General features: G+C 64.4%; 51 protein-coding genes and 1 tRNA gene (1 of these 52 cut by a window edge). 37 read left to right on the plus strand and 15 right to left on the minus strand.

Features of this window, described 5'->3' with window-relative positions:
- Positions 1-407 precede the first annotated feature (407 nt).
- Positions 408-698 carry a hypothetical protein gene (locus tag JQ586_RS31735; RefSeq protein ID WP_212398574.1) on the minus strand — a complete coding sequence of 97 codons (291 nt, stop codon included), beginning with the start codon at positions 696-698 and terminating at the stop codon, positions 408-410.
- 295 nt (positions 699-993) lie between these two features.
- On the opposite strand from JQ586_RS31735, the gene ggt reads away from it, so the two are divergent.
- Positions 994-2,730: a gamma-glutamyltransferase gene (ggt, locus tag JQ586_RS31740; RefSeq protein ID WP_249148455.1), complete on the plus strand. Its 1,737-nt coding sequence runs from the start codon at positions 994-996 to the stop codon at positions 2,728-2,730.
- A gap of 52 nt (positions 2,731-2,782) precedes the next feature.
- Here ggt and JQ586_RS31745 read toward each other — a convergent pair whose 3' ends face one another.
- On the minus strand, positions 2,783-3,154 hold the full coding sequence (locus JQ586_RS31745; RefSeq protein ID WP_212398575.1) for a hypothetical protein: 372 nt from the start codon (positions 3,152-3,154) through the stop codon (positions 2,783-2,785).
- A gap of 398 nt (positions 3,155-3,552) precedes the next feature.
- On the opposite strand from JQ586_RS31745, the gene JQ586_RS31750 reads away from it, so the two are divergent.
- From JQ586_RS31750 to JQ586_RS31775, 6 genes are all read left to right on the plus strand, one after another.
- Positions 3,553-6,051: a penicillin-binding protein 1A gene (locus JQ586_RS31750; protein WP_212398576.1), complete on the plus strand. Its 2,499-nt coding sequence runs from the start codon at positions 3,553-3,555 to the stop codon at positions 6,049-6,051.
- Positions 6,052-6,255: 204 nt separating this feature from the next.
- On the plus strand, positions 6,256-7,077 hold the full coding sequence (gene cyoA, locus JQ586_RS31755) for a ubiquinol oxidase subunit II (RefSeq protein WP_212398577.1): 822 nt from the start codon (positions 6,256-6,258) through the stop codon (positions 7,075-7,077).
- The gene (gene cyoB / locus JQ586_RS31760) at positions 7,077-9,071 is read left to right on the plus strand and encodes a cytochrome o ubiquinol oxidase subunit I (RefSeq protein ID WP_212398578.1); all 1,995 of its coding nucleotides are present in this window, start codon (positions 7,077-7,079) and stop codon (positions 9,069-9,071) included. The genes cyoA and cyoB overlap by 1 nt, the downstream gene beginning before the upstream one ends.
- A complete protein-coding gene (gene cyoC / locus JQ586_RS31765) occupies positions 9,071-9,706 on the plus strand; it encodes a cytochrome o ubiquinol oxidase subunit III (RefSeq protein ID WP_409334559.1) in 636 nt (211 codons plus the stop codon). The genes cyoB and cyoC overlap by 1 nt, the downstream gene beginning before the upstream one ends.
- A complete protein-coding gene (gene cyoD, locus JQ586_RS31770; protein ID WP_212398580.1) occupies positions 9,703-10,092 on the plus strand; it encodes a cytochrome o ubiquinol oxidase subunit IV in 390 nt (129 codons plus the stop codon). Before cyoC ends, cyoD begins: the two co-directional genes overlap by 4 nt.
- A gap of 234 nt (positions 10,093-10,326) precedes the next feature.
- A tRNA-Gln gene (locus JQ586_RS31775) sits at positions 10,327-10,400 on the plus strand.
- Positions 10,401-10,483: 83 nt separating this feature from the next.
- Here JQ586_RS31775 and JQ586_RS31780 read toward each other — a convergent pair.
- Positions 10,484-12,472 (minus strand): serine hydrolase, encoded by a 1,989-nt coding sequence (locus JQ586_RS31780; protein ID WP_212398581.1) that lies wholly within the window; start codon positions 12,470-12,472, stop codon positions 10,484-10,486.
- A gap of 375 nt (positions 12,473-12,847) precedes the next feature.
- Between JQ586_RS31780 and JQ586_RS31785 the strand changes: the two genes are divergently transcribed.
- The 5 genes from JQ586_RS31785 to JQ586_RS31805 all read left to right on the plus strand — a co-directional run bounded on the left by JQ586_RS31785 (position 12,848) and on the right by JQ586_RS31805 (position 17,481).
- On the plus strand, positions 12,848-14,101 hold the full coding sequence (locus JQ586_RS31785) for an ABC transporter substrate-binding protein (RefSeq protein WP_212398582.1): 1,254 nt from the start codon (positions 12,848-12,850) through the stop codon (positions 14,099-14,101).
- 66 nt (positions 14,102-14,167) lie between these two features.
- Entirely contained in the window at positions 14,168-15,031 is an 864-nt protein-coding gene (locus JQ586_RS31790) for a branched-chain amino acid ABC transporter permease (RefSeq protein WP_212398583.1), read from the plus strand.
- Complete coding sequence (locus tag JQ586_RS31795; protein WP_212398584.1) at positions 15,031-16,008, plus strand: branched-chain amino acid ABC transporter permease; 978 nt, start codon at positions 15,031-15,033, stop codon at positions 16,006-16,008. Before JQ586_RS31790 ends, JQ586_RS31795 begins: the two co-directional genes overlap by 1 nt.
- On the plus strand, positions 15,998-16,768 hold the full coding sequence (locus JQ586_RS31800) for an ABC transporter ATP-binding protein (protein ID WP_212398585.1): 771 nt from the start codon (positions 15,998-16,000) through the stop codon (positions 16,766-16,768). The genes JQ586_RS31795 and JQ586_RS31800 overlap by 11 nt, the downstream gene beginning before the upstream one ends.
- Positions 16,765-17,481 (plus strand): ABC transporter ATP-binding protein, encoded by a 717-nt coding sequence (locus JQ586_RS31805; RefSeq protein WP_212398586.1) that lies wholly within the window; start codon positions 16,765-16,767, stop codon positions 17,479-17,481. Before JQ586_RS31800 ends, JQ586_RS31805 begins: the two co-directional genes overlap by 4 nt.
- Before the next feature lie 28 nt (positions 17,482-17,509).
- Here JQ586_RS31805 and JQ586_RS31810 read toward each other — a convergent pair whose 3' ends face one another.
- Genes JQ586_RS31810 through JQ586_RS31820 form a run of 3 tightly spaced genes read right to left on the minus strand, consistent with a single transcriptional unit; the run spans position 17,510 to position 22,437 of the window.
- Entirely contained in the window at positions 17,510-18,052 is a 543-nt protein-coding gene (locus JQ586_RS31810; RefSeq protein ID WP_212398587.1) for an invasion associated locus B family protein, read from the minus strand.
- A 60-nt stretch (positions 18,053-18,112) separates the two neighbouring features.
- Positions 18,113-21,259 carry an efflux RND transporter permease subunit gene (locus JQ586_RS31815; protein WP_212398588.1) on the minus strand — a complete coding sequence of 1,049 codons (3,147 nt, stop codon included), beginning with the start codon at positions 21,257-21,259 and terminating at the stop codon, positions 18,113-18,115.
- A complete protein-coding gene (locus tag JQ586_RS31820) occupies positions 21,256-22,437 on the minus strand; it encodes an efflux RND transporter periplasmic adaptor subunit (protein ID WP_212398589.1) in 1,182 nt (393 codons plus the stop codon). Before JQ586_RS31820 ends, JQ586_RS31815 begins: the two co-directional genes overlap by 4 nt.
- A 196-nt stretch (positions 22,438-22,633) precedes the next feature.
- Between JQ586_RS31820 and JQ586_RS31825 the strand changes: the two genes are divergently transcribed.
- The 8 genes from JQ586_RS31825 to JQ586_RS31860 all read left to right on the plus strand — a co-directional run bounded on the left by JQ586_RS31825 (position 22,634) and on the right by JQ586_RS31860 (position 29,904).
- Complete coding sequence (locus JQ586_RS31825; RefSeq protein WP_212398590.1) at positions 22,634-23,095, plus strand: MarR family winged helix-turn-helix transcriptional regulator; 462 nt, start codon at positions 22,634-22,636, stop codon at positions 23,093-23,095.
- Between the two features lie 118 nt (positions 23,096-23,213).
- Positions 23,214-23,453, plus strand: coding sequence for a hypothetical protein (locus tag JQ586_RS31830; protein ID WP_212398629.1), 240 nt, complete (start codon positions 23,214-23,216; stop codon positions 23,451-23,453).
- A 250-nt stretch (positions 23,454-23,703) separates the two neighbouring features.
- The gene (locus JQ586_RS31835; RefSeq protein ID WP_212398591.1) at positions 23,704-26,280 is read left to right on the plus strand and encodes a TonB-dependent siderophore receptor; all 2,577 of its coding nucleotides are present in this window, start codon (positions 23,704-23,706) and stop codon (positions 26,278-26,280) included.
- A gap of 21 nt (positions 26,281-26,301) precedes the next feature.
- Positions 26,302-26,991 carry a Fe2+-dependent dioxygenase gene (locus JQ586_RS31840; RefSeq protein ID WP_212398592.1) on the plus strand — a complete coding sequence of 230 codons (690 nt, stop codon included), beginning with the start codon at positions 26,302-26,304 and terminating at the stop codon, positions 26,989-26,991.
- A gap of 93 nt (positions 26,992-27,084) precedes the next feature.
- Positions 27,085-27,522, plus strand: coding sequence for a DUF2946 family protein (locus tag JQ586_RS31845; RefSeq protein ID WP_212398593.1), 438 nt, complete (start codon positions 27,085-27,087; stop codon positions 27,520-27,522).
- Positions 27,523-27,638: 116 nt separating this feature from the next.
- A complete protein-coding gene (gene exbB, locus JQ586_RS31850; protein WP_212398594.1) occupies positions 27,639-28,628 on the plus strand; it encodes a tonB-system energizer ExbB in 990 nt (329 codons plus the stop codon).
- Between the two features lie 3 nt (positions 28,629-28,631).
- Positions 28,632-29,099 (plus strand): TonB system transport protein ExbD, encoded by a 468-nt coding sequence (gene exbD, locus JQ586_RS31855; RefSeq protein WP_212398595.1) that lies wholly within the window; start codon positions 28,632-28,634, stop codon positions 29,097-29,099.
- Between the two features lie 16 nt (positions 29,100-29,115).
- On the plus strand, positions 29,116-29,904 hold the full coding sequence (locus JQ586_RS31860; protein WP_212398596.1) for an energy transducer TonB: 789 nt from the start codon (positions 29,116-29,118) through the stop codon (positions 29,902-29,904).
- 63 nt (positions 29,905-29,967) lie between these two features.
- Here the strand turns inward: JQ586_RS31860 and JQ586_RS31865 are convergent, their stop codons facing one another.
- Positions 29,968-31,185 carry an ABC transporter substrate-binding protein gene (locus tag JQ586_RS31865; protein ID WP_212398597.1) on the minus strand — a complete coding sequence of 406 codons (1,218 nt, stop codon included), beginning with the start codon at positions 31,183-31,185 and terminating at the stop codon, positions 29,968-29,970.
- A gap of 159 nt (positions 31,186-31,344) precedes the next feature.
- On the opposite strand from JQ586_RS31865, the gene JQ586_RS31870 reads away from it, so the two are divergent.
- A complete protein-coding gene (locus JQ586_RS31870) occupies positions 31,345-32,913 on the plus strand; it encodes a glycosyltransferase family 39 protein (RefSeq protein ID WP_212398598.1) in 1,569 nt (522 codons plus the stop codon).
- 10 nt (positions 32,914-32,923) lie between these two features.
- Here the strand turns inward: JQ586_RS31870 and JQ586_RS31875 are convergent, their stop codons facing one another.
- The 6 genes from JQ586_RS31875 to JQ586_RS31900 form a co-directional block, all read right to left on the minus strand.
- Positions 32,924-33,346, minus strand: a complete 423-nt coding sequence (locus tag JQ586_RS31875) for a hypothetical protein (RefSeq protein ID WP_249148457.1) — start codon at positions 33,344-33,346, stop codon at positions 32,924-32,926.
- Positions 33,347-33,372: 26 nt separating this feature from the next.
- On the minus strand, positions 33,373-34,053 hold the full coding sequence (locus tag JQ586_RS31880; RefSeq protein WP_212398599.1) for a site-2 protease family protein: 681 nt from the start codon (positions 34,051-34,053) through the stop codon (positions 33,373-33,375).
- Between the two features lie 86 nt (positions 34,054-34,139).
- A complete protein-coding gene (locus JQ586_RS31885) occupies positions 34,140-34,886 on the minus strand; it encodes an SDR family NAD(P)-dependent oxidoreductase (protein ID WP_212398600.1) in 747 nt (248 codons plus the stop codon).
- Positions 34,887-34,906: 20 nt separating this feature from the next.
- Positions 34,907-35,638, minus strand: coding sequence for an SDR family oxidoreductase (locus tag JQ586_RS31890; RefSeq protein ID WP_212398601.1), 732 nt, complete (start codon positions 35,636-35,638; stop codon positions 34,907-34,909).
- A 112-nt stretch (positions 35,639-35,750) separates the two neighbouring features.
- Positions 35,751-37,589, minus strand: coding sequence for an IlvD/Edd family dehydratase (locus JQ586_RS31895; protein WP_212398602.1), 1,839 nt, complete (start codon positions 37,587-37,589; stop codon positions 35,751-35,753).
- 198 nt (positions 37,590-37,787) lie between these two features.
- Positions 37,788-38,816 carry a LacI family DNA-binding transcriptional regulator gene (locus JQ586_RS31900; RefSeq protein WP_212398603.1) on the minus strand — a complete coding sequence of 343 codons (1,029 nt, stop codon included), beginning with the start codon at positions 38,814-38,816 and terminating at the stop codon, positions 37,788-37,790.
- A gap of 206 nt (positions 38,817-39,022) precedes the next feature.
- Here JQ586_RS31900 and JQ586_RS31905 point away from each other — a divergent pair, with 206 nt between their 5' ends.
- The 15 genes from JQ586_RS31905 to JQ586_RS31975 all read left to right on the plus strand — a co-directional run bounded on the left by JQ586_RS31905 (position 39,023) and on the right by JQ586_RS31975 (position 54,015).
- Positions 39,023-40,087: an ABC transporter ATP-binding protein gene (locus tag JQ586_RS31905; RefSeq protein WP_212398604.1), complete on the plus strand. Its 1,065-nt coding sequence runs from the start codon at positions 39,023-39,025 to the stop codon at positions 40,085-40,087.
- 52 nt (positions 40,088-40,139) lie between these two features.
- Positions 40,140-41,453 (plus strand): ABC transporter substrate-binding protein, encoded by a 1,314-nt coding sequence (locus JQ586_RS31910; RefSeq protein WP_212398605.1) that lies wholly within the window; start codon positions 40,140-40,142, stop codon positions 41,451-41,453.
- A gap of 66 nt (positions 41,454-41,519) precedes the next feature.
- Positions 41,520-42,467, plus strand: a complete 948-nt coding sequence (locus JQ586_RS31915) for a carbohydrate ABC transporter permease (RefSeq protein WP_212398606.1) — start codon at positions 41,520-41,522, stop codon at positions 42,465-42,467.
- A 2-nt stretch (positions 42,468-42,469) separates the two neighbouring features.
- Entirely contained in the window at positions 42,470-43,345 is an 876-nt protein-coding gene (locus JQ586_RS31920) for a carbohydrate ABC transporter permease (RefSeq protein WP_212398607.1), read from the plus strand.
- A 59-nt stretch (positions 43,346-43,404) separates the two neighbouring features.
- Complete coding sequence (gene denD, locus JQ586_RS31925; RefSeq protein WP_212398608.1) at positions 43,405-44,391, plus strand: D-erythronate dehydrogenase; 987 nt, start codon at positions 43,405-43,407, stop codon at positions 44,389-44,391.
- Positions 44,392-44,418: 27 nt separating this feature from the next.
- A complete protein-coding gene (locus tag JQ586_RS31930; RefSeq protein ID WP_212398609.1) occupies positions 44,419-45,375 on the plus strand; it encodes a sugar kinase in 957 nt (318 codons plus the stop codon).
- Positions 45,372-46,022, plus strand: a complete 651-nt coding sequence (gene eda, locus JQ586_RS31935; RefSeq protein ID WP_212398610.1) for a bifunctional 4-hydroxy-2-oxoglutarate aldolase/2-dehydro-3-deoxy-phosphogluconate aldolase — start codon at positions 45,372-45,374, stop codon at positions 46,020-46,022. The genes JQ586_RS31930 and eda overlap by 4 nt, the downstream gene beginning before the upstream one ends.
- Before the next feature lie 45 nt (positions 46,023-46,067).
- On the plus strand, positions 46,068-47,240 hold the full coding sequence (locus JQ586_RS31940; RefSeq protein ID WP_212398611.1) for an acetyl-CoA acetyltransferase: 1,173 nt from the start codon (positions 46,068-46,070) through the stop codon (positions 47,238-47,240).
- A gap of 18 nt (positions 47,241-47,258) precedes the next feature.
- Entirely contained in the window at positions 47,259-48,791 is a 1,533-nt protein-coding gene (locus tag JQ586_RS31945) for a class I adenylate-forming enzyme family protein (protein ID WP_212398612.1), read from the plus strand.
- A 54-nt stretch (positions 48,792-48,845) separates the two neighbouring features.
- Complete coding sequence (locus JQ586_RS31950) at positions 48,846-49,046, plus strand: hypothetical protein (RefSeq protein ID WP_212398613.1); 201 nt, start codon at positions 48,846-48,848, stop codon at positions 49,044-49,046.
- Positions 49,047-49,186: 140 nt separating this feature from the next.
- Entirely contained in the window at positions 49,187-50,389 is a 1,203-nt protein-coding gene (locus JQ586_RS31955) for a CaiB/BaiF CoA-transferase family protein (protein WP_212398614.1), read from the plus strand.
- A gap of 11 nt (positions 50,390-50,400) precedes the next feature.
- Positions 50,401-51,567: an acyl-CoA dehydrogenase family protein gene (locus JQ586_RS31960; protein WP_212398615.1), complete on the plus strand. Its 1,167-nt coding sequence runs from the start codon at positions 50,401-50,403 to the stop codon at positions 51,565-51,567.
- A gap of 13 nt (positions 51,568-51,580) precedes the next feature.
- Entirely contained in the window at positions 51,581-52,717 is a 1,137-nt protein-coding gene (locus tag JQ586_RS31965; RefSeq protein WP_212398616.1) for a thiolase family protein, read from the plus strand.
- A complete protein-coding gene (locus JQ586_RS31970) occupies positions 52,714-53,073 on the plus strand; it encodes a Zn-ribbon domain-containing OB-fold protein (protein WP_212398617.1) in 360 nt (119 codons plus the stop codon). The genes JQ586_RS31965 and JQ586_RS31970 overlap by 4 nt, the downstream gene beginning before the upstream one ends.
- 414 nt (positions 53,074-53,487) lie before the next feature.
- A complete protein-coding gene (locus JQ586_RS31975; RefSeq protein ID WP_212398618.1) occupies positions 53,488-54,015 on the plus strand; it encodes a carboxymuconolactone decarboxylase family protein in 528 nt (175 codons plus the stop codon).
- A 201-nt stretch (positions 54,016-54,216) separates the two neighbouring features.
- Here JQ586_RS31975 and glsA read toward each other — a convergent pair whose 3' ends face one another.
- Together glsA and JQ586_RS31985 are read right to left on the minus strand one after the other, a co-directional pair.
- Entirely contained in the window at positions 54,217-56,076 is a 1,860-nt protein-coding gene (gene glsA, locus JQ586_RS31980; RefSeq protein ID WP_212398619.1) for a glutaminase A, read from the minus strand.
- 286 nt (positions 56,077-56,362) lie between these two features.
- On the minus strand, positions 56,363-56,584 hold the full coding sequence (locus JQ586_RS31985) for an acetyl-CoA carboxylase biotin carboxyl carrier protein subunit (protein WP_212398620.1): 222 nt from the start codon (positions 56,582-56,584) through the stop codon (positions 56,363-56,365).
- A gap of 131 nt (positions 56,585-56,715) precedes the next feature.
- Between JQ586_RS31985 and JQ586_RS31990 the strand changes: the two genes are divergently transcribed.
- A protein-coding gene (locus JQ586_RS31990; protein ID WP_212398621.1) for an IclR family transcriptional regulator crosses the window boundary here: on the plus strand, positions 56,716-57,112 show its 5' end (the start). Its footprint extends 578 nt past the window's final position; the window shows 397 of its 975 coding nt (coding positions 1-397); the start codon lies at positions 56,716-56,718; its stop codon lies off the right edge, out of view.

Raw genomic sequence — 57,112 nt, forward strand, 5'->3', positions numbered from 1 at the left:
CCGGCTTTCCCTGCGCGATGGGTTACGGCTTATACGTGCTCGCCCCGGCGAGACTGGGCTCTTTTGTCACCGCCGTCAGCAAGAGACCTTGGTCTCTTGCTGACAGGACACCTGCCACCAGGGCGTCAGGCCTGCACGACTTCGCCGTCCGCCTCATGCGCTCTCGTCAGTCACGCATGCGGCGTCCACCGCATCCCACCACCACGTTCGTGACGATCGCGAGCGCCCCTCGAGCGGGTGAGACGGCAAATTCTATACACTGATTTTTCGTTACGATAAACCGAATTATTTTCACCGCGCTCCCTTGCGCCGTCGGGCAAATCAGTGCCAGGGGGCCGCGACGCGTGACGGGGAATTGATCTGCCCGTCGGGGCGTGTTGCCGCCGGAGGCGGTCGCACCTGCGATCTCATCTTCCGGTGACGCCTGCACCTGTGACGCCTGAGTTTCCCGTCATGCTGGAGTTCGGAGCGTTGGGATTATAGGGCAGTGCGCTGCCACCGACGCCTCCTGACGATCCTACCCGTTGTCCAAGCCTGGCGGGAGGCGCGCTGCCACCGACGCCGGCTGAGGGCGCGGCCCGGTCCCCGGGCTTCGGCGGCAGTGGGGTGCCACCGACGCCTTGTGCGAAAAGTTGAACCGGCGCGAGGGCGAGGCCCAAGGTGATGATCGAGGTGAAGATGATTCCAGTCTTGCGCATGTGCTGATCCGATTTCTCGCCAAAGCCGATTGCAGAACACGCAGGCCACACGGCCACAAGTTCTCGACGCAACATCAACGTCCACGTGGCCGGCCTCGTTCCGGTCGGCCACCGCTTCGTGACCGCGCGGATTGCGCGGCGGATCGCCGCGCGAGCGCGCTTGCGTCGGGCTGACGCGATGTCAACAGGTTGAATTTCGTGCCGCAACTATAGTGCGCAAGCGCGCTGCCTGCTAGCTTTGCGCCCTCAGATAGCGCAATGCGCCGCAGCAGACGGCGCTTCCGGGGAGGCCACAATGCAAAAGCCATACATGGGCGCGCGGTGGATTGCTGCCGTGCTTGTTTCGACCAGCATCACGGCCTTTGCGCCGGCCCGCGCGGCATCCGTTGCGCCGGTCGCTGCCGAAAACGGCATGGTGGTGGCGGCCCAGCACCTGGCGGCGCAGGTCGGCGTCGAGGTGCTGAAGCGGGGCGGCAATGCCGTCGATGCTGCAGTCGCGGTCGGCTATGCGCTTGCGGTGGTCTATCCGGCGGCCGGCAATCTCGGTGGCGGCGGGTTCATGACCATCCAGCTCGCCGACGGCCGCAAGACCTTCCTGGATTTCCGTGAAACGGCGCCCAAGGCCGCCACCGCCGACATGTATCTCGACAAGGACGGCAACGTCATCAAGGGCCTTTCCACCAAGGGGCACCTCGCGGTGGGGGTGCCCGGTTCCGTCGCCGGCATGGAATATGCGCGCGAGAAGTACGGCACCATGAAGCGCGCGGACGTGATCGCGCCGGCGCTGCAACTCGCCGAGGACGGCTTCGCGCTGGACCAGGGCGACATTGCCTTGCTGCATACGGCGACGCAGGACTTTCAGGATGACCCGACGTCGGCCGCGATCTTCCTCAACAACGGCAAGCCGTTCCAGGTCGGCGATAAACTCGTGCAGCACGAGCTCGCCGAAACCCTGCGCGAGATCTCGAAGCGCGGCACCGACGGCTTCTACAAGGGCTGGGTGGGCGCCGCGATCGTGGCCTCGAGCCAGGCCGGCAAGGGCCTGATCACGCAGGAGGACCTCGACAATTACAAGGTGCGCGAGCTTGCGCCGGTCGAATGCGACTACCGCGGCTATCACGTGATCTCGTCGCCGCCGCCGAGCTCCGGCGGCGTGGTCATCTGCGAGATCCTGAACATCCTGGAGGGCTATCCGCTCAAGGACCTCGGCTACCATTCCGCGCAGGCGGTGCATTACCAGATCGAGGCGATGCGCCATGCCTATGTCGACCGCAACAGCTATCTCGGCGATCCCGACTTTGTAAAGAACCCGCTCGACCGTCTGCTCGACAAGGGCTACGCCGAGAAGATCCGCGCCGTGATCGATCCGAACAAGGCCGGTGTGTCCAAGGACATCAAGCCCGGCGTTCCGCCGCATGAGGGCAGCAACACCACGCATTATTCGATCGCCGACAAGGACGGCAACGCCGTGTCGGTGACCTACACGCTGAACGACTGGTTCGGCGCCAAGGTGACCGCGGCCAAGACCGGCGTGCTGCTGAACGACGAGATGGACGACTTCACGTCCAAGGTCGGTGTGCCGAACCTCTATGGCCTCGTGCAGGGCCAGGCCAATTCGATCGCGCCGGGCAAGCGTCCGCTATCCTCGATGAGCCCGACCATCGTCACCAAGGACGGCAAGCCGGTCATGGTCGTCGGCACGCCCGGCGGCAGCCGCATCATCACCGCCGTGCTGTTGACCATGATCAACGCCATCGACTACGGCATGAACGCGCAGGAGGCCGTCGACATGCCGCGGTTCCACCAGCAGTGGCTTCCGGACCTGACCAACGTCGAGGACTACGCGCTGTCGCCGGACACCAGGAAGATCCTTGAAGGGTGGGGACAGAAGTTCGGTCCGCCGCAGCCGGCCAATCACCTGGCGGTCATCATCGTCGGCGCGCCGTCGCTGGGCGGCAAGCCGGTTGGCAATAATCGCTTCTACGGGGCGAACGATCCGCGCCGCGACTCGGGGCTCGCGGCCGGGTACTGAAAGTGCGGTGGCCCGCAGCCGGGCTCCGGGGCCGCTGTTGACCGGCGTCGTCTCAGGTGACGTCGGTCGACCTGCCGTCGGCGTTCCTGTTCGGCAGGAGCAGCCGCCTGCGAATGGCGTCGTCGACCAGCTCCAGCGTTCGCTTGGCGTCGCGTGCCTCGGCTTCGGCCGTTTCGGCGCGAAGCTCGAGGGCCATCAGTCGATCCTGTTGCCCCTCGATGCGCTTCTGGGCCTCTTCGAGGGCCTTGGAGGCGTCCAGAAGCTTGCGTTCCGTCGCATTGATGATGTCGACCTGGGCCCGTTCGGCGGCCTCGGCGCGCAACTCGCTGACGCGGACCCTGTCCTCTATGCCGCGGAACAGATCCGCCGCCTGATAGACCAGGTCGAGCGTCCCGGCGCCGGTCTCGGATGGTGAGGGATGCATTGGAAACCCGAGGACATTCTCGGGGGTAATCCGTCTGAAAGCGCGCTGTGCCATGCGAGTCAGCCTCTTCGCGAGCGAATTGTTCGGCTAATACGATGGGGCCATTATGGTAAATGGATTGCTAACGTCCGCATCAAACCGGTGATTGACCTATTTCCGGCGGTGATATCAGGGGGCAGGGGCGAACCGTGATCGATCCAGCTGCCAGCAGCGCGCGCCTTCGGCCGCTGATTTGGGCCCGCGCACGGACCGTGCTCTATGGCATAAGTTTGACGTCCCCTGCTTAAAATTCTCCGGTGTCGAATTGCGGGTCCATCGAGCGATCGATATACGGAGCCTCTTGAGTGGCGAGGCAGCAGGCTCAGAACGAGCCACGCGTTAGCCACGGGACCTGGTCGATGCGGCTTCTGATACGTTTTTTCGGGTTTCTGTTCGCGGCAGGATCCGTCGTGTTCCTGGTCGGCATAGCCGGCATCGCCGGACTGTTCTGGCACTTCTCGAAGGATCTGCCCGACTACTCGCAGCTGCAGAACTACGAGCCGCCGGTGATGACCCGCATCCACGCGTCCGACGGCGCGCTGCTCGGCGAATACGCCAAGGAGCGCCGGCTCTATCTGCCGATCCAGGCAGTGCCGAAGCTCGTCATCAACAGCTTCCTGGCGGCCGAGGACAAGAATTTCTACGAGCACGGCGGCATCGATTACACCGGCATGGCGCGTGCCGGCGTCGCCTACATCCAGAACTACGGTTCCAACCGCCGTCCGCAGGGCGCGTCGACGATCACCCAGCAGGTCGCCAAGAACTTCCTGCTGACCAACGAGGTGTCGTTCTCCCGCAAGATCAAGGAAGCCTTGCTGGCGATGCGGATCGAGCGGACCTACTCCAAGGACAAGATCCTCGAGCTCTACCTCAACGAAATCTATCTCGGGCTCGGCGCCTACGGCATCGCCGCCGCCTCGCTGGTCTATTTCGACAAGCCGGTGAACGAGCTGACGATCGCGGAAGCGGCCTATCTGGCGGCGCTGCCGAAGATGCCGGCGAGCCTGCATCCCGTGCGCAACCGCGCCCGCGCCATCGAGCGGCGCAACTACGTGATCGACCGCCTGCAGGAGAACGGCTGGATCACCGCTGCCGACGCCGACAAGGCGCGCAAGGAACCGCTCGTCGTCACCACCCGCACCAACGGCGCCGCGACCTTTGCCGGTGAATATTTCTCCGAGGAGGTCCGCCGCGACATCTTCGAACGCTATGGCGAGAAGAAGCTCTACGAGGGCGGCCTCTCGGTGCGCACCACGCTCGATCCGAAGATCCAGGTGATGGCGCGCAAGACCATGGTGGCCGGCCTCGTGAACTATGACGAGCAGCAGGGCTATCGCGGCGCGATCCAGAAGCTCGACATTTCCGGCGACTGGGGCATCCCGCTGGCCGACATCAAGTCGCTGTCCGACATCTCGCCGTGGCGGATGGCGGTGGTGCTGGAGACCAACGACCAGTCGGCGCGGATCGGCTTCCAGCCCGGCCGCGAGCTCGGCGGCGCCATCAGCAAGCAGCGCGAGACCGGCCTCGTCACGCTCGAGGGCGTGCGCTGGGCAAGGGCACTGTCCGGTCCCTACAAGGGCAAGATTCCGACATCGGTCGCGCAGGTGCTGCAACCCGGCGACGTGATCTACGCCGATCCGCTCTATGCCAAGGACGGCCAGCGCGTCGAGGGCCAGTACCGGCTGCGCCAGATCCCCGAAATCTCCGGTGCGATGGTGGCGATGGATCCGCACACCGGCCGCGTGCTGGCGATGGTCGGCGGCTTCTCGTTCGACCAGAGCCAGTTCAATCGCGCGACCCAGGCCTACCGGCAGCCCGGCTCGTCGTTCAAGCCGATCGTCTATTCGGCGGCGCTCGACAACGGCTACACGGGATCGACCATGATGGTCGACGCGCCGATCGAGATCGACCAGGGACAGGGCAACGTCTGGCGCCCGGAGAACTTCTCCGTCGGCAAGTACCAGGGCCAGGTGACGCTGCGCAACGCGCTGCGGCTGTCGCTCAACACCGTCACGGTGCGGCTGGCGCAGGAGATCGGCATGCCGCTGATCGGCGAATACGCCAAGCGCTTCGGCGTCTATGACGAATTGCCGAACTATCTGTCCTACGCGCTCGGCGCCGGCGAGACCACGGTGATGCGCATGGTCACGGCCTATTCGATGATCGCCAATGGCGGCCGACGCGTGAAGCCGACCCTGATCGATCGCATCCAGGACCGCTACGGCCACACCATCTTCCGGCACGACCAGCGCGAGTGCCGCGGCTGCGATGCGCCGGAGGGATGGAAGAACCAGCCCGAGCCGCAGCTCATCGATCACCGCGAGCAGGTGCTCGACTCCATGACCGCCTACCAGATCACGGAGCTGATGGAAGGGGTGGTGCAGGGCGGCACCGGCATCGCGCTGAAGGAGGTCGGCAAGCCGATCGCCGGCAAGACCGGTACGTCCAACGAGGCGAAGGATCTCTGGTTCGTCGGCTTCTCGCCGGACCTCGTGGTCGGTCTCTATGTCGGCTACGACAAGCCGCGCTCGCTCGGCCGTAACGCCCAGGCCGGCCATACCGCAGCCCCGATCGCGCGCGACTTCATGAAGCTCGCGCTGGCCAACAAGCCGGCGACCCCGTTCAAGCAGCCGGTCGGCATCCGCCTGGTGCTCGTCGACGCCAAGACCGGTATGCGTGCAGCGCCCGGCCAGAACAGGGGAACGGTCCTCGAAGCCTTCAAGCCGGGCCAGACGCCGCCAAGTAACGAGGCGCTTGCGACGGTCGCCGGCACCGACGTGATCGACGGCACCCAGCCCGGCGTCTCGCCGGACGCGGATCGCGCGGTGATGCGATCGGGGACGGGCGGGTTGTACTAAAAGCGCTTTCCAGCCTGGCGGATACCGGCTCGCGTCAAGTAATCGGCGGGCAGGCTCGGACTTCCCCTGATCGATTTGGGAAAAGCGCAAGCGGGCCAGATGTCCCGAGATTGCTCTTTGCGCCAATCAGGACTTTTTGCTGGAACCAGGAACTTCCGGTGACGTTGAGTGCCTTGCAAGCGGTACGGGGCAGCGTCACCGGCGATGAACATCCTTGATCCCCAGGGCCCGATAGCTGCGGCGGAGCGGACGATCCTGGTGGATTCCGTCGCCATCATGCTTGCGATCATCGTTCCGACGATCGCGGCCATCCTCGGCTTCGCCTATTGGTACCGCAGCTCCAATCCGCGTGCGCAATATCAGCCGGATTGGGCGTATTCCGGCCGGGTGGAGCTGGTGGTCTGGGCGATCCCCGCGCTGACGATCATCCTGCTCGGCGGCGTGGCCTGGATCGGGGCGCATCAGCTCGATCCCGCGCGTCCGGTGGAAGGGACCGGACAGCCGGTGAGAATCCAGGTCGTTTCGCTCGATTGGAAATGGCTGTTCATCTATCCGGACCAGCGGGTCGCGAGCCTCAACGCCCTGACCGTCCCGGTCGGGTCTCCACTGCAATTCGAGCTGACCTCGTCGAGCGTCATGAACGCGTTCTTCATTCCACAGCTCGGCAGCATGATCTACACGATGAACGGGATGGTGACCCGTCTGCAGCTTCGGGCGGATACCGAGGGCACCTATCAAGGGCTGTCGGCGCATTTCAGCGGCGACGGTTTTCCCGACATGATGTTCGACGTTCATGTCGTGCCGCAGCTTGCGTTCACCGATTGGGTCGGGAAGGCGGCCGGCAGCAGCCAGGCCCTGAACGCCGAGAGCTACGGAAAATTGGCGCGTCAATCGGTCGGCGATGGACAGCTCATCTACCGGCTGGATGACCCCTTGCTGTTCCAGGCGGTCGCCACCCAACACATCCCGGCTGCGCCCGGTCCATCGCTGGATCAGCAGGCCCAAGTCTCACCACGGAGCCACTGATGTTCGGCAAGCTGAGCTGGTCGGCCATCCCGATCGACCAGCCGATCCCGTTGGTCACCGGCGCGGTGGTGCTGGTGGTGATCGCGGCCGTATTGCTTTGGGTGGTGGTGAGGGGCCACCTGCCATATCTCTGGCGGGAGTGGATCACCAGCGTCGATCACAAGCGGATCGGCGTGATGTACACCCTGCTGGCCTGCGTGATGCTGCTGCGCGGCTTCGCCGATGCGCTGATGATGCGGGGACAGCAAGCGGTCGCGCTGCATTCGCAGGGCTATCTGCCGCCCGAGCACTACAACCAGATATTCTCGGCGCACGGCACGATCATGATCTTCTTCGTGGGCATGCCGTTCGTGATCGGCCTGATGAACCTCGTCGTCCCGCTGCAGCTTGGCGTGCGCGACGTGGCGTTTCCGACCCTCAACTCCGTCGGCTTCTGGCTGACGGCGACCGGGGCGTTGCTGGTCAATATCTCGCTTGTCGTCGGCGAATTCGCGCGAACCGGATGGCTGCCTTATCCGCCCCTGTCGGAGATGACGTATTCGCCGGGCGTTGGTGTCGATTATTATCTCTGGTCGCTCCAGATCTCGGGCGTGGGGACGCTGGTCGCGGGCATCAATCTCGTTACCACTGTGCTGAAGCTCCGCACCCGGGGCATGACATATCTGCGCATGCCGATGTTCTGCTGGACGACGCTCGCCTCGAATCTGCTGATCGTCGCGGCATTTCCGATCCTGACGGCAACGCTCGCGATGCTGATCCTCGACCGCTACCTCGGCTTCCACTTCTTCACCAACGAGGCCGGCGGTAACGTCATGATGTTCATGAACCTGATCTGGGCCTGGGGGCATCCCGAGGTCTACATCCTGGTCCTGCCTGCATTCGGAATTTTCTCGGAAGTGGTGTCCACGTTCTCCGGCAAACCGTTGTTCGGCTACCGATCAATGGTGCTCGCGACCATGGCGATCTGCGTCATCTCGTTCATGGTGTGGCTTCACCACTTCTTCACGATGGGCGCCGGGCCGAACGTGAATGCGATCTTCGGCATCGCCAGCATGATCATCGCGGTCCCGACCGGCGTGAAGATCTACAATTGGCTGTTCACGATGTACATGGGACGCGTGCGGTTTGCGACGCCGATGCTGTGGTCGATCGGGTTCATGGTTACGTTCCTGATCGGTGGTCTCACCGGCGTGCTCGTGGCCGTTCCGCCGGCGGATTTCCTGCTGCACAACAGCCTGTTCCTGGTGGCGCATTTCCACAACGTCATCATCGGCGGCGTGCTGTTCGGCGCGTTCGCCGGCTACACTTACTGGTTTCCCAAGGCGTTCGGCTTTCGCCTGCATGAGGGGCTTGGCAAGGCTGCCTTCTGGTGCTGGCTGATCGGCTTCTACGTCGCGTTCATGCCACTCTATGCGGTGGGGCTGCTTGGGATGACCCGTCGCATGCAGCATTACGACGTACCCGAATGGCGTCCCTGGCTGCTGGTCGCATCGCTCGGTGCGATCATTATCCTGATCGGGATCGTCTGTCAGATCGCGCAACTCGTGGTCAGCATCCGGAACCGGGCCGAATTGCGTGACCGCACAGGTGATCCCTGGGACGGCAGATCGCTCGAATGGGCGACGGCCTCGCCGCCGCCGGTTTTCAATTTCGCCATCGCGCCCGACGTGAGTGGGGAGGACGCTTATTGGGCCATGAAGCAGCGGGCACGCCAGCAGGGGATGGACGATGCCAGGCCCGACTACAGGGACATCGAGATGCCGCGCAATTCGCCGACCGGATTTATCTGTGCGTTCTTTGCGACAATTATGGGCTTCGCGCTGATCTGGCACATCTGGTGGATGGTCGCCGCCGGGGCGATCGGGGCGTTTGCGACGTTCGTGGTGTTCGCCTGGCGCGATCATGACGAATACGTCATTGCGGCGGCCGATGTGGCGCGGATCGACCAGGCCAACACTGCCGAGCGGCGTGCCCTGATGAGCGGAGCCGCATGATGGCAATTGCACACGCCGATCCGCACCATGTGCACGGCCTGGATTTCGCCGGCGCCGGGCATGCCGGCCCGGCGTCCAAGCGGATCGTCACCGGCTACGGGTTCTGGATATTCCTGCTCAGCGACATCGTGATGTTCTCGTGCTTCTTCGCGGCCTACGCGGTTCTGTCTGGGCAGACCGCAGATGGTCCGAAGGGATCCGAACTGTTCGACCTTCGATCGGTCGCGGCCGAGACTGGATGTCTCTTGCTGTCGAGCTTCACCTGCGGGCTGGCCAGCATCGCCGCCGATGAGCGCGAGACGACGCTGTTCCAGCTTGCGATGGCGCTGACCTGCGCGCTGGGCCTCGCATTCCTCTCGATCGAGTTGAGGGAATTTGCCAGCCTGGTCGCACGCGGCGCGGGGCCCTCGCGCAGCGCTTTCCTGACCGCCTTCTTCACCCTCGTGGGATGTCACGGTCTGCATGTCTCTGCCGGCGTCCTGTGGCTTCTGACCATGATGGCGCAAGTTACGGCCAAGGGATTCCGCGCCGACATCCAGCGCCGCATCCTGTGCTTTGCACTGTTCTGGCACGCGCTCGACATCATCTGGGTGGCGGTCTTCTCGGTGGTCTACCTGCTGGGAGCGGGTCAATGAGTGATCAATCGTTCGAACCCCACGCGACCGAATTCGCGCCCGGCGATGAAGGCGAAGGCCAGGTCCGCACCCGCATCCTTGGCTACGTCGTGGGCCTCGGCCTCGCTGTCGTGCTGACCGTCACGTCGTTCTTCATCGCCGGCACCGATCTGGTTTGGCAGCCCAGCATCCCTGTTGCGATCATCGTGCTGGCGATCGCCCAGATGGGCGTGCACCTGGTGTTCTTCCTGCACATCACGACCGGACCCGACAACACCAACAACGTGATGGCGCTGGCCTTCGGCGTCCTGATCGTCGTGCTCGTCATCGGCGGCTCACTCTGGATCATGGCCAATCTGAACCAGAACATGATGCCGATGGATCAGATCATGCAGATGCAGCGATAGGGGGCGCATTCGGTGGTGGGATGGCGGCGGAAGCCGTGCAGCCCCGTGCTCAAGCCCGGAACGTTGCCGGATCGGGCCGCAATTTTCGGACTCGTTTCGTGCCATCGTGCTTGCCAAGCCCGGGACCGAGCAGGTAGAAGGTCGCACTTGCGCAGGCGCTGATTTGAAAGGCGATCCTGCTCTACGAGATTGTCCGGTCATCCAGCCAAGCTGTTGATAAAAAAGGACAATTCTTGGGGAATGGTGTAACGGTAGCACAACAGACTCTGACTCTGTTTGTCTTGGTTCGAATCCAGGTTCCCCAGCCAGTTCGTCACTCAGCCTGACCAGCCTTCAAAATCGCTGCGAGCGCGCCTCGCAGGCTTCGAATGCCGCATCGGTGGCCGATCCGTTATTTCGGCGCCGGCGCCATCATCGCCGCCTTCAGCTGCCATGGCCCGGGATCGAGGATCAACCCGGAAACCTTGCCTGCAGCGTCCCTGATGAAGGCGAGCCTTGTGTGGTCTTCGTCGTCGACGGTGAACTCGTTGCTTGATGTCGCCACCAGCGGCGTCGCCTTGCCTTTCTCGAATTCGAGGAGGGGCCAGGCGCCGACCGCTTCCGCGACGAGCTTGCCTTGCTCGACGCGAAACTGAAGCTCGACCGCATTGGCACGGCGCGCGGCTCGCACGATGCTGAGATCGGTTGCGTTGTCCTGGCCCTCGCGGACGATTCTGATCCTGACCGTGGTGCCGGCCGGCCCGCGCAGTTTCCCGAACACGTCCTCGAGTGAAAGGCCCGTCAGCGGCGTGTCGTCGAGTTGCGTGATCAGATCGCCCGCCATCACGCCGGCCCTGGCTGCGGGGGCACCACGAGTCGGCTTGTTGATCCGCAAGCCGTCCTGCTCCATCGTGACGAAGTCCTCGATGCCGAGCCAGCCATTCCTGCCGTCGGCCAGGCCCTGCCGGTCACGCGAGCTCACCGAGTAGCCGAAATCATAGGTGCCGACATAATCGGCGAGGGCTTCAGGGCTCACACTCGCCGGCGCTGCCGGAGGAGCGGACGAGGGCGGCTCGGGAATCGTCAATGCGCCATAGGTGAGATGATTGATCCCGGCATACATCACCGCGCCGCGTCCTTTGCTGCCCGGCGCCCCCTGGACCATCTGGACGCCGATCAGTTTCTCCGCCGGATCGACCCAGAAATAGGTGCCCCAGAATCCGGCCCAGGAGAAGCTTCCGGGCGCTCCGGGAATCCAGCTGTGGATCGGACTGGTGCGGATGCCGAAGCCCAATCCAAAGCTTGCTCCGGCGCGGGAGCCGACCTCGTTGCCGCCAAAGATCCTGACATCCGCAGCCAGGGCGGGCGTCGTCATCTGTTTCACCGCTTGGGCGCTGATCACGCGCACGCCGTCGAGCTCGCCGTCGTTGAGAAGCATCTGGGCGAAGCGGAGATAATCGGGCGCGGTCGACACCAGCCCGCCGCCGGCGGAAAACAGTTTTGGCGTCGTCGTCATGTCCCAGATCGGCGGCCGCACCGGCATCGGAGAATCGACGAGACGGTCGAGCTTGTCCTGCGGAACGTAGAAGCCGGTGTCGACCATGTGCAGCGGCGCGAAGATGCGGCTCTGCATGAACTGGTCGAGCGGCTGCCCGGACGCCACTTCGACCACCCGGCCCAGCACTTCGGAGCTCCAGCCATATTCATGGACCTCGCCGGGCTGATGAGCGAGCGGCAGGCCGGCCAGGCTGGAGACGAAATCCGCCAGGGTCTTGTCACGTCGAAACACGGCCTTCCAGCCATAGAACGTATGGATCAGTCGAATCCCGAACTCGGCGTCCGGGTTGGAAAGCCCCCGTTCCGGATAGGCAAAATACATCTCGGCATCGATCAGCCCCGAGGTGTGGCGCAGCAGGTCGCGGACCGTCATCGGCCGTTTCGGCGGATCGAGCCTGGGATTGCCGGTGGCCGGGTCGATGGTCGCGACCCGCATCTCCGCGAGCTCGGGCAGATAGCGGGCGACCGGCGCGTCGAGCTCGAGCTTGCCGTCATCGACCAGGATCATGGCGGCGACGCTGGTCACCGGCTTCGTCATGGAGGCGATCCAGAAGATCGAATTCGTCTTCATCGGAACCGTCTTGGCACGGTCCTGGAATCCGATGGCCTGCAGATAGGCGAGCTTGCCGCTCCTCGCGATGGCAACCACGGCGCCCGGGAGAAGACCAACCGACGGCGGGAAAGCATCGAAGCGCGCCTGATACCAGGGCGCGATCCGCGCCAGGCGGACGGGCGAAAAGCCCAGGCTCCTTGCATCGCCCGTTGACGTGAGGTCGTCGGCGCGCGCCGGCCCGGACAGGCAAAGCACGATTGGTATCGCCCACAGCGATGCGATCAGCTTCATCCCGTCACCTCCGCCAGAACACGGGCACGGTCCTGCCGAATCGAAGCTTGCACTTTTTTAGCTCGGCGGCTCGCCGATTTCCGAACCGAAGCTGGCCGAATTCTACAAGCGGCCAGCCAATTTTCGGAATCGGCACCGGTTCGTCGGCCGGAGCGCGATCGAGGCATTCATCGCACGCAGGATACGTGCCCGACGCTGCACAGTCTCGTTGCAGCGACTTTAGTCGAAGTCGGCCATCGTTCGCGGGCACCTCAACTTGCCGGTTCAGGAGGGCCATGCAATGCTGGCACACCAAGAAAACGAGGGAAGGCATCGGCGCTTCGCCGAACGTTTCCCGCCAATAATGCCGGTCACGGGGCTTTCGGAGACGTTCACATGAGACTGTCGAAACTTGTCGGGCCGCTCGCCGCGGCCACGATCGTGATGGGGTTGGCTTCGAGCGCGCTGGCGCAGCAGAAGACCGTCAAGATCGGCGCGGTGTTTCCTCTGAGCGGCAATGCGGCCAGCGCCGGCGTGCACGCCAAATATGCGATCGAGGTCGCGCTCGACATCATCAACAATGCCCATCCCGAGCTCGGCGATCTCCCGCTTGCGAAGAATGCCGGCCTTGCCGGGCTCGGCGGCGCCAAGGTCGAGGTGGAGTTCGCCGACAACCAGGGCAGTCCCGCCACCGGGCAGAACCAGGCGCTGCGGCTGATCACGCAAGAGAAGGTGGTGGCGCTGACCGGCGCCTATCAGTCCGGCATCACGCTGACCGCCAGCGCGATATCGGAGAAATACGGCATTCCCTTCGTCAACGGCGAGTCGGTTGCGGCGAACCTCACCGAGCGCGGCTTCAAATGGTTCTTCCGCACCACGCCGATCGCAACCGATTTCGCCAAGGTCTATTACGACTTCCTGACCGAGATGAAAGCGTCCGGCTCCAAGACCGACAATATCGCGCTGGTGCATGACACCACCGAATACGGCGCCTCCGTGGCCCAGACCATCACCGCGGTCTTCAAGGAGAAGGGACTATCAGTCGCGCAGGACGTCGCCTACACGACGAATGCGACCGACGTGCAGAGCCAGGTGCTGCAGCTCAAGGAAAAGAAGCCCGACGTCGTGATCATGATCTCCTACACGTCGGATGCGATCCTGTTCGCCAAGACGATGCAGGCGCTCGACTACAAGCCGCCGATGCTGCTGGCCGACGACGCCGGCTATTCCGATCCGTCCTTCATCAAGGCGGTCGGCAAGATATCGGAGGGCGCCTTCAACCGCTCGTCCTGGAGCACTGGTCCCGCGGGGTCGCCGACCGCGATCATCGCAAAACTCTACAAGGAGAAGAGCGGCGACGAGATGGACGACACCGCGGCGCGCGAGATGCAGGGCTTCTTCGTGCTGGTCGATGCGATCGACCGCGCCGGCTCGACGGAACCGGCCAAGATCCAGGCGGCGCTGAAGGCGACCGATCTCAAGCCCGGGCAATTGATGATGGGCTACAAGGGCGTCAAGTTCGACGACAAGGGCCAGAACACCCTGGCTTCCGGCCTGATCATCCAGTTGCAGGACGGCGAGAACTACGTCGCGGTGTTTCCGAAGGCGAATGCCGAGAAGCCGCCGATGATGCCCTACAAGGGCTGGTAAACGGGGTGAAAGCCTGGCGCTATCATATGCCGTCAATGGCGACGGCATGATCGGATCAACGGCGCGATGTCCTTAGTCCTAGTCCAGGTGATCGTCGGCGGCCTCCTGCTCGGGGCGGTCTATGCGCTGTTCTCCTCCGGCCTGACGCTGGTGTGGGGCATGATGAACGTGGTCAACTTCGCCCACGGCGATTTCGTGATGCTCGGCATGTACGTCGCCTACGTCGTCTATACCCTGCTCGGCGGCGGGCCGCTGCTCGGCGCGCCGCTGGCGACGCTCCTGCTCGCGACGCTCGGCGTCATCGTCTATTTCGGCCTGATCCGCGACGTCATGAAGGGGCCGATGCTGGCGCAGATTCTCGGCACTTTCGGATTGGCGCTGCTGCTGCGCTACTCGGTGTTCTGGTGGTTCGGCGCCAATTTCCTGTCGCTGCCGGGCAATCTCGTCGGCGGCACATTCGATGTTTTCGGCATCCGCATCGAAGCCTCGCGGCTGCTTGCCGGCGTCGTCGCACTGCTGGTGACGCTCGGCCTGCATCTGCTGCTCACGCGCTCGACGCTGGGATCGCGGATGCTGGCGGTTGCGGAGGATTCCACGGCGGCGCAGCTGATGGGAATCCGGCCCGACACCATGCAGGCGATTGCCTGGGCGATCGCGGCAGGCGCCACCGGCCTTGCCGGTGCGCTGATCGCGACTTTCTTCTACGTCGTGCCGACGGTCGGCGAGACGCTCGGCATCGTCGCCTTCGTCACCGTCTCGCTCGGCGGCTTCGGCAGCGTGCCGGGCGCGCTGGCGGCAGGTCTCCTGATCGGCGTGATCGAGTCGCTGTCAGGCTATCTGATCGGCGCCGTCTACAAGGACATGGTGGTCTACGCGCTGTTCCTCGGCTTCCTCTGGTTCAGGCCGCAGGGCCTGATGGGCAAAACGTGATGCGGCGCGCGCTCTGGCTCCTGGTCGCGCTGGCGGTCGTCATCGCCTACCCCTTCGTGTTCTCGACGCCGTTCCAGCAGCGGGTCGGCGCGCTGATCCTGCTCTATGCGATCGCCGCGTCGGCCTGGAACATCATCGGCGGCTATGCGGGCCAGGTTTCGGTCGGCCATGTCGTGTTCTTCGGCTGCGGCGCCTATGCCGCGATGGGCGCATACGCGCATTATGCGCTGTCGCCGCTCGTCGGGATTCCCGCAGGGCTCGTCGCCGCCGTCGCGATCGCTGCCGTGATTGGCGTGCCGACGCTGCGGCTGTCGGGGCATTATTTCAGCATGGCGACGATCGCGGTCGCCGAGCTGGCGCGGCTGATCGTCACCAACACCGACTATCTCGGCGCGGCGGTCGGCCTGAGCGGCCCGACGGTGCCGCGCAATGTGTTCGATCTCTCCTTCATCTCGGCGCTGCCGTACTACTATCTGTTCCTTGCCATCCTCGCGATGACTCTTGGCATCACCTGGTGGATGGCGAACAGCCGGATGGGATTTTATCTGCGCGCCATCAAGGACAGCGAGCGCGCGGCACGCTCGCTCGGCGCGCCGGCAAGCCGCACCAAACTCTATGCCTACATGCTGAGCGCCGGGCTCACCAGCGTGGCCGGCGCGCTCTATGCGATGATGTTCGGTTTCGTCGACCCGGAATCCGGGCTTGGCATCCTGATCTCGGTGAAGATCCTGATCATGGCCGCGCTCGGCGGTGCGGGGCTCCTGTTCGGACCTCTGGTGGGTGCTGCGATCCTGGTACCGCTGGAGGAGATCTCCAACAGCTGGCTCGGCGGCCAGGGCGCCGGCCTGACCTTCGTGGTCTATGGCGCCATCATCGTGCTGATCGCGCGCTTCCAACCTGGTGGCATCCTCGCGCTCGTCAACCGTGTTTGGGCGAGGCGCGGGTCGACAGCGAAAGGAGCACCCGATGCTCCTTGAGGCGCGCGAGATTACAAAAGCCTTCGGCAGCTTCAAGGCGGTGGATGCAGCAAGCGTCACGCTGGAGCCCGGCGACATCCTCGGCCTGATCGGCCCGAACGGCGCCGGCAAGTCGACCTTCTTCAACTGCCTGACCGGCGATCTGCAGACCACGTCGGGCCAGGTGCTGTTCGAGGGCCACGACATCACGCGCGCAACGCCGGAGGCGCGGGCGAGGCTCGGGCTCGCGCGCACCTTCCAGGTGCCGCAGACCTTTGAGGGCATGACCGTGCTCGAGAACGTCATGATCGGCGCCTTTTTGCGCTCCTCGCATCGCGCCGAGGCCGAGAGCAAGGCGCGCGCGGTGCTGGCGCGGGTCGGCATGGAGCGGCTGGCGGACGCGCCGGCGCGCGCGCTCGGCACGCCCGGCCGCAAGCGGCTCGAGATCGCGCGGGCGCTGGCGACCGAGCCGAAAGTGCTGCTGCTCGACGAGGCGATGGCGGGACTGACGCTGCGCGAGGTGCAGCTTGCGATCGACCTGGTGCGCGATATCCATCGCTCCGGCGTCACGCTCGTGATCGTCGAGCACATCATGGAAGTGATCATGTCGCTGGCGAGCCGTGTCATGGTGTTTCACCAGGGCAGGGAGATCGCCCGGGGCGATCCTCGCGAGGTGACGTCGAATCCGGCCGTGATCGCCGCCTATCTCGGCAGCCGCGCCGCCGCCAAGGTAGCCGCCGGGCATACGCCGATCGAATTGATGGGCGGGTCCGAGACATGACCGGGGCGCTGCTGAAGATCGAGCATCTCGAGGTGCGCTACGGTGACCTGATCGGGGTCTCCGACGTCTCGCTCGAGGTAGCGCAGGGCAGCGTGGTCGCGCTGCTCGGCTCCAATGGCGGCGGCAAGACCACGACGTTGAACGCGATCGCGGGCCTGATCCCGGTGCATTCCGGAACCATCCGCTTTGCCGGCGAGGAGATTGCGGGGCAGGCGGCCTTTGCCATCGTGCGCAAGGGGCTGGCGCTGTCGCCGGAGGGCTGGCGGCTGTTCGTGCAGCAAAGCGTCGAGAACAATCTGCTGCTCGGCGCGACGCCGCTGCACGACAGATCGCGTATCCGCGCGCTGCTCGAGCGCGTCTACGACATCTTCCCGCGCCTGAAGGAGCGCCGCACCCAGCGCGCCGGCACGATGTCCGGCGGTGAGCGGCAGATGCTCGCGGTCGGCCGCGCGCTGATGAGCGATCCGAAGCTCCTGATGCTGGACGAGCCGTCGCTCGGCCTCGCGCCTGCGGTGGTCGAGTCGATGTACGAGACTTTCGGCCGCCTGCATCGCGAGGGCCTGACCATCCTGCTCGCGGAGCAATCGATCGAGCTGGCGCTGGAGGTCTCCGACTTCGCGACGGTGTTGCAGGTCGGCAAGAGCGTGCTGTCGGGGACCGCAGCCGCGCTCGCCGAGGATCCGCAGGTGCAGAAGGCGTATTTGGGGGCGTAACTGCGTACGCGCCGTTCGGGTTCAGATCTTACTTGATCTTCTCGTACACTGCGGCGAAGTCGGCGAGCGGCATCGGGATGGTGATGGTTTCCTTGCCGAGATTCTGGAACGACACCTTGAGCTCCTTGCCCGACTTCAGCTGCGCCAGGATATCGGTGCCGACAGGGGCGTTGACGTAGCAGCCGCGCGCCTCGCAGGTCTGGATCGGGACGTCGACGGGCTTGCCGTCGTCGATCTGCAGCCTGGCGCCGACGGGCAGGTTGAGCCCGAGCGGCAGCTGGATCAGCGCAACGGGCGTGCGGGTGTCGCCGGGGACGCGGATATTGATCAGCACGACGAGCTGGCCGGTCTTGCTGAACACGGCCGTCTGCTCCATCGCGCATTCGAGCGGCGCATCACGGCTTGCCGAGGTGCAGCGCGCGACCCAACCCGGATTGGCGGCGGGCGCCGCATCGGCATGGGGAGGTGCGGGAGACGGTGCGGCCTTGCCCTTGGGCGTCTGGGCGTGTCCGGAACCGGCCGCGGCGAACAAGGCCAGTGCAATGAACAACGACCTTGCGACAATCTTCACGACACCAGCTCCGGCACAAACGCCGTGCGGATGTGCCGGCGAGCAGCGGACAAAGTCAAGTCATTCGGCCGCCTGCTTGACCGAACCGTCCGCGTCGTGGTCGGCGTCGTCGTCGGCACGCGGCGAACGGCCCCAATTGGCGAAGGCGTTGGAGAGCCGGTCGAGATAGAGGTAGACCACGGGCGTCGTGAACAGCGTCAGGGCCTGGCTGACGATCAGGCCGCCGACCATCGCGTAGCCGAGCGGCTGCCGGATTTCCGAGCCGGTTCCGGTGCCGAGCATCAGCGGCACGCCGCCGAGCAGCGCGGCCATCGTCGTCATCATGATCGGGCGGAAGCGGAGCACGGCGGCCTGGCGGATCGCTGCCACCGGCTCCATGTGCTGGTCGCGCTCGGCGGCGATCGCGAAGTCGACCATCATGATGCCGTTCTTCTTCACGATGCCGATCAGGAGGATGATGCCGATCAGCGCGATCAGCGAGAAGTCGAAGCCGGCCGCCATCAGGATTGCGAGCGCGCCGACGCCGGCCGAAGGCAGCGTCGACAGGATCGTGATCGGATGGATGTAGCTCTCGTAGAGAATGCCGAGGATCAGGTAGACCACGACGAGCGCAGCCAGGATCAGGAGCGGCACGGTGCCAAGCGATTGCTGGAACGCCTGCGCGGTGCCCTGGAAGCTCGAGCTCAGCGTCGGCGGCGCGCCGAGTTCGACCATCGCCTTCTGCACCGCCTCGGTGGCCTGGCCGAGGGCGACACCCTGGGCGAGGTTGAACGAGATGGTGATCGCGGGGAATTGGCCCTGGTGGCTGATCGAGAGCGGCCGTACCGGCACGCTGGTCCAGGTCGCGAACGTCGACAGCGGCACCTGGTCGCCCGTCAGCGGCGACTTGACGTAGATCTTGTCGAGCGTGTCGATCGCGCCCTGCAGCTCCGGCAGCACCTCGAGGATCACGTGGTAGCTGTTGAGCTGGGTGAAGTACTGGGTCACCTGGCGCTGGCCGAACGCGTCGTAGAGCGTGTCGTCGATCAGCTGCGGCTGGATGCCGTAGCGCGAGGCGGTGTCACGGTTGATCTTGAGCTCGAGCGTGGTTCCGGCACTCTGCTGGTCGGTGGCGACGTCGCGCAGCTGCGGCAGCGTCTGCATCTTGCTCAGGATCTTCGGCGCCCACTCGTTCAGCTCGGTGAGGTTGGCGTCCTGCAGCGTGAACTCGAACTGGGTGCGCGTCGGACGGCCGCCGAGGCGCACGTCCTGCGCCGCCTGCATGAAGAGTCGGGCGCCCTCGACCTTCTCGAGCTTCGGGCGCAGCCGGGCGATGACCTGCTGCGCGTTGGCGTCGCGGTCCTTGAGCGGCTTAAGGGTAATGAACAGGTTGCCGTTGTTGCCGGCGCGGCCGCTGCCGCCGATGGCCATCGCCACCGTCGCCACGGCAGGGTCCTGCATCACGATCTTGCCGAGCGCTTCCTGCTTGCGCTTCATCTCGGCAAAGGAGACATCCAGGTTGGCTTCCGAGGTCGCCGTGATCAAGCCGTTGTCCTGCTGCGGGAAGAAGCCCTTCGGGATGATCACGAAGAGATAGATCGACAGCGCGAGCGTGGCGAAGAAGATCACCAGCGTGGTGCGCTTCCAGCTCAAAGCGAGGTCGAGCACGGTCTCGTAGCCGCGCAGCATGGCGTCGAAACCGCGTTCGCTGATCTGGTAGAAGCGGCCGTGCTTCTCCTCGTTATGGGCGCGGAGGAAGCGCGAGGCCATCATCGGCGTCAGCGTCAGCGACACCAGCATCGAGACGAAGATCGTCATCGCCAGCACCACCGCGAACTCGCGGAACAGGCGGCCGATGATGCCGCCCATCAAGAGCAGCGGAATCAGCACCGCGACCAGCGAGACGCTGATCGAGACGATCGTGAAGCCGATCTCGCTCGAGCCCCTGAAGGCCGCCCGCATCGGCTTCTCGCCTTCCTCGATGTAGCGGCTGATGTTCTCCAGCATCACGATGGCGTCGTCGACCACGAAGCCGACCGCGATCGTCAGCGCCATCAGCGACAGATTGTCGAGCGTATAGCCGAAGATCCACATCAGCGCGCAGGCCCCGAGCAGGGCAAGCGGCACCGTCACCGCGGGGATCACGGTCGCCCAGAAACTGCGGAGGAATACGAAGATCACCATGACGACCAGGAAGATGGTCAGCAGCAGGGTGAACTGGACGTCCTCGACCGCGGCGCGGATCGTGGTGGTGCGGTCGGAGATCAGCTCGATCTTGATCGCGGGCGGGATGGCCGCGACCAGGCGGGGCAGCGCCGCCTTGATCTTGTCGACGGTGTCGATGACGTTGGCGCCGGGCTGCTTGAACACGACGAGGAACACGCCGCGCTTGCCATTGGCCCAGGCGGCCTGCTTGGCGTCCTCCGGCCCGTCAACCGCCTGACCGATGTCGCGGATCCGCAGCGGACCGCCGTTGCGGTAGGCGATGATGACGTCGTTCCACGGTTCGGCCTTCAGAAGCTGGTCGTTTGCATAGATGGTGTAGGCGCGAGTGTCGCCGTCGATGTTGCCCTTGGGGCTGTCGACTGTCGCGATGTTGATCGCGTTGCGAACGTCCTCCAGCGACAATCCCTTCGCGACCAGCTTGGCCGGGTCGATCTGGACGCGCACGGACGGCTTCTGCTGCCCGCCGATGATGACCTGCGCGACGCCGGAAATCTGGCTGATCTGCTGGGCGAGCTGGGCGTCGACGGCATCGCTGACCGTCGTCAGCGGCAGCGTGTCCGAGGTGGCCGACAGCAGGAGGATCGGCGAATCCGCCGGGTTGACCTTGCGATAGGTCGGAGGCGAGGGAAGGCTCTTGGGCAGCTGGCCGCTGGCGGCGTTGATCGCGCCCTGCACGTCGTTGGCGGCGCCGTCGATCGAGCGGTTGAGGTCGAACTGGATCGTGACCGACGCCGTGCCCAGATAGCTGGTCGACGTCATCTGGGCGATGCCCGGAATCTGGGCGAATTGCCGCTCCAGCGGCTGCGCGACCGAGGTCGCCATCGTCTCCGGGCTGCCGCCCGGCAGGGTTGCGGTGATCTGGATGGTCGGGAAGTCGACCTGCGGCAGCGGCGCCACCGGCAACAGCGGGTAGGCGACGAGGCCGACGAAGAGGATGCCAGCCATCAGCAGCGACGTGCCGATGGGGTAGCGAATGAATGGTGCGGAAATTCCGTCGCTCATTCCTGCGTCACCTTCGGCCTGAGCTGATCCTTGGGCTGATCCGTGCTCGCGACCGCCGTCGTCACCAATGTGCCCGGCGAGACCTTGTACTGGCCGGCCGTGATCACCTGTTGTCCCGGCGACAGCCCCTCGTCGATCACCGACTTGCCATCGATGGACTGGCTGACCTTGATCTTGCGAAGCTCGGCCTTGTTGTCCTGGTTGACTGAAAAAGCATAGAGGCCGTCCGTTCCGTGCTGCACCGCGTCGTCGGGGACGACGGTGGCATCGTGCAAGGTCCGGACCAGGAGCCGGGTCGAGACCGACTGGCCCGGCCACAACGCATGATCCTTGTTGTCGAACACCGCCTTGAGCCGGATAGTCCCGCTGGTCGTATCGACCTGGTTGTTGATCAGTGCCAGCGTGCCGGTGGAGAGCACCCGCTTGCCGTCGGTCGACAGCGCGATGGTCTTCGGTGGCGCCACCTTGAGGGCTGCCTTGATGTCGGGCAGCTGCTCTTCCGGCGCGGTGAAGATCACGGTGATCGGCTCGACCTGGGTGATCGAGACGATCGCCGTCTGGGCCGAGGCATTGACGATATTGCCGACATCGACTTGGCGCAGGCCGACGACCCCGTCGATCGGTGACTTCACGGTGGCGTAGTCGACCTGGGTTTTGGCGTTGAAGATGGCCGCGTCATCGGCCGCGATCTGGGCGGTCAGCTGGGCGACGGTGGAGCGCTGGGTATCGAGCTGCTGGCGCGTGGCGAACTCGCCGAGCTTGGTGTAGCGCTGCAGATCGAGGTTGGCGTTGGCGAGATTGGCTTCGTCCTGCGCCTTCTTGGCGTTGGCCTGGTTCAGCGCCGCTTGATAGGGCCGCGGATCGATCTCCACCAAAGTGTCGCCCGCCTTGACGAACTGGCCTTCCTTGAAGGCGATCCTGGTGATCTCACCGTCGACCCGGGTGCGGACCTGGACGGTGTTGAAGGCCTGCACGGTGCCGAGGCCGGTCAGATAGACCGGGAAGTCGGCCTTTTCGACTGGGGCGATCTTGACCGGAACGGCCGGGCGTACCGCGGCGCGCTTCTGCGCGGCCTCGGCGGCCAGCTTGTTGTCCGTGTATTTCTGCCAGCCGAAATAACCCGCTGCACCGACGGCAGCAAGAAACAAGACCCAACCGATGGTACCTGACTTCGACATGCGGACTCTTGGGTTGGACGAAAGAATAATGGGAGATTGAAACGCTTCACAGACCTTGCGGATATAATATGCGTGCACTTAATGTGTAAACACACCAAGGCTTGAGAATCCTAAACATTTGGAAAGGTTTAGGAAAGAAACGCGCAGAAACAATCCGACAATAAATCCGAACAGGAGACGTTCCGGGGACCCCCTAATGTCGCTCGATCTCAAACGTCAGTTCATTGCCCAGCTCGTCGAGAGTTCTCGGCTGTTGCGCAACTATATCGATCATCGCGCCAAGGCGCGAGGAACCACGCGGGCCCAGTGGATCGTGTTGTTCCGGCTGCGGGAGCAGGAAGGACTGTCGCAGGTCGATCTTGCCGACGTGCTCGAGTTGCAGCCGATCTCGCTGGTCCGGCTGCTTGATCGTCTGGTCGAGCATGGCCTGCTCGAACGCCGGCCCGATCCCAGGGACCGCCGCGCCAACCGCCTGTTCCTGACCAGGAGCGGGCGTCAGCTGGTCGATGATCTCGACAGTCTTCGCAACGCGATCGCCTGCGATGTGCTGCGCGATGTGCCGGATGCGCATGTCGAGAGTGGCCTTGCCATGCTTCGCCAGGTCAAGGACCGCATCAAGACGCTTGCCGAGGGACCGGAAACCGTCGCCGCGAAATAACCGGCGCGTCCCATTCAACATCGCTTGTTGACGCGACGTGCATCACGCCACGAGGTTGAAACGCGCCATGATGTCGTTCATATCGCGCGCATCGAACCTGCGAGGCGAGGAATACGCGATGGACGAATTGAACGGGCGGATGATGGCGTGCCAGATCCTGATCACCGGCCTGATCGCGCGTGTCGCCAATGAGCAGCGCGATCCCCTGCGCTTCCTCACCGACTTCCGCGACGAGATCAAGGCGGTGGTCGGCGGCGTCAACATCACCGGCATGGAGAACACCGAGCGTGTGCGGCAGGTCGCGCAGCAGACCGTCGATGAGCTGTTCTCGCTCATGAAGCCGCCGAGCAGCGAATGATCGGCATCGCGCGGCGCCGATCCCGGCGCTGTTTAGAACCATTATTAGAACGCTTACAAAGTTACTTTAGAACGATTTCAGACTGCGTAGCCGATTTCAGGCGAAAGATTTAGAATCGCTTTGAATTAGGGCGATTCAAGCGCGTTGTTGCCGACATCGCATTGACCGGAAAATGCACGCTCAGTAACCGAAAGAGACAGTTCGCCGCACTTTCGACTCCGCGCGAACTTGATCTTCTGGGGCGTGTGAAATGAGCAATGCAAAGGCGCCGAGATCGCTTCGGTTCGAAGCGGCAATGAACTCGGCCAACGACAATTCGAATTACTCCGGCGCGAAGGTTTCCGCGGTCGCGAGCCTGATCGCGGTGGCATCCTTTTCGGGTGCCGAAGCGCAGCAGGCCCTCCCGGCGGTGACGGTCGATGCCCCGGTCGCGCGCCCGCGTCCCGCTGCCTCCAAACCGACGCCGGACCAGGTCCGCGCCCGCACGGCACTGCGCAACGCTGCGCGGCGCAACCAGCAGGCGCAGCAAGCGCCGGTGCCGTTCCCGAATGCCGGCGGTCTCGCCGCCGATCGCGATCCGTATGCGGATGCGGCGGCGCCCTACAAGGTCGACCACGTCCAGTCGTCGAGCAAGTTTCCCGAGCCGATCCTGAACACGCCGAAGTCGATCACGGTGCTGTCGAAGGACGTGCTGGCGGACAAGAACGCCACCACGCTGAAACAGGCGATCCTGTCGACGGCCGGCGTGACGCTCGGCTCGGGCGAGGGGGGCAATGCCTTCGGCGATCGCTTCTTCATCCGCGGCTTCGACGCGCGCAACGACATCTTCATCGACGGCGTGCGCGATCCCGGCGTCAGCGTGCGCGAGAACTTCTTCACCGAGCAGGTCGAGATCCTGCGTGGACCCGGCTCATCCTTCGCCGGCCGCGGCACCACCGGCGGCGCGATCAACATCGTGACCAAGCAGGCCACGGAAGAGAAGAGCTTCTACAACATGGACACCACGTTTGGCACCGACCAGACCAAGCGTGTGACGCTCGACGTCAACCAGGTGATCAGCCCGACATTGGCGGTGCGCGCGGGCGGCCTGTTTCAGGACGCCGACGTCGCCGGTCGCAACAATGTGACTGACGACCGCAGTGGCGCCTTCGTCGCGACGAAGTGGACGCCGGTCGACGCGGTGAAGATCACCGGCGATTACGTGCACACCGAGCTGCACGGCATCCCGGACTTCGGCGTGCCTTACTATCGGCCGGGCTCGCCGGCCCCGGGAAACATCTTCACCAGCACGGCCGGCGGACCGTTTCCTGAATTCGGCTCGCCCGCCAACGCCTTCTACGGCCTGGTCAATCGCGACTTCTTCAAGGTCCAGCAGGACATCGGAACGGTCAGCGGCGAAGTCCACGTCACGCCCGACCTCGTCCTGACCGACAAGATCCGCGCCTCGCGCTCGATGAACAGCTACGTCGGGACGACTCCCGAATCTCCCGTCATCGCGACCCCGCTGTCCGCCTCGACGGTGACAATCAATCCGCAGAGCCGCTATCAGATCACCGACGTGCTCGCCAATCAGAGCGAGGCCACCTACAAGTTCGACACCGGCGGCTTCAAGCACACGGCGGTGGGTGGCGTCGAGATTTCGCGGGAGACCTCGTATATCGACAAATACGCCGGGCTCACGTCGGAGGGTAACGGCACGGTGTCCAGCACGGGCGGGTCGTTCCCCGGCACCTCGGTGTTCTATCCGCAGTACACCAACGCGCTACCGGCATCGACCCCGACGCTGGCGGGCCTGCCGACCAACCTCTCGATCGACACCAGGAGCGTCTACCTGCTCGACAGCGTCAATTACCACGACCTCGTCATCCTCAACGGCGGCATCCGCTACGACGACTACACCATCAACACCAGCGGCTATGGCAGTGTCGGCGGCGTGACCACGCTTGGCGCGCAGAGCGCCGAGTTCGGCATGCCGAACTTCAATCTCGGCCTGACCTTGAAGCCTGCGCCGAACGGCAGCGTCTATGCGGCCTATGCGACGTCGACCAATCCGGTCGGCGCAGAATTCGACGGCACCAGCACCGCCTATGGCGGCCTTTCGCCGATCCTGAACGGCACCAACAACCAGATCTTCGGACCGGAAAAGAACCAGGCGATCGAGGTCGGCACCAAATGGGAGCTGTTCGACCGTCATTTGCTGCTGACGGCGGCGCTGTTCCAGACCAACAAGGAAAACGCGCGTGAGGCGCAGAATGTCGGCAGCGCCGCTGCGGCTGCCGCGATTCCGGGCTGCTCGTACACGCTGCCGGCCGGGTCGGGCAGCGTATCCTGCATCACCGCCGGCGCCGCCTATTATGTCCGCGGCATCGATCTCGGCGTCGGCGGCAAGATCACCGACAAATGGAGCGTTTTCGGCGGCCTCGTGCTGATGCAATCGGAGGTCACGAAGTCGCTGGCGCCGTCGCCGCAGCCGCTGCTCTATCCGACCAATGTCGGGCTGCAGCTCGCCAACGTCGCGCACCAGTCCTTCAGCATGCTCACGAAGTACCAGCTCACCGACGTGTGGGAGCTTGGCGGGCAGGCGGTCTATCGCTCGAAGATCTATGGCGGCACGCTGCTCGCGGCCAACCAGGGGACCTCGCTTCCGAGCTACTGGCGCTTCGACGCCTTTGCCGAGGCCAAGATCGACAAGCACTGGACCGTGAAGCTGTTCGTCAACAACATCTTCGACAAGCGTTACTACGACGCGCTCTACCAGAGTGCGACGCCGTTCGTGCTCGAAGCGCCGGGACGCGCCGCGTATCTGGTCGTGTCCGCGCGTTACTGACGGAGGGAGCGAAACCGCGCGATGCTGGTCTGTATTCCCAACGTGTTGAGCAAGGCCGATGTGGTGGATATCCGCCGCATCATGGATGCTGGCAGCTGGGAGGACGGCCGTTCGACCGCAGGCGCGGCTTCCGCGCTGGTCAAACGCAACGAGCAGCTGCCGCCCGACAGCGAGGTCGCGCGGCAACTCGGCAACCGCATCCTCAGCGCGCTGTCGGCCAGCCCGCGGTTCATCTCGGCGGCGATCCCGCTGAAAATCTTTCCGCCCTTGTTCAACCGCTATGCCGCCAGTGACGGACACCATTTCGGCCTGCACGTCGACAATGCGGTGCGCGGGGACAAGCTCACCGGCTTGCGGATCCGCACCGACCTCTCGGTCACGCTGTTTTTATCGGAGCCGGAAGACTACGAGGGCGGGGAGCTCGTCATCGAGGATCTCTACGGGTCACATGAAATCAAGCTGCCGGCGGGCGATCTGGTGCTCTATCCTGCGTCCAGCCTGCATCTGGTGACGCCGGTCACCCGGGGCACGCGGGTTGCGTCTTTCTTCTGGCTGCAGAGCATGATACGCGACGCCCACGCGCGCAGCCTGATCTTTGATCTCGACACTGCGATCCAGGCCCTGGTTGAGCGGCTGGGGCGCGACGACCCCGAAACGGTCAAATTGACCGGCATCTATCACAACCTGATCCGACACTGGGCCGAAGTATGAAGACTTCGCTAGGTGCTGGATCAGAGATGTTATATTGTAACATTAGGGCGGCCGGGCAGATCCGTTGCTTTCCCGGCCGAGGCGCATGTCGACATGAAGTGGTTCCGGGCAAATATCAGACAGGGTTCGCGGCTCGCGCTTCTCGCGCTCGCGATCCAGTTTGTGCTGTCGTTCGGACATGTCCACGAAAGCCATGCGCGTGCGGCACTCGGCGACGTGCAGCACGCCGTTCGCACTGTGTCGGCGCCTGTCCCGCAAGTTGTTCGGGATGCGGGCGCGTCCTGGTTCATTCCCTCCTGGGTCGTTCGCTCGAGGGCGCACTCGGATGGTCGTTCCGATCATCATGGACTGGCAGACGATTGTCCGATCTGCGCCGTGCTGGCGCTCGCCAGCACGATGCTCTCGGCGACGCCGCCCGAACTGCCGGCTCCTCAAGCCGCCGAGTTCGCCTATCTGATCACCAACGCCGCGCCGGTCGACGTCGATTGGGCCGATGCCGCGTTTCAGCCTCGCGGACCGCCCGTCATCTGAGCGACGGCCGGCATCGGCCCGTTGACGCGTCGCGGCTGCTATCCCGGCATCGGGCAACAGTTGCGACCGATCTGTGCATACGCCGTGATTGAATGATCCAGTTCCCGGACAGAAGAATGAAAATGTCAACCTTTCGCGCGACCCGTCGTCTAGCTCTGGTGCTGGCGACGCTGTCGTTTGCATCGCCGCTATCCGCTCAACAGACGTCCGCACAGCAGACAGCGGCTCCGGCGCCGCAACAGGCTGCAGCGCCGACGCAAGCGCAGGCGGCCCCGCCGCAGGCAGTTCCGGCACCAGCGCAGGCGCCTGCATCACCTGCCGCGATGCCCTCGGCCGCATCCGCGCCGCAGACGATCGCCGCTCCGGGCGATGGCGAGAGCAAGTTGCTGAAGTCCACTGCGACCGGCCTGCATGAGTTGTCGCCGTGGACCATGTTCATGAACGCCGACATCATCGTGAAGGCGGTGATGATCGGTCTCGCCTTCGCCTCGCTGGTCACCTGGACGGTGTTCATTGCCAAGACCATCGAGCTGACCGTCGCCCAGGGCAAGCTGCGTCGCGCGCTCGCCAGGGTCGGCGAGGCGCGGTCGCTCGCCGAGGCGCAGTTCTCGCTCGGCGCCAAGGGCAGCGTGCTGTCGTCATTCATCAACGCCGCGATGCGCGAGGGACGGCTGTCGGCCGGAATCTCCAGCGACAGCGGCATCAAGGAGCGCGCGGCCTCGAGCTTCGCCGAGATCGTGCGCGCCGAGGCGCGCCGCATCCGCATCGGCATGGGCCTGCTCGCGACCATCGGCGCGACGTCGCCGTTCGTCGGCCTGTTCGGCACTGTCTGGGGCATCATGAACAGCTTCATCGGCATTTCGAAGTCGCAGACCACGAACCTTGCCGTGGTGGCGCCCGGTATCGCCGAGGCGCTGCTCGCAACTGCGATCGGTCTCGTCGCGGCGATCCCCGCGGTCATCATCTACAATCACTTCTCGCGTGTCACGAAGGGCTATCTCGAGCTCGTCAACCGCGCCTCGGGCGCCGCGGCACGGCTGCTGTCGCGCGATCTCGACCGTACCCATGGCAGCGTGCCCGGTAGCGCCCGCGCGGCGGCGGAGTAGGCGATGGCGGTCTCGATCACAGACGCTGACGGCGACGACGATTTCGCCGAATCCCACGAGATCAACGTCACGCCGTTCATCGACGTGATGCTGGTGCTGCTGATCATCTTCATGGTGGCGGCGCCGCTCTCGACCGTCGATCTGCCGATTGACTTGCCGACCTCGACGGCAACGGCGACGAAGAAGCCGGACAAGCCGACCTATGTCAGCATCAAGCCCGACCTCTCGCTTGCGATCGGCGAGACCTTCGTCAAGCGGGTCGATCTGGTGAACGCGCTCGACGCCATCCCCGACATGACCAAGGACAAGTACATCTTCGTGCGCGCCGATCGGGCGGTTCCCTATGGCGAACTGATGGACGTGCTGGAATTCCTGCGCAAGGGCGGCTATTCCAAGGTCAAGCTGGTGGCGCTGGAGGGAGTTCCGGATGCGGCGGCGCAGCAGGGCGCACCGACTGCGACGAAGCCATGATGAAGGCCTGACGCCGATGTCCGATCTCGAGCAGAAGCCGTCCCGGAAATTGTGGGTGTCCGCCGCGGTCGCAGCGCTGCTGCTGCATGTCGGCGGAGCCGCGCTCGCGCTGACCAACCTGCAGGCGGACGACCCGGAGGATGTCTCCGGCGTGTCGGCGATCGAGGTCGGAGTCGAACTGGCGGCACCGCAGCGTGAGGTCACCGATCTGCCGGCCGGTCCCGACGCGGATGCGTCGGTCGCTTCTCCTGAGGTCCCCGAGCAAAAGGCCGAGGTGAAGGAAACCGACCTGCCGAAGGACACCCCGACGACGACCGAAGACGCCGACCGCGTGGTGACCGAGAACGACAACAACAAGCCGAAGGAAGAAGAGCAGAAGGTCGCTGCGGTCCAGACCGCCGCATCGCAGGAGTCGGTCGCGGCGGAAGCGACCGCGATGCCGACGGTGGAAGCCGCTCCCGATGCGCAGCGCTCGGTGGCGCCGGTGGTCGGCAACGGCAACGCGCTCAGGCACGCGCGCGAGACCTGGCAGAAGGTCCTGATGGCGCATCTCGACAAGCACAAGAAATATCCGGCCGACCGCGCGCTCAAATCGGCCGAGATCTATGTGCGCTTCACGCTGGACCGGCTCGGGCACGTGCTCGAGACGTCGATCGAGAAGGGCTCCGGCGACGCCGCCTTCGACCAGGCTGCGATTGCAATGGTCAAGCGCTCCGACCCGGTTCCGGCGCCGCCTCCGCTCGTCGCCGACGAGGGCCTGAGCTTCACGCTGCCCGTGATCTTCCGCGTCAAGGGCAAGGGCTGAAGCTCCATTTCTCGATGTCATTCCGGGGCGCTGGCCATGGGGTCGCGTACGCGGTGACTGCAATCAGCTCTTCTTGACCAGCGGGCAGGCGCTCTTCTCGAGCGGCAGGAACGCTTCGTCCGCGGGAATGGTCGCAATCAGCCTGTAATAGTCCCACGGATATTTCGACTCGGACGGCTTCTTCACCTCGAACAGATAGGCCGGGTGGATCTTGCGGCCGTCGGCGCGGATCGAGCCCTTGCCGAACAGCGGATCGTCGGCCGGCAGCTCCTTCATCTTGGCGACCACGGCGCGGCCGTCATGCGGGTTGCCTCCGAGCGCTTCGAGCGCCTTGAAATAATGGATGAGCGACGAATAGACGCCGGCCTGCACCATGGTCGGCGGGTTCTTCTTGAAGCGCTCCATGAAGCGCTTCGAGAAGGCGCGGGTCTGGTCGTTCATGTCCCAGTAGAAGCTTTCGGTGAAGTTCAGGCCCTGGGCGATGTTGAGGCCGAGCGCGTTGACGTCGGTGATGAACATCAGCATGCCCGCAAGCTTCTGGCCGCCCGAGACGATGCCGAACTCGGCCGCCTGCTTGATCGCGTTGGTGGTGTCGCCGCCGGCGTTGGCGAGGCCGATGACCTTGGCCTTCGAACTCTGCGCCTGCAGCAGGAACGATGAAAAGTCAGCGGTGTTGAGCGGATGCTTGACGCTGCCGAGCACCTTGCCGCCGCTCGACGTGACGGCAGCCGTCGTGTCGCGCTCGAGCGCCTGGCCGAAGGCATAGTCCGCGGAGATGAAAAACCAGGTGTCGCCGCCGGATTTGACCAGCGCCCGGCCGGTGCCGTTGGCGAGCATGTAGGTGTCGTAGGCCCAGTGCACGGTATTGGGCGTGCATTGCGAGCCGGTGAGATCGGACGAACCCGAGCCCGAGTTCAGGTTGACGACATTCTTCTCTTTGGCGAGGTTGGCGATCGCGAGCCCGACATTGGAGGCCGCGAGATCGACGAACACGTCGACCTTCTCGACATCGATCCACTGCTTGCCGATATTGACGGCGACGTCGGGCTTGTTCTGGTGATCGGCCGAAATGACGTCGATCTTCCAGCCCTTCGCCAGCAGCCCGGAATCCTCGACCGCCATTTGCGCCGCGACCACCGAGCCCGGTCCGCCGATGTCCTGGTAGAGTCCGGACTGATCGCCGAGCGCGCCGACGCGGACCACCTTGTCCATCGTCTGCGCGGATGCGCCGGCGCCGAACAGGCTCATGCCCGCCACGAGGGCTGCAATGGATCGCTTCATCTTTCCTCCCGCATGATTTTTGTTCTGGGGCTTCACTATGCCCGGCGGCAACGGCGCCGCCTAGGGGAGCGAAAGTCGATCGCGAAATTCCACGTTGCGACAAATTAATTCGACCCTTGTTGAGCCGGCACTATGGTTGTGCAGAGGCAGGGCATGCGCATGAACTTGACTGGCTCAGTGTCGGCGACCAACGCACGGCCGTGCGGGATCGATTGGCTCAGGGTCGATATGGCGCATCGCCCTGCCGTGTGGATCACGGCCCTCTCGGTCGGGATCGTGCACGCGGCGACGGCCGGTCGCTATGATGCGCAGCGCAATGAACTCTACTTCCTCGCCTGTGGCTGGCATCCGGATTTCGGCTATGTCGACCAGCCCCCGCTGGTGCCGTTGATTGCGGCGACGACCCAGCTGTTCGGCATCAGCACCTGGATGCTGCGGCTGCCCGCGACGATCGCCGCTGTCGCTCTGGTGTTTCTGGCGGCGTCCTTTGCGCGACTGCTGGGCGGCGGGGCGAGGGCGGCTGTGTTTGCCGCGATCGCGGCAAGCATCGCGCCGGGCCTTGCCGGACTGTCCTCGCATCTGACGACATCGACCTTCGAGCCGCTGGCCTGGACCGGCGCGGCATTCCTGCTGGTGCGGGCGATCCGCGAGGAGCGACGCACCGATCTGGTCTGGACCGGTGTCGTCGCGGGCGCGGCGATGGAAGCGAAATGGGGCATCGCGATCTGGCTGGTCGCGCTCGGCGCGGGCATCGTCGCGACATCGTCGCGCCGCATCCTCGCCTGGTGGCAGCTCTGGCTCGGGGTCGTGATCGCAGCCGCGCTGTTCGCACCGAACCTGATCTGGCAGTGGCAGCACGACTGGCCGTTCTTCGCGGTGATCCTGCCGCATCTCGAGAGCCAGAGGGATTACACCGGTCCGTTCTGGCAGTTCGAATGGCGGCAGGCGCTGTCGATGAACGTCGTGCTCGCGCCCTTGATCGTTGCAGGCATGCTTGCGCCCTTCGTCGATCGCCGGCTCGCCGATGCGCGGTTCCTGTCGATCGGTTTCGTGCTGACGACCGCGTTCTATTTCCTGCAGCGCGGCACGAACTACTATCTGTTTCCGGTCTATCCCACGATGTTTATCGTCGGCGCCGTCTGCTGCGAACGGCTCGACGCCTGGATCACGCGTGGCTGGATCGCTGGTGCCATCGCCGTCAGCGCGGTGTTCGCGCCGGTCGCATTGCCGATCCTGGAGCCCGAACTGCTGCAACGCTACATGCAGGCGACCGGCATCAAGCCTGCGCCGATCGAGGCGGCGGGCGTCGGTGCTCCGCTGACCCAAGGCCTGTCGGACGAGTTCGGCTGGCGCGAACTCGAGCAGAAGGTCGCCAAGGCCTATCGGGCGCTGCCGCCGGACGAGCGGAGCCGCGCCGCCATCGTCGCGGCCAATTACGGGCAGGCGGCCGCGATCGATGTCTACGGCAAGGCCGACGGCTTGCCGCCGGCGCTGAGCGGCCACAACCAGTATTGGCTATGGGGGCCACGCGGCTACGACGGTTCACTCGCCATCCATGTCGGTGGCGACCCGCAGCGCTGGCAGCGTGGGTGCCAGTCGATCCAGAACGTCGACAAGACCGACAACGCCTTTGCCATGCCGTATGAGAACAACCGGCCGATCTTCATCTGCCGCGGCATCCGCGTGCCGCTGACGCAGATCTGGGACAGGTTGAGGCGCTACCGCTGACCTGACGGGATCAGCGCCAGTAGTAGCGGATCGCGACGTAGACCACGACGAGGCAGCCGAAGATCAGCGCCACCGGCAGCGGGCGCTTGGCGTTCGGGTCCTGCTTCGGCTTGCTGGGCAGGCGGCGGAATGCGGTGACGTTGCCGGTGTCGGTGCTCGGCTCGCGCGAGCGGGCGGGAACTTCGGGGGCGGTTCCGGCACCGCCCATTTCGGCATAGTAGCTGCGGTACATCTGCTGGATGGTCGCCTCGCTCGCCTCGGCCTCGTCCATCTGCTCCAGCAGCTTCTTGTAGATGGCCAGGAAATTCTGCGCTTCCAGCGGCAGGGCGGAGGCGCCGTTGAGCTTGGCCATCATCTTCCAGGTTGCAAAGTCGGCCCGCGCGCGGGTGTCGGCGCGTCGCGCAATCAGCATGTCGGCAGCTTTGATCACCATGGCCTCGAAGCGTTCCTCGGTCTCATTTACGTATTTCCTGTGATCAGGAGAAGGGCCTGGATCACATATCCGGTCAGTGTCCGCAGTATCGTGGAAATAACATCAAGATTGAGGCCCAGCCGGCTGCCCAGCATCGGCAGCAGGATCAGGAGCCCGATCAGGATCAGCATGCCGTAGGGCTCGAGCCGGGCCAACGGGAGGGCCAGCGGCCGTGGCAACAGCCCGACGGCGACCCGGCCGCCGTCCAGCGGCGGGATCGGCATCATGTTGAAGATCGCAAGCACGATGTTGATCAGGAAGGCGTTTTTCAGATTGTCCGCGGTCCACCGGGCGGCATCCGCCGGGACGAAAGGCAGGGCGTGGAATGCCAGCGCCGCGGCGGTCGCCAGGATGATGTTGGTCAGAGGTCCCGCCAGCGCCACCCACACCATGTCGAGCCTGGGGTGGTTCAGGTTGCGGAAGTTCACCGGGACCGGCTTGGCATAGCCGAACAGGAACGGCGAATGCCCCAGCAGCAGCACGGCGGGCAGGATCAGCGTGCCGAACGGGTCGATATGCTTCAGGGGATTGAAGCTGACGCGGCCGAGCTGCCAGGCCGTGTTGTCACCGAGCCGGTGGGCGACGAAGCCGTGCGCCGCCTCGTGGAAGGTGATGGCGATCACCAGCGGCAGCACCCAGACCGAGATGTCGTAGAGCGAGATGTTCAATGTGCTGAGCCTTGATGCGGGCTTTGGGTCGCGAGGGATCGAACCACGAGGCTAGCACGGATTTGCCGCATCCCCGGTGACAGCGGCTAATAGGTCGCGCGCCCGCCCGAGATGTCGAACACCGCGCCGGTCGAGAAGGCGCAATCCTGCGACGCCAGCCAGGTCACCATCGCGGCCAGCTCCTCGACCAGCACGAAGCGGCCCTTCGGGATCTTCGACAGCATGAAGTCGATGTGCTGCTGCGTCATCTGGTCGAAGATCGCGGTCTTCGCCGCGGCCGGCGTCACCGCGTTGACGAGGATGTCGTGCTGCGCGAGCTCCTTGCCGAGCGATTTCGTCAGCGCGATCAGGCCGGCCTTCGATGACGAATAATGCGCCGCGTTCGGGTTGCCTTCCTTGCCGGCGATCGAGGCGATGTTGACGATGCGGCCGTATTTCTGGCCGATCATCACAGGCACGATCGCCTTGCAGCAGATGAAGGGAGCCTCGAGATTGATGCGCATTACCCTGCGCCAGTCGTCGAGATCGGTTTCCCAGACCGGCTTGTTGGCTCCGGTGATGCCGGCATTGTTGACGAGGATGTCGATCTTGCCGAACGCCCTCAGCGTCTGATCGCGCGCGGAGTCCACGGCGGCAGGGTCGGCGACGTCGGTCTTGATCGCGATCACGTTCTCGCCGATCGCCTTGGCGGTCTTCTCGGCCAGCTGCTGGTCGAAATCCCAGATTGCGACTTTCGCGCCGGAGGCGACAAAGCGCTCGGTGATGGCGCGGCCGAAGCCCTGCGCGCCACCGGTGACGACGGCGCAGCGGCCGTTGAGATCGATCTTGTTCATGCCGGGTGCCCTCGGATGCGTCAGAGCATGAAGCCGCCGTCGACGACCATGTCGACGCCGGTGGTGAATGCGGCCTCGTCGCTTGCGAGATAGACCGCCATGGCCGCTATTTCCTCGGCGGTGCCGAGCCGGCCCATCTTCTGGCGGGCGACGAATTTCTCGCGTCCATCGGGGCCAGCTGCCGCCGCGCGATCGAGCATCGAGGGAGTCTCCACGGTGCCCGGGCAGATGCTGTTGCAGCGGATGCCCTGCGTGATGAAGTCGAGCGCAACCGCGCGCGTCAGCAGCGAGACCGCCGCCTTGGACGCGCTGTAGACATAGCGGTTGGCCGGGGGCCGGAGCGCCGCACAGGACGAGATGTTGACAATGCTGCCGCCGCCGCCCGCCAGCATCGCCGGCAGGAACGCCTTGATGGTCCGGTGCATGGATTTGACGTTGAGGTCGAACGAGAAGTCGAAGTCCTCTTCCGAGCAGTCCAGGATGGTTCCGTTGTGCACGAAGCCGGCTGCATTGAGCAGGACGTCGATCTTGCCGACGCGCTTGGCGAAGGCATTGACGTCAGCGGTGTTGCGCACGTCGAGCCGCGACGTCTCGGCAATGCCTTCCTTGCCGAGCGTGGCGATGCCGCCTTCATTGATGTCGGTCGCGATGACCGTGGCGCCTTCGCGCGCGAATGCGATGGCGCATGCACGTCCGATGCCCGCGGCGGCGGCGGTGACGACGGCCCGCTTTCCCTTCAGTCGGTCTGACATTGATTGCTCCTTTTCCGTGTCCGTCATTCCGGGGCGCGCGCAGCGCGAACCCGGAATCCCGAGATTCCGGGTTCGATGCTATCGCATCGCCCCGGAATGACGGCGTTTGGTATCAGTGATTGTCCCGCGCGACGCCGACCTTGCCGGCGATGTTCTGGTAGCGCGTCGCCAGCTCGAGGCAGGCGCCGGTCGCGTGCTGGCCGACTGTCTGCCGGTAGAGCTCCTGCCACGGCGTCTGGTTCGCCGGATGCGGGAATCCGCCCTTGGCTTTCAGCTCGGCGCGGCGGGTGCGCAGCTCGTCTTCCGAGATCAGGATGTTGGCGCTGCCCTTGTTGAGGTCGATGCGCACCTTGTCGCCGGTCCTGAGGATCGCGAGCCCGCCATCGGCAGCCGCTTCCGGCGAGGCGTTGAGGATCGACGGCGAGCCCGAGGTGCCGGACTGCCGGCCGTCGCCGATGCAGGGCAGGGACAGGATGCCGCGTTTGATCAGGGCAGCTGGCGGCTGCATGTTCACGACCTCGGCGCCGCCGGGATAGCCGATCGGACCGGTGCCGCGGATGAACAGCACGCAGTGTTCGTCGATACCGAGCGCGGGGTCCTCGATCCGTGTGTGATAATCCTCAGGACCCTCGAACACGATGGCGCGGCCCTCGAAGGCGTTGAGGTCCTTCGGGTTGGAGAGATAGCGGTCGCGGAACTCCTTGGAGATCACGCTGGTCTTCATGATCGCGGAGTCGAACAGATTGCCGCGCAGCACGATGAAGCCGGCGTCCTTCACCAGCGGCTTGTCATAGCTCCAGATCACGTCGCCGTCGGGCTTCGGCGCATCCTTGCAGTTCTCGCCCATGGTGCGGCCATTGGCGGTGACGGCGCCCTCGTGGATGCGCCTGTGCTTCATCAGCTCGCGCACCACCGACGGCACGCCGCCGGCACGGTGATATTCCTCGCCGAGATAGAAGCCGGCCGGCTGCATGTTCACCAGCAGCGGCACGTCGTGACCGTATTTCTGCCAGTCGTCGATCGAGAGTTCGACACCGACGTGGCGCGCCAGGGCGTTGATGTGGATCGGAGCGTTGGTCGAGCCGCCGATCGCGGAGTTGACCACGATGCAGTTCTCGAACGCCTGGCGCGTCAGGATGTCCGAAGGCTTGAGGTCTTCCCAGACCATCTCGACGATGCGCTTGCCGGTCTCGTAGGCGATCTGGCCGCGCTCGCGATAGGGCGCCGGGATCGCCGCGCAGCCCGGCAACGAGAAGCCCAGCGCCTCGGCGAGCGAGTTCATGGTCGAGGCTGTGCCCATGGTGTTGCAATGGCCCACCGATGGCGCCGAGGAGGCCACGATCTCCATGAACTCGTCATAATTGATCTCGCCCGCGGCGAGCCGCTCGCGCATCTTCCAGACGATGGTGCCGGACCCGGTGCGCTGGCCGTCATGCCAGCCGTTCAGCATCGGGCCGCCCGACAGCACGATTGCGGGCATATTGACGGTCGCCGCCGCCATCATGCAGGCCGGCGTGGTCTTGTCGCAGCCGGTGGTCAGCACGACGCCATCGAGCGGATAGCCGAACAGGATCTCGACGAGGCCGAGATAGGCGAGGTTGCGGTCGAGCGCTGCCGTCGGGCGCTTGCCGGTCTCCTGGATCGGGTGGGTCGGAAATTCCATCGCGATACCGCCTGCGGCACGGATGCCCTCGCGCACCCGGTGCGCAAGGTCGAGGTGATGCCGGTTGCACGGTGACAGGTCGTTGCCGGTCTGGGCGATGCCGATGATCGGCTTGCCCGACTGCAGTTCCTCGCGCGTCAGGCCGTAATTGAGGTAGCGCTCGAGATAGAGCGCGGTCATGCCCGGATTGTGCGGATTGTTGAACCATTCCCGGGAGCGGAGTTTGCGGCCCTTGCCGTTGTGGTCCTGGCCGGTGGCGGCATGCCCGTTGGTGTGGGGTTCTGTCATTGGTTTCTCCCGCAATGCAAACTCTTGATCGGCCTGTTCAGAGGCTTCGATTTCTACCTTGCGCAAATTGTTGCGCATTACAAATCCGGCGGATCACGAACAGGTGTCGCCGTCGGATGATTGGACCTTAGTTGAAGACACTTGGTTGCGCTATCATTTTGTCATTTGACCTCCCTGTGACAGTTCCTGATCGGGGTGCTAGCTGCGCCGCGCCGAACTTTGCCGTTCCATGACACTGAAGCCGAGATCGACCACCGGCTCGGCGGGCCTGCGTCCTTCCAGCGTCTCGATCACCATCGTGGCAGCGTCCCTGCCCATTTCATAGCGATTGGTGCGCACGCTGCTCAGCGTCGGCACGCTCGACGACATGAATTCGAGATCATTGAAGCCGACGATCGCGATCTGGTCGGGCACCGCCATGTGTCGCCGCTTGCATTCGAACAGGGCGCCCAGCGCCAGGTCGTCATTGACGCAAAACACCGCGTCGATGTCGGGCGCCTTGGCGAGCAGGTCGGCAAACAGCGTGCCGCCCAGCGTCACCGAGGTCGGCACCGCCGTGGTGACGACCAGCCGCGGATCGAACAGCGCGGCGTCGTTCATCGCGGCCTGGTAGCCGTCGAGCCGTCGCTGCACCCGCGGGTCCATGCGCGCTCCGAGGAAGCCGATCCGGCGGCACCCTTGCGCGAGCAGGTGGGCGATGGCGGCCCTGGAGGCGTCAAAATGCGAGAATCCGATCATCATGTCGATCGGGGAGGGTCCGATCTCCATGATCTGGACGATCGGACAATCGACGCTCTCCATGATGGCGCGGGAATCCGCGGTCTGGTTGATGCCGGTTACGATCAGACCGGCGGGCTTCTGTGCCAGAAACAGCCGCAGCAGGCGCTCTTCCTGCAGGATGCTGTAGCGGGTGTTGGCGAGCTGGATGGAGTAGCGGCTGCCGTCGAGCGCATCATAGATGCCTCGCAGCACGTCGGCGAACACGTTGTTGGTGAGCGAGGGGATCAGCACGCCGACCACCTCGGTGCGCTGCGAGGCGAGCGCGCGGGCGGCGAGGTTCGGCACATAGCCGAGCTCTTTTGCCGCACTCTCGACCCGTGCGCGCTTGCCGACCGAGAGGGCTTCGGGAGTCCTGAAGAAGCGCGACGCCGTGATCGGGCTGACGCCGGCGAGCTTGGCGACTTCGGTGAGCCTGATCTTCCCTGGCGTGATGCGCTTTCGGGCCATTTGCCGCTCATATCACAGGCCCCGTCGCGGACAAACCGATATTGACAGCGCTACCAGCACCTTGTTATTCGAGCGATTGCCAAAACCGAATAAACTGCGGACAATATCGTCGGTCCAAATCGGCCGTGTTCCATGCGGCCGCAGCAAGAACAGAGCGGTCGGGGCACTCGTCGTACACCGCCGGGAACGTTGAGGGAGGGAAGTGGATGTCGTCGGTCCAGATTCGCGACGTGCGCAAATCATTCGGCAATTTTGAAGTCCTGCACGGCGTGACGATTCCGATCGAGGACGGCGAGTTCGTCGTTCTGGTCGGCCCCTCCGGCTGCGGCAAGTCGACCCTGCTGCGCATGCTTGCCGGGCTCGAGAACATCACCTCGGGCACGATCTCGATCGGCGAACGTGTCGTCAACAATGTCCAGCCCAAAGAGCGCGACATTGCGATGGTGTTCCAGAACTACGCGCTCTATCCGCACATGACGGTCGCCGACAATATGGGCTTCTCGCTGAAGCTGCGCGGTGCCAAGCCCGCTGAAATAGCGACCGGCGTCAAGCGCGCAGCCGAAATCCTCGCGCTGACGCCGCTGCTCGACCGCTATCCCCGCCAGTTGTCCGGCGGCCAGCGCCAGCGCGTCGCCATGGGCCGCGCCATCGTGCGCGACCCGCAGGTGTTCCTGTTCGACGAGCCGCTGTCCAATCTCGACGCCAAGCTGCGCGTGGCGATGCGCACCGAGATCAAGGAACTGCATCAGCGGCTGCGCACCACCACCGTCTACGTCACCCACGACCAGATCGAGGCCATGACCATGGCCGACAAGATCGTGGTCATGCATGACGGCATCGTCGAGCAGATGGGATCGCCGCTCGAGCTCTACGACACGCCGGCGAACCAGTTCGTCGCCGGCTTCATCGGCTCGCCTGCGATGAATTTCCTCAAGGGCAACGTCAAGGTGAACGGCGCGGCCTATTTCGAAGGGCCGAACGGTGTCAGGCTGCCGTTGAAATCGGCGCCGGCCAATTCCGACGGCAAGCCCGCGGTCTATGGCGTCCGGCCGGAGCACTTCACGATTGCCGATGACGGCGCGGAGGCGGAGATCGTCGTCGTCGAGCCGACCGGCTCCGAGACCCAGGTGTTTGCGAAACTCGGCGGCGAGCAGGTCGTCGCAGTGTTCCGCGAGCGGCATTTGTTCAACCCTGGCGACAAGGTTCGGCTCAAGCCGGATCCCGGGCTTGTTCATCTGTTCGACGATGCGAACGGCAAACGCATGTCTTGACGTAAAAACTGGCCGATACAAGCAAGAACATAGAAACTGTAGGGAGAGAATAATGAGCGATTTCAACAGGCGTGACGTCCTCAAGGCCGGGCTTGGCGCCACCGCCGTTCTGGCGGGGCCGGGAATTGTCCCGGTGCGTGCCGCGACCTGGACCAACACGCCGGAGCCGAATGCCTCGATCCGGGTGCTGCGCTGGAAGCAGTTCATTCAGGCCGAGTACGACAAGTTCGCCGAGCTCACCAAGAAGTTCTCCGAGACGACAGGCGTCAAGGTGAAGCTCGAAGCCGAGAGCTGGGAGGACATCCGTCCGAAGGCCGCAGTCGCCGCCAATGTCGGCGCCGGACCTGACCTGATCATCGGGACGCTCGACGATCCGCACAAATTCCCCGAGAAACTGATCGACGTCACCGACGTCGCCGACTATCTCGGCGCCCAGTATGGCGGGTGGTATCCGGTCGCCGAGAAGTACGGCAAAAAGGGCAATGGCTGGATAGCGATCCCGCAGGGCGCGACCGGTGGCTGCCTGAACTACCGCATCAGCCACATGAAGGCGGCCGGCTTCCAGGAATTCCCCAAGGACACGGCCGGCTTCCTCAAGCTGTGCCAGGCCCTCAAGAAGAACAACACGCCGGCCGGCTTCGCGCTCGGCCACGCCACCGGCGATGCCAACGGCTGGTGCCAATGGGCGCTGTGGGCGTTCGGCGGCAAGGTCGTCAACGAGAAGAACGAGGTCGTGATCGACTCTCCCGAGACGATCGCCGCGATCGAATACGTCAAGCAGCTCTACGAGACCTTCATCCCCGGCGTGCTGTCGTGGAACGACTCGAACAACAACAAGGCGTTCCTGAACGGCGAGCTCAGCCTGACGCTGAACGGCATCTCGATCTGGACCGTCGGCAAGACCTCATCCGATCCGAAGCAGCAGGAAATCGCCAAGGACATGGACCACGCGCCGATGCCGATCGGCCCGGTGGGCAAGCCGACCGAGCAGCAGAACATCCTGGTGGCCTATGGCTACAAATATTCCAAGTACCCGAAGGCAGTGAAGGAATACATCAAGTTCATGTGGGACAAGGCGAACTACGACGCCTGGGAAGTCGCCTCCAACGGCTACGTCTCGCCGCCGCTGCCGGCCTACAACGACAATCCGGTCTGGACCTCCGATCCCAAGATCACGCCGTACCGCGACTGCCTCAAGCGCTGCCTGGACAACGGCTATGCCGGTGATCTCGGTTACGCCTCGGCTGCCGTGATGGGCGACTTCGTCGTCGTCGATATGTTCGCCGAAGCGGCAGCCGGATCGGTAACGCCGAAACAGGCGGCAGCGCGGGCTGCCGAGCGCGCCAAGCGCTACTACCAGAGCTGATCTTCTCTCATCCGCGCGGCGTCCGGTCCACTGGACGCCGCGGCAATTCTGTCAGGGAAACCCGAGATGGCAGTTCTGGCCGAGCCCGTCGCCGCGCAAGTCAAGCGCAGCAGCATGTGGTCCAGAGCGTTCGAAAGTCGAAACTTTCTGGGCGCGATGTTCATGGTGCCGGCAATCGCCATCCTTGTGCTGTTTCTGGCCTATCCGCTTGCGCTGGGCTTCTGGCTCGGCATGACCGACACCAAGATCGGCGGCGTCGGGCGTTTCATCGGCTTCCAGAATTTCGTTTCGCTCTCCAGGGACTCCGTATTCTGGCTGTCGGTGTTCAACACCATCTTCTATACGGTCACCGCCAGCATCGTGAAGTTCGCCATCGGGCTATACCTGGCGTTGCTTCTCAATGAGCGACTGCCGTTCAAGTCGATGATCAGGGCCATCGTATTGCTGCCGTTCGTGGTGCCGACCGTGCTGTCGGCGATCGCATTCTGGTGGATCTACGACAGCCAGTTCTCGATCATCTCGTGGGTGCTGATCAAGGCGGGCCTCCTGACGCGCTATATCGAATTCCTCGGCGATCCCTGGAACGCGCGCTGGTCGGTCGTGGTCGCCAATATCTGGCGCGGCGTGCCCTTCGTGGCGATCACGCTGCTCGCGGGCCTGCAGACCATCTCGCCTTCGCTCTACGAAGCGGCCAATCTCGACGGCGCCACCAACTGGCAGCGTTTCCGCCACATCACGCTGCCGATGTTGTCGCCGATCATCGCCGTGGTCATGACGTTTTCGGTGCTGATGACGTTCACCGACTTTCAGCTCATCTACACCATCACGCGAGGCGGACCGATCAACGCCACCCATCTGATGGCGACGCTGTCGTTCCAGCGCGCGATCACCGGCGGCAATCTCGGCGAGGGCGCGGCGATCTCGAATGCGATGATCCCGTTCCTGGTCGCGGCGATCCTGCTCAGCTTCTTCGGACTGCAGCGCTCTCGCTGGCAACAGGGCGGGAGGGACTGACGATGACAACCGTGGACGACCAGAGCGTCGGAATGTCCTACCTGGAGAGCTTTCCGAGGAAGCTCCTCCGCGTCTACCTCCCGCTCGGCCTGATCACGTTCTTCCTGCTGTTCCCGTTCTACTGGATGGCGGTGACGACGTTCAAGCCGGATGCGGAGATGTACGACTACGAGAAGTACAATCCGTTCCTGATCGCGCATCCGACGCTGGAGCATATCAAGAAGCTGTTCTTCGACACCGACTATCCGCTCTGGATGTGGAACACCGTGATCGTCTCGGTGTCCTCGACCTTCATCTCGCTGTTCGCCAGCGTCTGTGCGGCCTACGCGATCGAACGGCTTCGCTACAAGGGATCGCGTTATGTCGGGCTTGCGATCTTTCTTGGCTACCTGGTTCCTCCGTCCATCCTGTTCATCCCGCTTGCCGCGATCGTGTTTCAGCTCGGCTTGTTTGACGGCAATCTGGCGCTGATCCTGACCTATCCGACCTTTCTGATCCCGTTCTGCACCTGGCTGCTGATGGGATATTTCCGCACCATCCCCTACGAGCTCGAGGAGTGCGCGCTGATCGATGGCGCGACGCGGCTGCAGATCCTGACCAAGATCACGCTGCCGTTGTCGCTTCCCGGAGTGATCTCGGCCGGCATTTTCGCTTTCACCCTGTCGTGGAACGAGTTCATCTATGCGCTGACCTTCATCTCCTCGTCCGAAAACAAGACGATTCCCGTCGGCGCGATTACCGAGCTCGTCAACGGCGATGTCTATCATTGGGGCGCGCTGATGGCGGCGGCGCTGACAGGCTCTGTTCCGGTCGTTATCCTTTATTCCTTCTTCGTTGAGTACTATGTGTCGGCCATGACCGGCGCCGTGAAGGAGTGACCCGCCATGCGGACGCGCCCGAGGCGGCGCGTTCCGGCCAATAGGTAAGGAGTAGGCTCTTGCACATTCTGATTCTCGGCGCCGCCGGCATGGTCGGCCGCAAACTCGCGGAACGTCTGCTGCGTGAAGGCCGCCTCGGCAAGCAGGACATCACCAGGATGACGCTGCAGGACGTGGTCGCGCCGGCCAGGCCGGCGAATGCCTCGGTTCCGGTCAGCGTCGTCGCCTCGGATTTTGCAGATGCCGGCGCTGCCGCGCCCCTGATCGCCGAGCGGCCGGACGTGATCTTCCATCTCGCCGCGATCGTCTCGGGCGAGGCAGAGGCCGAGTTCGACAAGGGCTACCGCATCAACCTCGATGGCACGCGCTACCTGATCGACGCGATCCGCGCCGCCGGCGGCGGCTACAAGCCGCGGTTGGTGTTCACCTCCTCGATTGCGGTGTTCGGCGCGCCGTTCCCGGAGAAGATCGGCGACGAGTTCTTCCACACACCACTGACGAGCTACGGTACGCAGAAATCGATCTGCGAGCTCCTGATCAACGACTACACCCGCAAGGGTCTGCTCGACGGGATTTCTATCCGTCTTCCCACCATCTGCGTGCGGCCGGGCAAGCCCAACAAGGCGGCATCCGGCTTCTTCTCAAACATCATCCGTGAGCCCCTGGCGGGCGAGGAGGCGATCCTGCCGGTCTCCGAGGACGTGCGGCACTGGCACGCCTCGCCGAAATCGGCGGTCGGCTTCCTGATCCACGCCGGCACCATGGACCTCAACGCGATGGGCCCGCGGCGCAATCTCAGCATGCCCGGGCTCTCGGCCACCGTCGGTGAGCAGATCGCGGCCCTTGAACGTGTCGCCGGCAAGAACGTCATCGCGCGCATCAAGCGCGTGCCGGACCCGACCATCATCGGCATCGTCTCGGGATGGCCGCGCGATTTCGTCACCGATCGCGCGCTCAGGCTCGGCTTCACCACGGCCGAAAAGACCTTCGACGACATCATCCGAATCCATATCGAGGACGAACTCGGCGGCAAGTTCGTGGGCTGAAGCGCGCGTCGAGGAATGACTTTGAAGATGACCCGGGTTGCTTGCATCGGCGAATGCATGATCGAGCTGCGCCAGGCCCCAGGCGGCCAGGCCGGCGGGCTGTACACGCGCTTCTATGGCGGCGATACGCTCAACACCGCCGTCTATCTGTCGCGGCTCGGCGTCGATGTCGACTACATCACCGCGCTCGGTGACGACGCGCTGAGCGACGAGATGATCGCGGGCTGGGCCAGCGAGGGCATCGGCACCAAGCGCGTCGCCCGGCTGCCGGGCAAGCTGCCGGGACTTTATCTGATCCAGACCGACGACCGGGGCGAGCGGCGCTTCTTCCATTGGCGCGACAGCGCCGCCGCGCGCAGCCTGATGGACCTGCCCGAGACCGAGGACATCCTGAACTCGCTGGCGAGCTATGACATCGTCTATCTCTCGGCGATCACGCTCTCGATCCTGCAAGAGGACGGACGGGAAAGACTGATGGCGGCGCTCAAGCGCGCGCGGCTGCTTGGAACCCGGTTCGCGTTCGACACCAATTTCCGCGCCCGCGGCTGGCCCGATCTTGCCGTCGCGCGCAGTGTGTTCAGCGGCGCGTTCGAGACCGCCGATATCGTGCTCGCTTCGACCGAAGATCTCGCGCCGCTCTTTCCCGGCGAGAGCAACACGGCGCTGCTCGCCGCGATCTCCAGCCCCGAGGTGGTGCTGAAGCTCGCCGAACCGGCCTGCATCCTGCGTTTTGCCGGGAGATCGGGCGAGGTAAGGGCGGAGCCGCTGACCAAGCCGGTGGTCGACACCACGGCGGCAGGCGACAGCTTTGCCGCGGCCTATCTCGCCGCGCGTCTCGGCGGCGCCGAACCGGAGGATGCGGCGCGCGCGGGCCATCGTCTCGCCGGCGTCGTGATATGCTATCCCGGCGCGATCGTTCCACGCTACGCCATGCCGCTGAAGAAGCCGGTACGGTCCTCAACCTCCCGCAAGGCCTCCCAATGACAGCGACATCGAAGCAGGACCAGATCGCCGCGCTGTTCCGGCAAGCCACCGTGATCCCGGTGCTGACCATCGAGCGGCTGGAGGATGCCGTGCCGCTCGCCAGGGCGCTGGTGGCCGGCGGCGTGCGGACGCTGGAGGTGACGCTGCGCACGCCGGTCGCGATCGAGGCGGCCAAGGCGATGATTGCCGAAGTGCCCGACGCGATCGTCGGCATCGGTACCATCCTCAACGGCGATGACCTTGCGCGCGCGGAGGCGCTCGGCGCCAAATTCGGCATCAGCCCCGGTGGCACACCGGAGCTGTTGAAGGCGGCAGCAACCAGCCGGCTGCCGTTCGCGCCGGGCATCGCCACCGCGTCGGAACTGATGCAGGCGCTGGCTTGTGGCTTCGACGTCGTCAAGTTCTTCCCCGCCGAGCAGGCTGGCGGTATCAAGGCACTGCGGGCGCTCGCCGGCCCGTTCCCGCATGTCCGCGTCTGCCCGACCGGCGGTATCGGGGAGGCCAACGCGGCGACCTGGCTCGCCGAGCCGAATGTGCTGGCGGTCGGCGGCTCCTGGCTGTGCCCTTCCGCCGAGATCCGCGCCGGCAACTGGGCCGGCATAACCGCCATGTGCGCGAAGGCGATGAAAACGCTGAAAGCGGCCTGAAGATGGGTTACATAACTCCCTGAACAGGAACAGGGAGATACGGCCATGACTGCAGCCAGCATCGTAGGTTGGGCACACACGCCATTCGGCAAGTTCGACGCAGAGACCGTCGAAGGCCTCGTCGTCAAGGTTGCCAACGAGGCGATGGCTGATGCCGGCATTGCCGCCTCTGACGTCGACGAGATCATGCTCGGCCATTTCAACGCCGGCTTCTCGCCGCAGGATTTCACCGCGTCGCTGGTGCTGCAGGCCAACCCCGCGCTGCGCTTCAAGCCGACCACGCGCGTTGAAAACGCCTGCGCCACCGGCTCGGCCGCCGTGCACCAGGGCATCCGCGCCATCGAGGCCGGTGCCGCGAAGATCGTGCTGGTGGTCGGCGTCGAGCAGATGACGCGGACGCCGGGACCGGAGATCGGCAAGAACCTCTTGAAGGCCTCCTATCTGCCCGAGGACGGCGATACGGTCGGCGGCTTCGCCGGCGTGTTCGGCAAGATCGCGCAGGCCTATTTCCAGAAATACGGCGACCAGTCGGACGCACTGGCGATGATCGCCGCCAAGAACCACAAGAACGGCGTCGCCAACCCCTATGCGCAAATGCGCAAGGATTTCGGCTTCGAGTTCTGCCGCGCCGAGAGCGACAAGAATCCGTTCGTCGCCGGTCCCCTCAAGCGCACCGACTGCTCGCTGGTCTCGGACGGCGCCGCCGCGCTGGTACTGACCGATGCCGAAACTGCGAAGAGCATGGGCAAGGCGATCAACATCCGCGCCACCGCGCATGCGCAGGATTTCCTGCCGATGTCCAAGCGCGACATCCTGCAGTTCGAAGGCTGCACCACCGCCTGGCAGCGCGCGCTGCAGAAGGGCGGCCTGCAACTCTCCGACCTCTCTTTCGTCGAAACCCATGACTGCTTCACGGTTGCGGAATTGATCGAATATGAAGCGATGGGCCTGACGCCGAAGGGGCAGGGCGCACGTGCCATCATGGAGGGCTGGACCCAGAAGGACGGCAAGCTGCCGGTCAATCCGTCCGGCGGCCTCAAGGCCAAGGGTCATCCGATCGGCGCCACCGGCGTCTCGATGCATGTGATGACGGCGATGCAGCTCGCCGGCCAGGCACCGGAGGGCATGCAGCTGAAGGACCCGCAGCTCGGCGGCATCTTCAACATGGGCGGCGCCGCGGTCGCCAATTACGTCTCGATCCTCGAGCCCGCCAGGTAATTTCGGGGCATTCGGCAAATGAACATTGCCGAATGGCTGGCGGCGACGGCGCGGGCGCGTCCCGATGCGCCGGCGCTGCTGACCGGGTTCGACCTCGACGCCGATTACAAGACCTTCGCCCGCCGCGCCGCCTCGATCGGGGCGGCGCTGACGCGCGAGCGCGGCATTGTGGCCGGCGATCGCGTTGCGCTGTTTGCGACCAACTGCACGCAATACCTCGAATGCCTCTACGGCATCTGGTGGACCGGCGCGGTGGCAATCCCGATCAACGCCAAGCTGCACGGCCGCGAGGCGGCCTGGATCTGCGGGAATGGCGGCGCGAAGCTCGCGTTCGTCTCCGACGACACGATCGCAGCGCTGAGCGAGGCGAAGGACGATTGTCCCGCCGGCATGACGATGCTGTCGGTCGACGGCGACGCTTACAAGACGATGCGCAGCGGCGAGGGCCCGCCGGCGCCGTTGCCGCGCGAGACCAATGATCTCGCCTGGCTGTTCTACACATCAGGCACGACAGGTCGGCCCAAGGGCGTGATGCTGAGCCACGGGAATTTGCTGGCGATGTCGTTGTGCTATGTCGCCGACGTCGATCCGGCGACGCCGAACGATGCCTCGCTCTACGCAGCGCCGATCTCGCATGGCGCCGGCCTCTACAATTTCCCGCATGTCCGCATGGGGGGCCGGCACGTCATCCCGGAATCCGGCGGCTTCGATCCGGACGAGGTGCTCAATCTTGGCCGCCAGCTCGACAATGTCGTGATGTTCGCGGCACCGACCATGGTGCGGCGCCTGGTCGATGCGGCGAAGAAGCGCGGCGAGAACGGCGAGGGGCTCCGCACCATCATCTATGGCGGCGGGCCGATGTATACCGCCGACATCAGGGATGCGATCGCGACCATGGGCCAGCGCTTCGTGCAGATCTACGGCCAGGGCGAGTCGCCGATGACGATCACCGCGTTGTCGCGCGACTGGCACCGGCGCAGCGACCATCCGCGCTATCTCGAACGGCTGGCGTCGGTCGGCGTCGCGCAGAGCGTCGTCACCGTGCGCGTCACCGACAGGGACTCCAGGCCGTTGCCCGCGGGTGAGACCGGCGAAATCGAGGTGAAGGGCGCAACCGTGATGCTCGGCTACTGGAACAACCCCGGGGCCAATGCCGAGACGCTCAGGGATGGCTGGCTGCGCACCGGCGACGTCGGCCGGCTCGATGCCGACGGCTTCCTCACCTTGTCCGATCGTTCCAAGGACGTGATCATCTCGGGCGGCACCAACATCTATCCGCGAGAGGTCGAGGAAGCCCTGCTGACCCATCCCGACATAAGCGAGGTCTCCGCCATTGGTGTGCCAGATCCGGACTGGGGCGAGATCGTCGTCGCCTGCGTCGTGCTGGCGCAGGGCGCCGCCGCCGACGACGGCAAGCTCGATGCGCATTGCCTGGCCTCGATCGCGCGCTTCAAGCGGCCGAAGCGGTATGTCTATCTCGATGCGCTGCCGAAGAACAATTACGGCAAGGTGCTGAAAACCGCGCTGCGGGAAATGATGGCAAAGGGATAGGCTGCCGCCCCGGGGCGCGCTAACCTCAAGGTCCGCCATTCCGGAGACTGCGCCATGGGAATTGAAACCTCTCTGTCCCTTTCGGAAGTGAACAACCGCATTGCGATCCTCCGGGACAATATCAGGCAGCTGATCGAGCAGGCCGCGGGTGCCGCGGGCGCCGAAGTCGAGGAGCGGATTTCCCAGCGGATCGAGCAGCAGAATGCGGAGCTCGAGAAGCTCCTGAAGGTGCGCGAGGCGATGACGGGGCAGTAATCCGGAACGATCCGCGGGCGGTCGGCGATGGCGGTCGGCCGCCCGTGCGCATACGCCCATACGCCCGGCGCAGGTTGATCTTGGCAAACACCTCCCGTTACTAGGTCCGTAAACCAGAACATTCGGGAGCGCACAGGACGATGGGACCACTGCAGGGCATCAAGGTCGTGGACATGACGACCGTGCTGATGGGGCCCTATGCGACCCAGATGCTCGGCGATTACGGCGCCGACGTCATCAAGGTGGAGTCGCCCGACGGCGACGTGACGCGGCAGATCGGACCGACGCGGCATCCCGGCATGGGGCCGGTGTTCCTCAATACCAATCGCAGCAAGCGCTCGATCTGCCTCGATCTGAAAAAGCCCGCCGGGCGCGACGCGGTGCTGCGGCTGATCGCGAAGGCCGACGTGCTGGTCTACAATGTGCGCCCGCAGGCGATGGCGCGGCTGCAACTCGGCTACGACGTGGTCTCGAAGATCAATCCGCGGCTGGTCTATGCCGGCGTGTTCGGTTTCGGCCAGGCAGGGCCATATGCGGCCAAGCCGGCCTATGACGATCTGATCCAGGGCGCCACCGCACTCCCGGCACTGATGGCGCAAACGTCCGACGGCGTGCCACGCTATGTGCCGAACGCGCTGGTCGATCGTATCGTCGGTCTCACCGCGGTCGGTGCGATCTGCGCCAGCCTCGTGCATCGCGACCGCACCGGGCAGGGCCAGCGCGTCGACATTCCGATGTTCGAGACCATGGCGGGCTTCGTGATGGGCGACCACATGGGCGGACTGACCTACGATCCGCCGCTCGACAAGGGGGGATACGCGCGACACCTGTCGCCGGACCGGCGTCCTTACAAGACGTCCGACGGCTATATCTGCGTGATCGTCTACAACGACAAGCAGTGGGAGAACTTCTTCAGGGCCACCGGCCGCGACGATCTCCGCAGCGATCCGAAATTCGCCACCTTCGCTGGCCGCGCGGTCAACATCGATGTGGTCTACGCCGAGCTTGCGCGCATCCTGCTGACGAAGACCACCGCGCAGTGGAACGGGATCCTGGAAAAGGCCGACGTGCCCGTGATGCCGATGCATGATCTCGAGACGTTGCTGCAGGATCCGCACATCGTCGCCACCGATGTGTTTCCGGTCACCGAACATCCGACCGAGGGCCGCATCCGCAACATGAAGGTGTCGGCGCGGTGGTCGGAGACAACGGCCGAGCCGCAGCGGCTGGCGCCGCGGCTCGGCCAGCATGGCGAGGAGATCCTGCGCGAGGCAGGCTACTCCACCGAGGAGATCGCTGCGATGGCGCGCGACGGCGTCACCAGGCTCGCTACCAACCCCTGAGGACCGCACGCATGGATTTTGCACTCACGGCCAACCAGGAATCGATCCGCGACGCCATCGCCAAGATCTGCGCGCGGTTCGACGATGCCTACTGGCTGAAGAAGGACAAGGAGGGCGGCTATCCGGCCGATTTCCACCGTGCGCTGGCCGATGCCGGCTGGCTCGGCATCTGCATCCCAGAGGAATATGGCGGCTCCGGCCTCGGCATCACCGACGCCGCGATCATGATGCGCGCGATCTCGGAATCGGGCGCCGGCATGTCCGGCGCGTCGGCCGTGCACATGAACGTGTTCGGGCTCAATCCGGTGGTGGTGTTCGGCACCAGGGAGCAGTGCCAGCGCATGCTGCCGCCGATCATCGACGGCCGCGACAAATCCTGCTTCGCCGTGACCGAGCCGAACACCGGCCTCAACACCACCCAGCTCAAGACCCGCGCAGTGCGCCAGGGCGACAAGTACATCGTGAACGGCCAGAAGGTCTGGATCTCGACCGCGCAGGTCGCCAACAAGATCCTGCTGCTGGCGCGTACCACGACCCTTGAGGAGGTGCGCAGCCCGACCCACGGGCTCAGCCTGTTCTACACCGATTTCGACCGCAAGCGCGTCACCGTGCACGAGATCGAGAAGATGGGCCGCAAGCCCGTCGACTCCAACGAGCTGTTCCTCGAGAATTTCGAGATCCCGGTCGAGGATCGTATCGGCGAGGAAGGCCGCGGCTTCGAATACATCCTGCACGGCATGAACCCGGAGCGCATCCTGATCGCCGCGGAAGCGGTCGGTCTCGGCCAGATCGCGCTGAAGCGGGCCTCGGAGTACGCCAAGGGACGCATCGTGTTCAACCGTCCGATCGGCATGAACCAGGCGATCCAGCATCCGCTGGCGAAGTGCTGGATGGAACTCGAGGCCGCCTGGCTGATGGTGCTTCGCGCCGGCTGGCAGTACGACCAGAACCTGCCCTGCGGCCCCGCGGCGAACTCTGCGAAATATCTCGCCGCCGAAGCCGGATTCCATGCCTGCGAGCAGGCGGTGATGACCCATGGCGGCTTCGGCTATGCCAAGGAATATCACGTCGAGCGTTACCTGCGGGAGTCACTGATCCCCCGCATCGCACCGATCAGCCCGCAGCTCATCCTCAGCTTCATTGGCGAGAAGGTGCTCGGGCTTCCGAAGTCGTATTGAGAGTTGCGCTGACATGAGCTTCGTCACCGGCGTCGGTCTCACATCCTACGGCAAGCATGAAGGCTCATCCTCGCTCGACCTGATGAGCCAGGCGGCCGAGCTTGCCATATCGGATGCCGGGCTGAAGCGCTCCGAAATCGACGGCATCCTCTGCGGCTATTCCACGGTCTCGCCGCACATCATGCTGGCGACGGTCTTCGCCGAGCATTTCGGCATTCGCCCGTCCTATGCCCATGCCGTGCAGGTCGGCGGCGCCACCGGGCTCGCGATGACCATGCTGGCGCATCATCTCGTCGACGCCGGCGTGGCCAGGCACGTGCTGGTGGTCGGCGGCGAGAACCGCCTCACGGGGCAGAGCCGGGACGCGTCGATCCAGGCGCTGGCCCAGGTCGGCCATCCCGAGTATGAAGTGACGCTGGGGCCGACGATCCCCGCCTATTACGGCCTGGTCGCGACCCGCTACATGCATGAATACGGCGTGACCGAGCGCGACCTCGCCGAGTTCGCGGTGCTGATGCGAAAGCATGCCATGCTGCATCCCGGCGCTCAGTTCCACCAGCCGATCACCGTGGCCGACGTGATGGCGTCAAAGCCGGTGGCGATGCCGCTCAAGCTGCTCGACTGCTGCCCGGTGTCCGACGGCGGTGCGGCCTTCGTGATCAGCCGCGAGGCCACGGGCGACGAGCGTGTTCGCATTCGCGGCTGTGCGCAGGCCCACACGCACCAGCACGTCACGGCAGCACCCGCGCTGAGCGAACTTGGTGCGGAGATTTCGATTGCGAAGGCGAAGGACGTATCGGGCATCGGGATTTCGGATGTCCGCTACGCCGCCGTCTACGACAGCTTCACGATCACGCTCGCGATGCTGCTTGAAGACCTTGGCCTTGCCAAACGTGGCGAGGCGGCGGCACGGGTGCGCGCCGGCTATTTCAATCAGGACGGCGAAATGCCGCTCAACACCCATGGCGGCCTACTCAGCTATGGCCATTGCGGCGTCGGCGGCGCGATGGCGCATCTGGTCGAGGCCCATCTGCAGATGACCGGCCGCGCCGGCAATCGCCAGGTGCACGATGCCTCGATTGCACTGCTGCATGGTGACGGCGGCGTGCTGTCGTCGCATGTCAGCATGTTCCTGGAGCGCGTGCGATGAGCGGAGCAATCGGCGACTGGACCAGGGGCGCGGAAGCAATCGTCTACCAGATCTGCAGCGCCTGCGGGGCGCGGCAATATTTCCGTCGCGGCTTCTGCGCCGCCTGCGGCGCGTCCGACCTCGCCGAGCATCGGGCGAGCGGGGCAGGGACGGTCTATGCAACCTCGCTGGTCTGCCGCGCCGCCACGCCGGAGACGCGGGCGCACGTGCCTTACAACATCGTGCTTGTCGACACCGACGAAGGGTTCCGCATGATGGCCCATGGCGACAATGACCTCGCCATTGGCGACAAGGTCACCGCGCGCTTCGCGCAATTCGCGGGACGGCTGGTTCCTTATTTCGCAAAGGCGAAGTGAGGGGCCTGGACGATCCAATCAGGACGCAAAACCTGGGATTGGTTCGCTCGGCCCCTCCGAGTTGCGGATACTACCGCCAGTAGAAAATGACGCTGGCGATGACGAGCATCGCCGTCACCGCCAGCATTTGCGCAAGCGCTTCCGAGGCCGCCCTCTTGGTGGCTTCCTTCATGCGTTTCCCCTAGACTTGGGCGTGACTCATCGTTGCGCTGACAGCGCGCAAGACGGCCAGATTGTACTCGGAACACCCCGCGTCGAGTATTCGCCTTTGATGAGTCCCCACTCGACGAATATCGACCTTCGCAGGGTTGTCCGTGATTGCGGCGGCAATTTGACTCGCGCGTGTTGCTCCAGCGGCAGTCGGCGGCTATTGTTTTTGGAACCCAAGAACAACATCATCATCAAGGTCAGGAAATGGCTCGCATCGACTACTCCGATCCCGCAGCGGCAAGCCCACGCACCCGCGAGATCCTCGACAAGAACCGCAACGCCAACATCTTCCGCATGATGGCGCATTCGCCGAGCTATTTTGAGCAGTATTGCCGCCTCGGCGGCGCGATCCGCCACAGGGGCGAGCTCGATCCGGTCGTGCGCGAGCTTGCGATCACGCGCACCGGCATTCTCTGCGAAGCACCGTATGAGATCGTCGCGCACAAGCGGATCGGCAAGAATGTCGGCGTCACCGACGAGCAGAACGCGGCGCTGGAGAACTGGCAGCAGGCAAGCTGCTTCAACGAGGTGCAGCGCGCGGCGCTCGCCTTCACTGACGAGATCGTCAAGCTGAAGAAGCCGACGGACGCAACGTTCGAGGCGATCGCATCCAGGCTGACGCCGGCGGCATTGATCGAACTGCAGCTCTCGGTCGGCTTCTACATCATGACGTCGAAGTTCCTGGAGACCTTCGAGATCGACATGCAGCCGGTCACGGAAGTGGTGAGCTGAACCGATCGGTCTTTCTCCGCCTCGCCCCGCCTGCGGGGAAAGGCGGAGCGCATGCAGCGGAGCGGAATGCGCTCCGGGTGAGGGGCCCTCCGCGAGTGTTACTTCCGGTGATTTTGCGGAAGCCGTCCCTCACCCCAACCCGCTAAGAGCGAGCTTCGCTCGTCTCGACCCCGCAAGGGCGGAGCGAGGGAGAAGACACATCTACCCCGACGTCAGCAGATCCACCTTCGCATTGGCGACGATCAGTCGCTCAGCGAGCAGTTGCGCGAGATTGCGCATGATCTTCTCGCCCGCGCGCGGGTGCTGCTGGGCGAAGCGCTCGAAATCGCCGATCGTCATCTCATGGGCGGTGGCCGCCATGTCGGCCAGCACGTCGGCGGATCGTCTTGGCTCCAGCAGAGCCATCTCGCCGAAGGCCGTGCCAGCGGTCAGCGTCGCAAGGCGAATGCCGTCGGGCAAGGTGACATGGACCACGCCACTGCGCAGGAAGTACAGCGAGGCCGCCGCATCGCCCGCGGCGATGATCTTCTCGTTCGGCTGGTAGGTCCTGATCGCGCAGAGCCGGGCGAAATCGGCGAGTTCGGTTTCGCTCAACCCGGCGAGCAATGGCTGCTCGGAGAGCTCGGTGGTCTCCAGGAAGTCGATCGAGCCGCCATAGCGGTAGACGATCTGGTCTTCGGCCCATTCGATCGCGGTGTCGAGCAGATAGAAATCCCTGATATTGCCAAGCCGGTTGGTCCACTCGCTGATCGTGCTCCATGCCCGCGAGGCCCGCTTGATGCCGGAGAGGATCACGGTGACGCCCAGCTCGGCGAGCTCCTTGAAGGCTTCCGCCACCAGGCGGGCGCCGGCCCGCGTCGTCGACGTGACACGGCGCAGATCGAAGATCACGAATTCCGGGCGCGGCGCGCCGGCGAGCCGGCGCGAGATGTAGTCGACATTGGACAGCGACAGCGTGCCGACCAGCTCGATGACACGGACCTCCTGGAAGTGCCTGGCCAGGATCTCCTGCTCCTGCGGCCGGCGCACGCGCCGCGACGGGTTCTTGCCGATATTGTAGTCGGCGATGATGCTGTGGCGCGCGTCGTCGGCGCGGTTGAGCATGTGCAGGTCGTAGTGCGCCGACAGCGACTCGCAGACCTTGATGCCGCGCACGCTGTTGCCGTGCTTGTCGAGCTTCGGCGAATAGCTGCCGAGCCCGAGCCGCGCTGGCAGCGCCGCCAGGATGCCGCCGCCGACTCCGCTCTTGGCGGGAATGCCGACGCGGTAGATCCATTCGCCGGCATAGTCGTACATGCCCGACGACGTCATCACCGAGAGCGTGCGCGCGATCGCGTAGGGCGTCACAACCTGCTCGCCGGTCAGCGGATTGACGCCGTGATTGGCAAGCGTCGCCGCCATCACGGCGATGTCGCGCGCGGTGACGAGGATGGCGCATTGCCGGAAATAGACATCGAGCACCGCAGGCACGTTGTCCGTGATCACGCCGTTGGTACGCAGCAGGTAGCCGATCGCCCGGTTGCGGTCGCCGGTCGCGCTTTCCGATGCATAGACCGCCTCGTCGACACCAAGCTCGCGGCCGGCGAAGCGGCCGAGTGCGTGCCTGACATATTCGAACGCGCCGTCGCCCTTGGCGGCGTGGATCAGGCCGGAACAGGCGATCGCACCCGCATTGACCATCGGGTTGAACGGATGGTTCTCGGCGTTGAGCCGGATCGAGTTGAAGGGGTCGCCCGACGGCTCGACGCCGATCACGCTTTCCACCCGCTCGGCGCCCAGCGTGTCCAGCGCCAGCGCGAACACGAACGGCTTTGACATCGACTGGATCGTGAAGGGCACCCTGGTATCGCCGACCTCGTAGACATGGCCGTCGAGGGTCGCGAGGCTGATGCCAAAATGGGCAGGATCAGCCTTGCCGAGCTCGGGGATGTAGTCGGCGACGGCCCCGCCGGTCTCCGGCAGGAAGTCGGTGTAGCATTCGTGCAGGAAGCGCAGCAGCGGCGGCTGCGAACCGGCCCAGTTGATGGTGTTTGCGGTGACGGGAGGCGGCGACTGTTTCATTGCCTCCTGTTGTGCAACGCAATCAGGGCGCGCGCAACCGAGCGGGCGATGCCGTTGGGTGCCAAGCAGGGTGGTCGGAATGGCCCGCAACCGGACGGCTATCGATCCCTCAGCGGCGTCAGCAAAGCGAGCGATCGCTCGCTAATTGTTTCGTCATACGAAACTTTCGCTTTGAAAACGTTTCCAACGCAAAACCGCGCGAAACGCTACTCCGCTCGAAAGACGGAGTGCCCCTGACGCCGTCCCTGGGGCGAGCAAGCTTCGAGGGAAGTTTGGACGACTGCTCTCAGGTCTCGACGATTGCGATCGCTTGGCCTTCGGCGATCACATCGTCAATCTTGACCAGAATCGACTTGATTTTGCCTGCGGCCGTCGATGTGACCGGGATTTCCATCTTCATCGCTTCGACGAAGGCAATTTCGTCACCGTCACCGATGCTGCTTCCGGCTTGAACGGGAAGCGCGCAGACGCGCCCCGCGACTTCGGCCACGACCTTGATATCTGGCATTCCACTCTCCGATACCGGCCTGCCAGAAATTTCATCCGGCGAACGGCTTTTTGTTGTGGCCGCACATTGCCTGATGTAGCTTGATCAGCAAGTGGAATTTTATTCCGTCACACGGAATGGAGCCTATAAAGATGGGACGGCGCTCGGAACGGCTTAGCAGGCAGGGAATGCTCGCCAGCGAGACTGGTGATGACGATGTGATTCAGGTGGTGTCGCGCGCATTCGATGTGTTGCGATGCTTCGAAGGGCACGAATCTCGGTTGGGCAATCTCGAGATTTCCAACCGCTGCGGCCTGCCGCGCTCGACGGTGTCGCGCCTGACGCACACGCTGACGCGGATGGGACAGCTCGTTTATCTGCCGCGCGATCAGAAATATCGCATCGGCCCGAGCGCGGTGGCGATGAGCACCACGATGATGAAGGGATTGCAGCTGCGCAACCTGATCCGGCTGCGCCTGCAGGACGTCGCCGACCAGTTGCCCGGCACCGTGGGCTTCGTGATCCCGGACCGCTTTCACCTGGTCTATC

The sequence above is a fragment of the Bradyrhizobium jicamae genome (assembly GCF_018130215.1).
GTDB lineage: Bacteria > Pseudomonadota > Alphaproteobacteria > Rhizobiales > Xanthobacteraceae > Bradyrhizobium > Bradyrhizobium jicamae_A.

Excerpts from the sequence above, each read along its gene's own strand:
- JQ586_RS31915 (WP_212398606.1), top strand. The coding sequence starts at position 41,520 with ATGGCAGTTCTGGCCGAGCCCGTCGCCGCGCAAGTCAAGCGCAGCAGC.
- JQ586_RS31930 (WP_212398609.1), top strand. The coding sequence starts at position 44,419 with ATGACCCGGGTTGCTTGCATCGGCGAATGCATGATCGAGCTGCGCCAG.
- JQ586_RS31970 (WP_212398617.1), top strand. The coding sequence starts at position 52,714 with ATGAGCGGAGCAATCGGCGACTGGACCAGGGGCGCGGAAGCAATCGTC.
- JQ586_RS31745 (WP_212398575.1), bottom strand. The coding sequence starts at position 3,154 with ATGCATCCCTCACCATCCGAGACCGGCGCCGGGACGCTCGACCTGGTC.
- JQ586_RS31815 (WP_212398588.1), bottom strand. The coding sequence starts at position 21,259 with ATGAGCGACGGAATTTCCGCACCATTCATTCGCTACCCCATCGGCACG.
- JQ586_RS31940 (WP_212398611.1), top strand. The coding sequence starts at position 46,068 with ATGACTGCAGCCAGCATCGTAGGTTGGGCACACACGCCATTCGGCAAG.
- JQ586_RS31905 (WP_212398604.1), top strand. The coding sequence starts at position 39,023 with ATGTCGTCGGTCCAGATTCGCGACGTGCGCAAATCATTCGGCAATTTT.
- JQ586_RS31750 (WP_212398576.1), top strand. The coding sequence starts at position 3,553 with ATGCGGCTTCTGATACGTTTTTTCGGGTTTCTGTTCGCGGCAGGATCC.
- JQ586_RS31900 (WP_212398603.1), bottom strand. The coding sequence starts at position 38,816 with ATGGCCCGAAAGCGCATCACGCCAGGGAAGATCAGGCTCACCGAAGTC.
- cyoD (WP_212398580.1), top strand. The coding sequence starts at position 9,703 with ATGAGTGATCAATCGTTCGAACCCCACGCGACCGAATTCGCGCCCGGC.
- JQ586_RS31790 (WP_212398583.1), top strand. The coding sequence starts at position 14,168 with ATGTCCTTAGTCCTAGTCCAGGTGATCGTCGGCGGCCTCCTGCTCGGG.
- JQ586_RS31965 (WP_212398616.1), top strand. The coding sequence starts at position 51,581 with ATGAGCTTCGTCACCGGCGTCGGTCTCACATCCTACGGCAAGCATGAA.
- JQ586_RS31785 (WP_212398582.1), top strand. The coding sequence starts at position 12,848 with ATGAGACTGTCGAAACTTGTCGGGCCGCTCGCCGCGGCCACGATCGTG.
- JQ586_RS31890 (WP_212398601.1), bottom strand. The coding sequence starts at position 35,638 with ATGTCAGACCGACTGAAGGGAAAGCGGGCCGTCGTCACCGCCGCCGCC.
- JQ586_RS31835 (WP_212398591.1), top strand. The coding sequence starts at position 23,704 with ATGAGCAATGCAAAGGCGCCGAGATCGCTTCGGTTCGAAGCGGCAATG.
- JQ586_RS31885 (WP_212398600.1), bottom strand. The coding sequence starts at position 34,886 with ATGAACAAGATCGATCTCAACGGCCGCTGCGCCGTCGTCACCGGTGGC.
- cyoB (WP_212398578.1), top strand. The coding sequence starts at position 7,077 with ATGTTCGGCAAGCTGAGCTGGTCGGCCATCCCGATCGACCAGCCGATC.
- JQ586_RS31920 (WP_212398607.1), top strand. The coding sequence starts at position 42,470 with ATGACAACCGTGGACGACCAGAGCGTCGGAATGTCCTACCTGGAGAGC.
- exbD (WP_212398595.1), top strand. The coding sequence starts at position 28,632 with ATGGCGGTCTCGATCACAGACGCTGACGGCGACGACGATTTCGCCGAA.
- JQ586_RS31875 (WP_249148457.1), bottom strand. The coding sequence starts at position 33,346 with ATGGTGATCAAAGCTGCCGACATGCTGATTGCGCGACGCGCCGACACC.
- JQ586_RS31870 (WP_212398598.1), top strand. The coding sequence starts at position 31,345 with ATGAACTTGACTGGCTCAGTGTCGGCGACCAACGCACGGCCGTGCGGG.
- JQ586_RS31895 (WP_212398602.1), bottom strand. The coding sequence starts at position 37,589 with ATGACAGAACCCCACACCAACGGGCATGCCGCCACCGGCCAGGACCAC.
- JQ586_RS31955 (WP_212398614.1), top strand. The coding sequence starts at position 49,187 with ATGGGACCACTGCAGGGCATCAAGGTCGTGGACATGACGACCGTGCTG.
- JQ586_RS31945 (WP_212398612.1), top strand. The coding sequence starts at position 47,259 with ATGAACATTGCCGAATGGCTGGCGGCGACGGCGCGGGCGCGTCCCGAT.
- eda (WP_212398610.1), top strand. The coding sequence starts at position 45,372 with ATGACAGCGACATCGAAGCAGGACCAGATCGCCGCGCTGTTCCGGCAA.
- JQ586_RS31960 (WP_212398615.1), top strand. The coding sequence starts at position 50,401 with ATGGATTTTGCACTCACGGCCAACCAGGAATCGATCCGCGACGCCATC.
- ggt (WP_249148455.1), top strand. The coding sequence starts at position 994 with ATGCAAAAGCCATACATGGGCGCGCGGTGGATTGCTGCCGTGCTTGTT.
- JQ586_RS31845 (WP_212398593.1), top strand. The coding sequence starts at position 27,085 with ATGAAGTGGTTCCGGGCAAATATCAGACAGGGTTCGCGGCTCGCGCTT.
- JQ586_RS31975 (WP_212398618.1), top strand. The coding sequence starts at position 53,488 with ATGGCTCGCATCGACTACTCCGATCCCGCAGCGGCAAGCCCACGCACC.
- JQ586_RS31820 (WP_212398589.1), bottom strand. The coding sequence starts at position 22,437 with ATGTCGAAGTCAGGTACCATCGGTTGGGTCTTGTTTCTTGCTGCCGTC.
- JQ586_RS31830 (WP_212398629.1), top strand. The coding sequence starts at position 23,214 with ATGGACGAATTGAACGGGCGGATGATGGCGTGCCAGATCCTGATCACC.
- JQ586_RS31840 (WP_212398592.1), top strand. The coding sequence starts at position 26,302 with ATGCTGGTCTGTATTCCCAACGTGTTGAGCAAGGCCGATGTGGTGGAT.
- JQ586_RS31865 (WP_212398597.1), bottom strand. The coding sequence starts at position 31,185 with ATGAAGCGATCCATTGCAGCCCTCGTGGCGGGCATGAGCCTGTTCGGC.
- JQ586_RS31795 (WP_212398584.1), top strand. The coding sequence starts at position 15,031 with ATGCGGCGCGCGCTCTGGCTCCTGGTCGCGCTGGCGGTCGTCATCGCC.
- JQ586_RS31825 (WP_212398590.1), top strand. The coding sequence starts at position 22,634 with ATGTCGCTCGATCTCAAACGTCAGTTCATTGCCCAGCTCGTCGAGAGT.
- JQ586_RS31860 (WP_212398596.1), top strand. The coding sequence starts at position 29,116 with ATGTCCGATCTCGAGCAGAAGCCGTCCCGGAAATTGTGGGTGTCCGCC.
- JQ586_RS31910 (WP_212398605.1), top strand. The coding sequence starts at position 40,140 with ATGAGCGATTTCAACAGGCGTGACGTCCTCAAGGCCGGGCTTGGCGCC.
- JQ586_RS31950 (WP_212398613.1), top strand. The coding sequence starts at position 48,846 with ATGGGAATTGAAACCTCTCTGTCCCTTTCGGAAGTGAACAACCGCATT.
- cyoC (WP_409334559.1), top strand. The coding sequence starts at position 9,071 with ATGGCAATTGCACACGCCGATCCGCACCATGTGCACGGCCTGGATTTC.
- JQ586_RS31735 (WP_212398574.1), bottom strand. The coding sequence starts at position 698 with ATGCGCAAGACTGGAATCATCTTCACCTCGATCATCACCTTGGGCCTC.
- glsA (WP_212398619.1), bottom strand. The coding sequence starts at position 56,076 with ATGAAACAGTCGCCGCCTCCCGTCACCGCAAACACCATCAACTGGGCC.
- JQ586_RS31800 (WP_212398585.1), top strand. The coding sequence starts at position 15,998 with ATGCTCCTTGAGGCGCGCGAGATTACAAAAGCCTTCGGCAGCTTCAAG.
- cyoA (WP_212398577.1), top strand. The coding sequence starts at position 6,256 with ATGAACATCCTTGATCCCCAGGGCCCGATAGCTGCGGCGGAGCGGACG.
- JQ586_RS31780 (WP_212398581.1), bottom strand. The coding sequence starts at position 12,472 with ATGAAGCTGATCGCATCGCTGTGGGCGATACCAATCGTGCTTTGCCTG.
- JQ586_RS31805 (WP_212398586.1), top strand. The coding sequence starts at position 16,765 with ATGACCGGGGCGCTGCTGAAGATCGAGCATCTCGAGGTGCGCTACGGT.
- exbB (WP_212398594.1), top strand. The coding sequence starts at position 27,639 with ATGAAAATGTCAACCTTTCGCGCGACCCGTCGTCTAGCTCTGGTGCTG.
- JQ586_RS31985 (WP_212398620.1), bottom strand. The coding sequence starts at position 56,584 with ATGCCAGATATCAAGGTCGTGGCCGAAGTCGCGGGGCGCGTCTGCGCG.